A 56350-nucleotide genomic window follows, 5' to 3' on the forward strand; every position below is an offset into this window, starting at 1 on the left:
ATCGCAGCGAAGAAATACGGACCGAAACCGGTTTCGCTTCTTGCCGAAACCGGTTTCGGAGCCTCTCCTGACCAGAGGGAGGACGAATCAACGATGCAGGGCAACGCCGTCAAACCAGAGAGACAGTCCCGCGCCAAGCGTGTGACGATTGCCGATCTCGCGCGGCATCTGGACCTGACCAAGGGCACCGTCAGCCGCGCATTGAACGATTATCCCGACATTTCCGAAAGCACCCGCACCCGTGTGCGCAAGGCTGCTGAAAATCTGGGCTATCGTCCGCTCAGCCATGCACAGGCGATCCGCACGGGGCGGACAAAGTCCATCGGGCTAGTGCTGGAAGTCACCGAACATGACGCGCACCGCCCCTTCGTCGACAAATTCCTCGCCGGTCTGTCCGAGGCGGCCTCAAGGCAGGACTGGACCATGACCGTGGCCACGGCGGCGGGCGATCAGGACACCCTGCGCCTGCTGCAGAAACTGTCGGACGAGCGCAAGGCGGACGGCTTTATCCTGCCCCGCACCAAACTCGACGATCCGCGCATCGCGTTCCTGCGCGATCATCAGATCCCTTTCGTGCTTTATGGCCGGACCGAAGATCCGACCGGCTGCGCCTGGTTCGACATCACCAGCGAGGACGCCATGTGCGAGGCGGTGCAGACGCTCGCCGCACTGGGCCATCGCCGCATCGGATTTGTTCCGGGCGGCTCCGGCTACACCTATACGAAACTGCGCCACGAGGGCTATGCGGCGGGGCTGAAGGCGGCGGGGCTGCCGTTTGATGCGGCGCTGGTCTCGGAGCCGGCGGTGAACCCCGCGGCGGGCGAGGCCGCGGCGCATATGCTGGTCTCGCTCGGCGCGCCGGCCACGGCGATTGTCTATTCGCTCGACCGCGCGGCGCTCGGCGCCTATGCGGCGGCCAAGACCCGCGGGCTGACCATCGGTCGCGATCTGTCGCTGATTTCCTACGACGGCATCCCCGAAGGCGCCCTGATCACCCCGCAGTTGACCACCTGGGCGGTGGACACGCGCAAGGCCGGAGAGCGGCTGGCCGAGCTTTTGATCCGGCTGATCCGCGGCGCCGCGCCGGAAGACTGCCGCGAGCTGGCCCCGGCCCGTTTGCTCGACCGTGCCTCGCATGGTCCCGCGCCCCTGCCACGGGCGCTTCCATCCATAACCGATTGATAAACAGGGAGAACGAGAAAAAATGACCAAACACATGACATTGCTGACGTCGAGCGCCATGGCGCTGGCCTTCATGGCCGGGGCCGTCTCGGCCGATACGATCCGCTTCTGGACCACGGAAGAACAGCCCGAGCGCCTTGCCAAGCAGGAAGAAATGGCGGCGGCCTTTGCAAAGATGACCGGCACCGAGGTCGATGTGATCCCGGTCTCCGAAAGCGATTTGGGCACGCGGGCCACCGCCGCCTTCGCCGCCGGGGATCTGCCGGACGTGATCTACCACACGCTGCAATACGCCCTGCCCTGGGCGGAGGCGGGTATCCTCGATACCGAGGCCGCGACAGAGGTGATCGAAGACCTCGGCGCGGACACCTTTGCGCCCGGCGCGCTGGCCATGGCCGCCTATGAGGGCGACACCGCCTCCGTGCCGGTGGACGGCTGGACGCAGATGATCGTCTATCGCAAGGATCTGTTCGAAGAGGCCGGCCTTGAGGCACCGACCAGCTATGCCGCCGTCGAAGCGGCGCTCGAAACGCTGCACAACCCGCCGGAGATGTACGGTTTCGTTGCCGCGACGAAGGTGGACGAGAACTTCATGAGCCAGGTTCTGGAGCATGTCTTTCTGGCCAATGGCGTGACGCCGGTCGGACCGGATGGCTTCATGCCGCTGGACGAGAAGAAAACCACCGAAGTGCTGGAATTCTACAAGACGATCGCCGAGGCCTCGCCTCCGGGGGATCTTTACTGGGACCAGTCGCGCAGCCTGTATTTCAGCGGCAACGCAGCGATGATCATCTGGTCGCCCTTCATCCTCGATGAGCTGGCAGGCCTGCGCGACAGCGCCCCGCCCACCATCAACGACGATCCCACCAGCCCCGAGCTGGCGTCGAAGACCGGCATCGTGACCAACTTCTCCGGCCCGTCGAACCCCGATGGCGCGGCCTGGGGGGATATCCGGTATTTCGGCATCACCACCGACGCGGACACCGATGCGGCCATGGACTTTGTCAAGTTCTCCGTGGGCGACGGTTATGGCGACACGCTGTCGATCGCGCCGGAGGGCAAGTTCCCGGTGCGCGCGGGCACCAGCGAAGAGCCGAACAAGTTCAAGGACCTCTGGGCGACGCTACCGGTCGGCGTGGACCGCAAGGCGCCGCTGGGCGATCTTTATGAGGCGGCGATGATCGACGAGATCGTCGGCGGTCTGGACGTGGCCAAGCGCTGGGGCGTCGAGGAAGGGCAGCTCGCGCTGGCCTCCAAGATGATCAACAGCCAGGCGATCAACCGCATCGTGCGTCAGTACATCGACGGCGAGGTTGACGCGCCCGCCGCCGTGGCCGCGATGAACGACGAACTCGGCGCCATCGAATAAGGCTCCTCCCGCGGTCCCGGGATGCCGGGGCCGCCCTCTCCTCCCGCGCCTCTGGCCATCGAGGTCCCGGATCATGCTCCGGGGCGCGGGAGACCTGTTTACTGCCGAAGGGTTGCACCGATGACCGACATCACCCCTCCCACGGGCACCACCCCGCTGGCCCGGCGCGAGGCGCGGCTGGCCTGGGGGCTTCTGGCGCCGACGCTGATCAGCGTGGCGCTGGTGGTGATCCTGCCGCTGCTGGCGATCTTCTGGATTTCCTTCAAACCCATTGGCCTGTCCGACCTGCGCCCCGCCGCCGCCGTGGTGCGCGAGAGCCTGCGCGGCTCGGATGCGGACATGCGGATCGAATACCGGGTGCGCAATTCCAGCCAGGACACGGAAGTGACCGGCGTGACGCTGCGCGATACCATTCCCGAGGGGCTGAGCCTTGGCGCTCTGCCCGGGGGCTGTACGCTCACCGGTCGCGATCTGTTTTGCGACATCGGTGTGCTGGAGCCGGGCTACAACGAGCGGCTGCGCATTCCGGCAACTGCCGCCGATGCCGATGCCATGGAGGACGCCGCCGAGGGCAGCGCGCCGACCGTAACCGGCACCTCGGACAGCATCCTGACCAACTTCGAATTCAGCCTGGAGAATTTCGCCCGCGTCTTTGACGGCGATGAATTCTGGGGTGTGCTGGGCGTGACGCTGTTCTACACGGTCTTTGGCACGGTGGGCGCGCTGCTGGTCGGGCTGTTTGCGGCGCTGCTGCTCGACAAGAGCTTCAAGGGCCAGGGCATCCTGCGCGGGCTTTACCTCTTTCCCTATGTGGCCCCGGTGATCGCGGTGGCCTTCTCGTGGCTGATCCTGTTCGATCCGTTCTCTGGCTCGGCCAATGCGCTGCTGATCCAGATGGGCGTGACCTCCGAGGCGATCAACTTCTTCGGGGAAAAGCCGCTGGCGCTGATCATGGTGACGGTCTTCGAGATCTGGCGCTACTTCCCGCTGTCGTTCCTGTTCATCCTCGCGCGGATGCAGAGCATCGACACGGATATGTATGAAGCGGCGGATATGGATGGCGCCTCGCCGTTCCAGAAGTTCTGGTACCTGTCGCTGCCGCAACTGCTTGGCATCCTGTCGGTGCTGTTCCTGCTGCGCTTCATCTGGACGTTCAACAAGTTCGACGACATCTTCCTGCTGACCGGCGGCAATGCCGGGACGCGGACCCTGACGGTCAACGTCTATGAGCAGGCCTTCGCGGTGTCGAACATCGGCGCGGGCGCGGCGGTGGCGGTGGTGATCTTCTGCTGCCTGCTGCTGTTCTCCGTTTTCTTCTTCAAATACGTCAGCCGGGAGGAAGGGCTATGAAGGATTTCGTCTGCCTGCGGCAGCCGACCGGCGCGGGCGCTGCGCGCCCGCGGGCGGGGCTCTGCCCCGGACCCCGAGGTATTTTTGGACCAAAGACGCGGGGGGTGGCGCCATGAGTTTCATGCGACAGGGCTATGTGACCGCGCCGGTAATCGGTGTGCTTTGGGTCTTCGTGGCAGCGGTGACGGTGTCGGTGGCGATGAGTTTTGCCACCGGGGAGGCGTTTCGGCCTTCCCTGCTCTATTCGGTGATCGTCGGGGCGCCTCTGGGCGTGGCCTGCATCGGCGGGCGGTATCGTGTGATCATTCTTGCCGTCGGGTGCGCCGGGTTTGCGCTGTTGACGATGCTTGGCATCGGTCCGGTGCTGAGCGATGGCACGGGGATCCTGGCGCGGGCGCTCGCGGGGCTGCTGCTTGGCTTTGCGGTGTGCTGGCCGCTGCTGCATTTCCTCGATGAGGTGCACCCCGGCGCGATGACGCGGCATGTGTTCGAGGATGCGGTGATCCGGTTCCTCAACGGCTTTGGTTATGTCTTTTTTACCGCCATCGTCTTCATCCCGTTTTACGTGATGGTGATGACCAGCTTCAAGAACCAGTCGGAGCTGATCCAGAACCCGCTCGATTTCTCGCTGGATCTTTCGCAGGGCTGGGGGCTGTTCCGCAGTTATGTGGAGCTGTTCGCGGACTTCAACTTCGGCACTTACCTGCTCAATTCGATGATCATTTCGGTGTTGACGGTCTTCATCACCCTGCTGTTCAGTGTGCCGGGGGCCTATGCGGTGGCGCGGCTGCGGTTCAAGGGTCAGGCGGTGTTGTCGCGCTCCATCCTGCTGATCTACATGGTGCCGATCATCGTTCTGGCGCTGCCGATCTACATCGCCTTTTCGATGACCGGGCTGCGCAATACCATCCTCGGGATCCTGCTGATCTATCCGGTCACGACGATCCCCGTGGCGCTTTACATGTTGCAGGGCTATTTCCGCGGCCTGCCCGCCGAGATCGAGGAAGCGGGCCTGATGGACGGCCTCAGTCGCCTTGCGGTGATCTGGAAGATCACCCTGCCGCTGTCGCTGCCTGCGCTGGCCTCCGTGAGCCTCTATGTCTTCATGATCGCATGGAACGAGTTCCTGCTCGCCTTCATGCTGCTGGACGATCCGGGCAAGTTCACCCTGACACGCGGCATCGCCAGCCTCAACTCCTCAGAAATTCCGAGACAACACCTGATGGCCGGGTCGGTCGTGGCGACCGTGCCGATCATGGTGATTTTCCTCGGACTTGAACGCTTCATGACCAAGGGCCTGACGGCCGGGTCCGTCAAAGGATAAAACCGATGAGCAAAGACAGCATCAGCATGGACGAACAGGCCCGCGCCATCCTGCGCGGCAACGACCGGGGCGGCTATACCGTGCCCACCGCCGGGCTCTATCCGTATCAATGGAACTGGGACAGCGCCTTTGCGGCCTGGGGGTTTGCGCAGTTCGATCTGCCGCGCGCCTGGGCCGAGCTCACGACGCTGTTCTCCGGGCAGTGGCCGAGCGGGATGGTGCCACACATCCTGTTTCACAAACCCGATCCCGGCTATTTCCCCGGACCCGATGTCTGGGGCGCCGAAGACATCGGCCCGATCCCCAGCTCCGGCATCAGCCAGCCGCCGGTCGCGGCGAGCTTTGTGCGCGCGGTGTTCGACAAGGACCCGAAGCAAGGCGCAGAGCACCTCAAGGCGCTGTTCCCGAAGATGGTCGACTGGCACCGCTGGTTCATGACATGGCGCAGCGACGGTGGCGCCATCTTCATCACCCACCCCTGGGAAGCGGGCCGGGACAATGCGCCGGACTGGGACGAGGCCATGGCCGCCATCGACCCCACAGGCGTCGGAGACTACACCCGCCGCGACACCACGCATGTCGATCCGGCCATGCGCCCGACCAAGGAAGATTACGACCGCTATATCTGGCTGGTGCAGCGCGGGCGCAGGCTTGGCTGGGATGATGCGAAGCTGGCGCAGGACATGCCCTTCCGCGTGGCCGATCCGACGATGACCTTCATCCTGCTGCGCGCCAACCGCGATCTTGCGGCGCTGGCCGATGTTCTGGGCGCGGATCGCAGCGAGATCGACGGCTGGACCGACACGTTGGAGGCAGGCGCGGCGCGGCTGCACAATGCGGACCTCGGCGGCTATGATGCGATCAACCTGAACAGCGGCAATCACACCGGGCATGTCTCCTGCGCGTCGTTCCTGTGCTGGTATGCCGGGATCGAGAGCCCGACGATGATGCGCGAGCTGAGCGTTGCCTTCGAGGATTGCAAATACCCGGTGCCGAGCCACAAGGCGGGTACGGAGATCTTCAACCCCAAGCGCTACTGGCGCGGGCCGACATGGGCCATCCTGAACGCGCTGATCGCGCGCGGCCTGGCCGAGATGGGCCACACGGCGGAGGCGGCCCGGGTCCGCGATCTGACGCAGGCGCTGATCACCAGACATGGCTTTGCCGAGTATTTCGATCCGATGACAGGCGATCCCGCAGGGGGCGGGACGTTCACGTGGACGGCGGCGGTCTGGCTGGCCTGGGCCTCGCCAAGTGCGGAGGCGGCGTAATGGGCGCGATCAAACTCAACGCCGTCGAGAAGTGGTACGGCAGCGCGCAGGTGATCAAGGGCGTTGATCTGGAGATCACGGACGGCGAATTCGTGGTCTTCGTCGGCCCCTCGGGCTGTGGCAAGTCCACGCTGCTGCGCATGATCGGCGGTCTGGAGGACATCAGCCGGGGCTCGCTCGACATTGACGGGCGCGACGTGACAGCAGAGCCCCCGGCAAAGCGCGGGCTGGCCATGGTGTTCCAGAGCTACGCGCTCTACCCGCATATGTCGGTGCGCGACAACGTCGGCTTCAGCCTCAAGACCTCCGGCGTGCCGAAGGATGAAATCGCCCGCAAGGTGAATCACGCGGCGGAGGTGTTGCAGCTTGGCCCCTATCTGGACCGGCGGCCCAAGGACCTCTCGGGCGGACAGCGCCAGCGCGTCGCCATTGGCCGCTGCATCGTGCGCGATCCCACCGCCTTCCTCTTCGACGAGCCGCTGTCGAACCTCGACGCGGCGCTGCGGGTTGAGATGCGTTACGAGATCGCCAAACTGCACCAATCGCTGAAATCGACGATGATCTACGTGACCCATGATCAGGTGGAGGCGATGACGCTGGCCGACCGGATCGTGGTGCTGGAATACGGCAAGATCGCGCAGGTCGGCACGCCGCGCGAACTCTATGAACGCCCCGCGAACCTCTTCGTGGCGCAATTCATCGGCAGCCCCAAGATGAACATCCTGCCCTGCAGCACCAATGCGGGCGCCTATCATCTGGACGGCGGGCGCGGCGGTGCCTTTGCCGGGGACCGCGCGGCGCAGCATCTTGGCATCCGGCCCGAGCATATCGCGGTGGTCGCCCCCGGCGAGGGCCAGTGCGACGGGGTGGTCGACGTGATCGAATATCTCGGCGCGGACAGCTACCTTGTGATCGACTGCGGCCCCTTGGGCAAACTGACGCAGCGCTCCAATGGCGACGTGACCCAGCGCCCCGGCGATACCGTCGGCCTTGCCTTCGAGCCGGACCGGCTGTCGTTCTTCGATCCCGATGGGCTGCGCGTCTGACAGGCCGACAGCGGTCGCCGCACCCTGATCGCGCCGCGCGTCCGGGCAACCGCCCCGGGCGCGTTTTCGCCATTTGACACGAAAACGGGCAGGACATACCCCAGTCTGCCGCCGCGTGTCTTTCAAAATTAAATTGAAACTGCTCCCGGGCCTAATTTCTTGCCATTTGGGCGGGGCCTGCGCAGGGTTTCCGGATCAAAGCGGCCCGCCAGAGAGGCCGCCAAGACGGATAGTCTTAAAGAAGGGACACGGGATGGCTGACACCTCGATCGGGACCGCAGAACAACTGCGCGATCCAAACTACACGCCGCCGCTGGCGAAGGCGGTGCCGCTCGGCATTCAGCACGTTCTGGCGATGTTCGTCTCCAACGTGACGCCGGCGATCATCATCGCCGGGGCGGCGGGTTTTGGCTTTGGCTCGGACGCGGGCGCGCAGGGCTTTCCGGACATGACCTACATGATCCAGATGTCCATGCTCCTGGCCGGGGTTGCAACACTGTTCCAGACCATCGGCTTCGGCCCCGTGGGTGCGCGCCTGCCCATCGTGCAAGGCACCTCCTTTGCTTTCATCCCCGTGATGATCCCCGCCGTGGCCGGACAGGGCACCGCCGGGATGGCGGCGTTGATGACCGGTGTGGTGATCGGCGGGATCTTTCACTTCATGCTCGGCACGGTGATCGGCCGGTTCCGCTATGCGCTGCCGCCGCTGGTGACCGGCCTGATCGTGCTGATGATCGGGCTTGCGCTGATCCAGGTGGGCATCCAGTACGCCGCGGGCGGTGTGCCGCTGATCGGAACGCCGGAATACGGCTCGCTCGCCATGTGGTTCCCGGCGCTGGTGGTGATCGCTGTGACATTGGCGCTGAAGTTCTTCACGCGCGGTTTTCTGAGCGTGGCGGCGGTGCTTGTCGGCATTCTGGTCGGCTATGTCGTGGCGCTGATGATGGGTCAGGTGAACCTGTCCAACATCTCCCGCGCGGCGCTTTTCGAGGTGCCCGTGCCGTTCAAATGGGGGTTTGACTTCGACATCGCGATCATCGTCGGCATGTGCTTCATGGCGGTGATTTCGGCCATCGAGACCGTCGGCGACACCTCCGGCATCACCAAGGGCGGCGCGGGCCGCGAGGCGACGGACAAGGAAATCGTCGGCGCGACCTATGCGGACGGGCTTGGCACCGCCATCGGCGGGCTGTTCGGCGGCCTGCCCAACACCTCGTTCAGCCAGAACGTCGGCCTGATCTCCATGACCGGCGTGATGAGCCGCCACGTGGTGACCATCGGCGCGCTGTTCCTGATCATCTGCGGCCTGATGCCGATCATCGGCGCGGCGATCCGCACGGTGCCGATCAACGTGCTCGGCGGCGGCGTGATCGTCATGTTCGGCATGGTCGCGGCCGCCGGTGTGAACATGCTGGCGGATGTGGCCTGGAACCGGCGCAACATGGTGATCTTTGCAATCTCGCTCTCGGTTGGCTTTGGCCTGCAGCTTGAGCCGGGCGCGCTGCAGCACCTGCCGCGCACCGCGCAGATCCTGCTGACCTCGGGGCTGCTGCCCGCCGCAGTCCTGTCGATCGTGCTGAACCTGGTGTTGCCGGAAGATCTCGACGCTGCGTGATCAGGCCGACAGGACAAACAGAAACGGCGCCTCATGCGGGGCGCCGTTTTCATTTGCGGAGCGCGTTTGGCTCAGCCAGTGACCTGCGCAGCAGCCCGCGTGACCGCCGGGGCCTCCGGGGCCTCCGGGGTCTTTGGCCATGTGACCAAAACGATGGCACAGCCGGTCACCGCGTTCTCCGCGATCAGCGCGGGCAGGCCCGCAAGGGTGCCATGATGCGCGCGCTCTTCGGGTTTGGAGACCTCGACCGCCACGGAGACCGGCGCATCGGCGGGCAAGCCGCGCGCCATCAAGGCCGCCGCGATCCGCGCCGCCTGCCCCACGGACATGTAGAAGGCCGTCGTCGTGCCGGGGCCGCTCATCCGTGCCGAGGCGGGCAGCGGATCGCCCTTCTGCCCCATGCCAGTGGCCAGCACCAGAATATCGGCAATGCCGCGTTCGGTCAGGCTCTGGCCCATGCTGGCGGCGGCGGCGCAGACCGCCGTGACGCCGGGAATGATCTCCACCGGAATGCCATGGGCGTTCGCCGCCGCGATCTCCTCGCCCGCGCGGCCAAAGACACCGGGATCGCCGGATTTCAGCCGCACCACGCGGCGGCCCGCTTGCGCCGCGTCGACAATCACCGCGTTGATGCGCTCCTGCGGCCAGGAATGATTGCCCACGTGTTTGCCGACAAACACCAGCTCCGCGCCGGGGCGGGCATAGGCCAGCACCGCGTCATCGACCAGCCGGTCATAAAAGACCACGTCAGCCTCGCCGATCCGCTGAACCGCGCGCAGGGTCAGCAGGTCCTTCGCCCCCGGTCCGGCCCCGATCAGCGCGATGCGGCCCTGTTTCGGGCCGCTCTCTGTCCCGGCCTTGGTGTCACGCCGGATCTGCGGCAGCCGCTCCACCGCGCCGCGCACAAAGCGCACAGCAAAGCCAAGGGCGCCCGTCGGGGCGACAGCGAGAGGCGGAAAGGTGAGTGTTTTCATCGGTCAGCGTCCTTCAGGCAGCACAGGCGCGATGTCGCGCGATCCAAAGCGTGTCAGTCAGGGCATCCGCATCCGCGTGCCCCAGCGTATCCAGAGCCAGCGCGGCGGTCCCCTTGACCACCGCCTCGGCAAAGTCGTCTTCGGTCTCGCCCGCCCACAGCGCCGAGAGGGCCCCGGCATCTCGCGCGCCGTCATCCATCCTGCGGGTCTCATCGCGCAGCATTGCCACCGTGCCCTCCCACGAAAGCCCGGCGCGCAGGCCGAACCCCGCGATGTCCTTGGCCGGATTGCGCTCGAACTCGCCGCCGCCACCCTTGATCACGCTCAGCCCCTGCCAGCCCAGAAGCCGCGCCGCATCCGCCTGCAACAGCCGGTAGGAGGGGTGAAACACGCCCTGCACGCTGGCGCGCGCCTCGCCTGGGTTCAGCATCCGGCACACCGTATTGATGCAGGACCGCAGCCCGAAGGTATCCCGCAGATCGAGCAGGCCGAACAAGGCAGGCGAGAGAGTCTCAAGCGGCAGGTAGGCGATGCCGTCCCGCTCCAGCAGTTGCGCAACCTCCTCCGCCTGCCCCGCCATGGCGATCCCCGCCGAGGCCAGACCGCCGCGCACCGCCGCGTCCTGCCCGTTCCAGCCGTGCAGCAGCACCCGGTGCCCGGCCCGCGCCACCAGCCGCGCCGAGAGCAGGAACCACGGCAGGCCGCGCGTGCGCCCGGCGGCATAGCTCGGCCAGTCGAGATCAACGGGCGGCAGCGGCGGCAGGCTGGCCTGTGCGCCAGCCGTGAAGCCCGCGATCTCCTGCGCCTCCTCGCCCTTCATCCGCAGCAGCATGAGCAAGGCGCCGACGGCCTCCGGCGCCGCTTGGCCCGAGAGCATCAGACGCATGGCATCCTGCGCCTCATCGAAGGTCAAGGAGCGCGACCGCCCCGGCCCGCGCCCGAGCGTGCGTACATGGTCGGACAGGCTCATTCCGCCGCCTCCCTCTGGTGCAGACGGGCCAGAAGGGCCGCGATCTCCGGACGGCAGGAGCCGCAGTTCGTCCCCGCCTGCAAGGCCGCGCCAACGGCGTCGACGCTCAGCAATCCTTCCGTTTCGATCGCGGTCACGATTGTGTTCACCCCCACGTCGAAACAGGCGCAGAGCATCGGGCCGGGGTCCGGGCGGTCCGCCGGAGGGCGTCCGATCAGCACGTCCGCCTCCGCGTTGCCGGGCAACCCCGCAACGTAGTCGCGGACCACGGCCACCGGCTCGGGCGCGATGAACAGCGCCGCGATCAGCGTCCCCCCCTCAAAGAAGGCCAGCCGGGCCAGCCCGCGCCGCGTGTCGATCAGCGATTGCACCTCGGCCTCCGGCAAGTCAAAGAGCGCGCGCGCCTCGGCCTCCCAGTCGGTGACGCTGCGCATCCCGGCCAGTTCCGCCCGCCACCCGGATTTCGTCCGGGCGCGCGCCCAGTAATCCGCCTGTGGCTGCAACGCTTTGCTGCTGACGGCAAAGCCATACCATGCCGCCTCGAACCGGGTGACAGACACCACCGACGCCTTGCTCTCCGGCTGTCCCGACACCGGGTCCGTGACGGCGGCGACAAGCGTGTCGATCCGGGCGGCGGGCGCGGTCTCGCCGGTCCAGTGGATCGGCGCGAAGATCTGCCCGCGCGTGACCGCGTCAGTGATGCGCGCGCGCAGGATACCGCTGCCCTGCGGGCTGCGCAGCGTGACCAGATCATTGGGCCCGATGCCCTGATCGGCGGCGTCCGCCGGGTGAATTTCCACAAACGGTTCGGCCAGATGCGCCGAGAGGCGCGGCGACAGGGCGGTGCGCGTCATGGTGTGCCACTGGTCGCGCAGCCGCCCGGTGTTCAGCACGAACGGATAGCGCGGGGCACGGCGGGCCACCGGCGGGCGATACCGGAGCGGCAGCATGCGCGCCTTACCGTCCGCGTGGAAAAACCGGCCATCGCCGAAGAAGCGCCCGCCCTGGCGGCTGGCGCTGACTGGCCAGCGCGTGGGGCGCAGCGCGTCATACCCCGCATCGTCCAGATCGCTCAGGGCGGAGATGTCGAAATCGCGCCCAAACCTGCCCGCAACGCCCGACAGCGCGGCATACTCGCGGAAAATCTCGGCGGGGGTTTCGTAATCGAATGCGGCGGTCCAGCCCATGCGCCGCCCCACGGCGGCGAGGATGTCCCAGTCCGGGCGGCACTCCCCCGGCGCGGGCAGGATCGAACGCTGGCGCGAGATGGTGCGGTCCGAGTTCGTCACGGTGCCGGACTTCTCCGCCCAGGCGGTGGCAGGCAGGATCACGTCCGCGAGCCGCGCCGTATCGGTCTGCGCGGTGATGTCGGAGACCACGACGAAGTCGCAGCCCGCGATGGCCTCCTGCACCGCGCTGGCGTCCGGCATGGAGACGGCGGGGTTCGTATGGATGATCCAGAGCGCCTTGATCTTGCCCTCCCCCACGGCCTTGAACATGTCCACGGCCTTGAGGCCGGGCTTTGCCGGGATTGTGGGTGCGGTCCAGAAATCGCGCACGGCGCTGCGGTGCTCGGCATTCTCTATGTCGAGATGGCAGGCGAGCATGTTCGCCAGCCCCCCGACCTCACGCCCGCCCATGGCGTTGGGCTGGCCGGTGAGGCTGAACGGGCCAAGACCGGGCTTGCCGATGCGGCCCGTGGCGAGGTGACAGTTGAGGATGGCGTTGACCTTGTCCGAACCAGACGAGGACTGGTTCACGCCCTGGGAGAAAACGGTGACGACCTTCTCGGTGTTCAGCCAGAGGTCATAGAACTGATGCACGAGATCCTCGTCCAGACCCGTGGGGTCGAGGCGGCTCTCGTAGGCGGCGGCGAAGGCCTCATTGGCGCCGTCGACGTTTTGCAGGAAAGCCTCGTCGACGAGGCCCCGGCGATGGATCTGCGCCAGCAGGCCGTTGAACAGGGCCACGTCGCTGCCGACTTCCAGCGGCAGGTGCAGGTCGGCGCTGTCGCAGCTGGCGGTGCGGCGGGGGTCGATGACGACGATCTTGGTGCCCTTCGCCTTGTGGGCGGCGAGCACGCGCTGGAACAGCACCGGATGGCACCAGGCCATGTTCGAACCGACAAGGACGATGAGGTCCGCCTCCTCGAGGTCCTCGTAGGTGCCGGGCACTGTGTCGGTGCCGAAGGCGCGCTTGTGGCCCGCCACGGTGGAGGCCATGCAAAGCCTTGAATTGGTGTCGATATTCGCCGAGCCCATGAAGCCTTTCATGAGCTTGTTGGCGATGTAGTAGTCTTCGTTGAGCAGCTGGCCGGAGACGTAGAAGGCGACGCTGTCCGGGCCGTGCTGCTCGATGGCGCGGCCGAACTTGCCCGCGACGATGTCCAGCGCGGTCTCCCAGTCGCAGTCCTTGCCGCCGACGCGGGGCTTCAGGAGCCGCTCGCCAAGGCCGACGGTCTCGCCGAGGGCCGAGCCCTTGGAGCAGAGGCGGCCGAAGTTGGCCGGGTGGTCCGGGTCGCCCCGAACCTCGAGTCCGCCCTGCCCGTCCGCCTTCAGCAGGACGCCGCAGCCAACACCGCAGTAGGGACAGGTCGAGCGGACTTCAGACATTACGCGGCACTCCGGGCGTTGATGCTCTCGCTGTCGAGCAGCAAGCGGGTGCCGTCGAGCCGGACCGGGAAAGTCTGGATCGCGCCTTCATCGGCGCCCTTGGACAAACCGGTGTTGAGGTCGAAGACCATGTTGTGCAGCGGGCAGGTCACGCTGGTGCCATGCACGATACCCTCGCTGAGCGGGCCGCCCTTGTGCGGGCAGGTGTTGGAGGCGGCGTAGACCTGCGCCTCGCCGGTGCGGAAAAGCCCGATGCAGCCGAGCGGCGTCTTCACCACGCGGGCGCCGGGCAGCGGGATGTCGTTGATGTCTGCGACGTCGATCCAGGCCATGTTGCTCACTCCTTTGGTCTGCGTTGAGGTGCCGGGGTAGGCCCGGCACCGCCGTTTCTCATTCCGCCGCCTGAAGCGTCAGGTCGGCCACCGGGGCGAAGCTCTCGGGCCTGGCCGCGCCTTCTGCCCAGGGGTCCTTGCGGTAGACGGTCTGGCTCAGTTCGAAGGCCTCGTTCAGACGCTTGCGCTCTTCGAGGTTCTCGACCACCTGTTCCTTGACCCAGTCGAGACCGACCTTGGCGACCCATTTGTACGGGCGGTCGAGGTACTTCGCGTTCTCGCGGTAGAGCTGCATGAAGGCGGTCACCAGTTCGATGGCTTCCTCTTCCGTCGCCACATCCGCCAGACGTTCGGTCTCCTTCACGTCCATGCCAGCCGCGCCCGCGACGCTGACCTGGTAGCCGCTGTCGACGCAGATCACGCCGATGTCCTTGCAGGTTGCCTCGGCGCAGTTGCGCGGGCAGCCGGAGACGGCGAGCTTGACCTTGTGCGGCGTCCAGCTGCCCCAGAGCTTCTTCTCGAGCTTGATGCCCAGACCGGAGGAGTCCTGCGTGCCGAAGCGGCAGTGATCCTTGCCGACGCAGGTCTTCACCGTGCGCAGCCCCTTGGAATAGGCATGACCAGAGACAAGGCCCGCCGCGTTTAGATCGGCCCAGATATGCGGCAGATCCTCGCCCTTGACGCCCAGCAGGTCGATGCGCTGGCCGCCGGTCACATGCACGGTCGGCACCTTGTACTTCTCGGCGGCGTCGGCGATGGCGCGCAATTCATTCGGCGTGGTCATCCCGCCCCACATGCGCGGCACCACGGAGAACGTCCCATCCTTCTGAATGTTGGCATGCTTGCGTTCGTTGACGAAACGGCTCTGCGGATCGTCCCGATACTCAAGCGGCCAATCCGCGAGCAGGTAATAGTTCACCGCCGGGCGGCAGACGTGGCAGCCGTTCACGGTCTTCCAGCCCAGTTCCTGCCAGACGGCGGGCTGGCTTTTGAGTTCCCGGGCCTTGATGAGCCGCCGCACATCCTCATGCGTGAGATCACAGCAGCCGCAGATGGATTGCGCCGCGGGCGCGGCATAGGCGTCGCCGAGCGTCACTTCGAGCAATTGCTCGACCAGTCCGGTGCAGGTGCCGCAGGAGCCGGACGCCTTGGTGCAGGCCTTCAGTTGCGGCAGGTCGGTCGCGCCGCCGTTGATTGCAGAAACGATGGTGCCCTTTGAGACGCCGTTACAGCCACAGATTTCCGCATCATCCGGCAAGGCTGCAACGGCTGAGAAAGGGTCCGCAGAGGCCCCTCCCTGATAGGCCGGGCCAAAGATCAGCGTCTCGCGCATCTCCGCGATGTCGGTGCCGTCCTTGATGAGATTGAAGAACCAGTTGCCATCGGCGGTATCGCCATAGAGCACCGCCCCGATCAGCCGGTCATTCTCGATCACAAGGCGCTTGTACAAGCCCCGGGCCGGATCGCGGAAGACGATGTCCTCGCGCCCCTCGCCCTCGGCAAAGTCGCCGGCGGAGAAGAGGTCGCACCCCGTTACTTTCAGCTTGGTCGAGAGTTCCTTGGGCGTGAAGGCCGCCGCTTCGCCGGTCAGCGTTTTCGCCACGACCCTGGCTTGGTCATAGAGCGGCGCGACGAGGCCGAAGACCGCGCCGTTGTGCTCGATGCACTCTCCGACAGACAGGATATCGGCGTCAGAGGTGACCATCTGATCATCCACATGGATGCCGCGCCCCACGGCCAGACCGGCCTGCGCCGCCAGAGCGGTGCTCGGGCGGATGCCCACCGCCATGACCAGCAGGTCACAGGGCAGCTCGGTGCCGTTCTCCAGCTCCAGCGCGCGGACCTTGCCATCCTCGCCGAGGATCTGCCTGGAATTCGTGGAGACCAGCACATTGATCCCCCGGCTCACCAACTCCTTGCGCAGCAGATAGCCCGCCGCCTCGTCAAGCTGTCGCTCCATCAGGTGGCCCATCAGATGCACCACAGTCACGTCCATGCCGCGCAGCCGAAGCCCCGCCGCCGCCTCAAGCCCGAGCAGGCCTCCGCCAATCACCACCGCCTTCGCACCGGGCCTGGCGGCCACGTCGATCATGCGATTGGTGTCTTCGAGATCGCGGTAGGCGATCACCCCGTCCAGATCATGCCCCGGCATCGGGATGATGAAGGGGGTCGAGCCGGTCGCGATGAGCAGCTTGTCATAGGCAACATCGCCGTGCTCGCCCTTGACCACCTTGGCCTCACGGTCGATCCCGACGACTGCCTCGCCAAAGCGGCAGGTCACGCCGTGCTCCGCGTACCAAGCGTCATCATGGATGACGATGTCCTCATAACATTTCTCCCCGGACAGCACCGGCGAGAGCATGATGCGGTTGTAGTTGCCGCGCGGCTCGGCGTTGAAAAGGGTGACCTCCCATGCGCCCGGCTGCGCCTCGAAGAGGTGCTCCAGCGCGCGGCCGGAGGCCATACCGGCCCCTATGACGACAAGTTTCTGAACCATGAATTCACTCCGCTGCGATAGATGTGGCAGATGGGTTGGCTTTCGCCCCGCGCGCCCCGCCAGTGGCGTTCCCGGACGTGTTGCCGTGTTCGTATTTCTCAAGGAAATCGAGCACTTGCTGGCGATATCGGTAGTAATCGGGATGTTCGAGCAGGGCCTTGCGCGTGCGCGGGCGCGGCAGGTCCACATCGACGATGCGGCCAATTGTGGCCTGCGGGCCGTTGGTCATCATCACCACCCGGTCGGCCAGCAGGATCGCCTCGTCCACGTCATGCGTCACGCAGATCGCCGTGACCTTGGTGCGCGACCAGACTTCCATCAGGACCTCCTGAAGCTCCCAGCGGGTCAGGCTGTCGAGCATCCCGAACGGCTCGTCGAGCAGCAGCAGTTTCGGCGACAGCGCAAAGGCCCGCGCGATGCCGACGCGCTGCTTCATGCCGTTGGACATATCGGCGGTGCTGCGGTCCATGGCATCGGCCAGACCGACGCGCTCAAGGTAGTATTCGACCACGTCCTGCCGCTCGGCCTGGCTTGCCCTTGGATAGACTTTGTCCACCCCGATCGCGCAGTTTTCGCGCGCCGTGAGCCACGGGAAAAGGTTCGGGGACTGGAACACCACCGCCCGCTCCGGGTCCGCGCCAAGCACGCCGCGCCCGTCGAGATTGATGACGCCTTTCGACACCTCGTTAAGGCCGGCGGCCATGGTCAGCACCGTGGACTTGCCACAGCCGGAGTGGCCGATCAGGCTGATGAACTCGCCCTTGTTCACCTTCAGATCGAAGTCCTCGACCACGGTGAGCGGGCCTTTCGGTGTCGGGTAGATCTTGTGCAACTGCGAGAACTCAAGGAAGCGATCCTCGCGCGTGGAGCCCGAGGCCTCCTTCACCGCCGCAGGCACTGAATGGATCGGCGTCACATTGGGCAGGATGCGGCTGCCCTCGACCCGGCCTTCGATCCCGACATCCATCAGGTAGCGTGTCACAGTCTTGCGCAGCGCCTTGAAGGTCTCGTTGGCGTTCATTTCCATGCGGTCGCGCGGACGCGGGATGCCTACGCTGAACTCCTCACCAAGCGTTCCGTCCGGGTTCAGGGCGATGATGCGGTCGGCGAGGATGATCGCCTCGTCCACGTCATTGGTGATCAGGACGCAGGTCTTCTTGTCCTGCTCCCAGATGTGTTCGATCTCATCGGCAAGGTTGGCCCGGGTCAGCGCGTCCAGCGCGCTCAACGGCTCGTCCAGCAGCAGGCATTCGGGCGACATGGCAAGCGCGCGGGCCACGTTCACCCGCTGCCGCATTCCGCCCGACAGTTCCGCCGGACGGCGCGTGGCGGCATGGCTCAGACCGACCATCTGCACGTATTTGCGCACGGTTTCGATCTTTTCGGCCTTCGCCATCTTCGGAAACACCGAATCCAGCGCCAGTCGCACATTTCCCTCCACCGTCAGCCACGGCATCAGCGAATAATTCTGAAAGATCACGCCGCGTTCCGGGCCGGGGCCGTCGATGGGCTTGCCCTTGAAGGTGACGCGGCCCGCACTCGGCTGCTCCAGGCCGGCCATGAGGTTGATCAGCGTCGTCTTGCCGGTGCCGGAAAAGCCGAGCAGCACAAGGAACTCGCCCTCCCGCACCTCCAGATTGATGTCTTTCAGGACCTGCGCGGCCTGGGTGCCGGTGCCGAAGGACTTGGACACATTTTCGAACTTGAGAAAGCTCATGTCAGGTCTCCTTTCCGGCGCTCAGCGCTGGTTCGTGAAGGTAAAGAGCGACTGCAGCGCATACATCACACGGTCCAGAAGGAAGCCGATGATGCCGATGGTGAAGACCGCGACCATGATCTTGGCGAGCGAGCTTGAGCTGCCGTTCTGGAATTCATCCCAGACGAATTTGCCAAGGCCGGGGTTCTGCGCCAGCATTTCGGCGGCGATCAGCACCATCCAGCCCACCCCGAGCGACAGCCGCAGCCCGGTGAAGATCAGCGGCAGGGCGGAGGGCAGCACCAGCTTGGTGATCTTGGTATAGGTGTTCATCTTCAGGACCTTGGAGACATTCACCAGGTCCTTGTCGATGGAGGCCACGCCGAGCGCCGTGTTGATCAGCGTCGGCCACAGCGAGCAGAGCGTGACGGTGATGGCGGAGATCAGGAAGGACTTGGAAAACAGCCCGTCGTTCGTGGCATAGACCGCCGAGACGATCATCGTCACGATCGGCAGCCAGGCCAGCGGACTGACCGGCTTGAAGATCTGCACCAGCGGGTTGATCGCGGCATTGGCGGTCGGCGACAGACCCGCGGCAATGCCAAGCGGCACGGCCACGGCGGTGGCGACCAGGAACCCGAAGAAGACGGTTTTGATCGAGGTCCAGATCTGCTGATAATAACTCGGCGCGCCGGTATAGGCGACGTCCTTGACCTCATCGGCCCGGCCCGCATCAATCAGGCGCTGGTTGCGCTTGTCGACCATCGCTTCGAATTTCGCCTGCTTGACGCCCTTGGCCTGCGCGTCCTGATGCAGGTTCACCGCCTCTTCCCAGACCTGCGCAGGCCCCGGAACCGCCCCCAGAGAGGTCTGCACCTTCGGCGCCAGTGTGCCCCAGAGCAGCAGAAAGCCGACGATGGCGATCAGCGGCACGACCAGCAGCCGCCAGATCTCCTTGCCCTGCGCGCGCGGGTTGTCCCCGGCGGCGGCCTTCAGGATCGGCGTCACCCAGGCAAGGCCCAGCACGTTGAACCATTTGTCGGCGGCGTTGATGCGGGTGAACAGCCGGGCGCGGCGCGCCTCGCGGTCTGCGTCTGTGGTGAAATTCGGATCGACGGTTGTCATCTGTTGCGTCCTTGAATTCTTGGGCTGAGACCTTGCGGCGATTGGATCGGATCATGCCTCCCGCCGGCAGTGCAGCGGGGGGCATGCCTGTTCGCGCCGTTACCCCTTGACGTCCGTGCCTTCGACGATCTGCGCGCCCTTCAGGCCGATCGGCAGGCTGTCGAGGTAGGCATTCGGCGTCTTGCCGTTATAGGGGATACCGTCGATGATATCGCTCGCCGGTGTCGCCGCCTTGTAGCCATCGCTCTCCCAGGGGAAGTCCGCCTCGTTGGCCAGCCCCTCCTCCACCAGAAGCCGCGCGGCCTTGAGGTAGATCTCCGGCTTGTAAACGTCCCTCGCGACCTCATCGTACCAGCTGTCCGGCTTGGCCTCGGCGATCTGCCCCCAGCGGCGCATCTGCGTCAGGTACCAGACCGCATCGGAGTAGAACGGGTAGGTCGCGTTGTAGCGGAAGAACACGTTGAAGTCGGGAACCGCGCGCTTGTCGCCCTTCTCGTACTCGAAGGTGCCGGTCATGGAGTTGGCGATCACCTCCGCATCGGCGCCGACGTATTCGGGGCGCGACAGGATCTCGACCGCTTCCATGCGGTTGGCGTTGTCATTCTCGTCAAGCCACATGGCCGCCCGGATCAGCGCTTTGGTCACGGCGAGCGTGGTGTTCGGGTTGGCCTCGGCGAACTCGGCCGACAGGCCAAAGACCTTCTCGGGGTTGTTCTTCCACAGCTCGTAATCGGTGATGACGGGCACGCCGATGCCCTTGAACACCGCCTGCTGGTTCCACGGCTCGCCGACGCAATACCCATGGATCGTCCCGGCCTCCAGCGTCGCGGGCATTTGCGGCGGCGGGGTCACGGAGAGGAACACATCCGCGCCGATCTGCCCGGTGATGTTCTCCGGCGAATAATACCCCGGATGCAGCCCGCCCGCGGCCAGCCAGTAGCGAAGCTCGTAATTGTGGGTCGAGACCGGGAAGACCATGCCCATGTTGAAGGGCTTGCCCTCGGATTTGTACTGCGCGACAACCGGGGCCAGCGCCTCGGCGCTGATGGGATGCTGCGGGCGGCCATCGTCCATCTTGGGGATATTGGGCAGCATCGCCTCCCACACCTCGTTCGACACGGTGATGCCGTTGCCGTTCAGGTCCATGGAAAACGGCGTGATGATATGCGCCTCCGTGCCGAACCCGATGGTCGCGGCGAGCGGCTGACCGGCCAGCATGTGCGCCCCGTCAAGCTGTCCGCCGATCACACCATCGAGCAGCACCTTCCAGTTCGCCTGCGCTTCGAGGGTCACGAACAGGCCTTCATCGAGGAAATACCCCTGCTCATAGGCCACGGCGAGCGGCGCCATGTCGGTCAGTTTGATAAAGCCAAAGGTCAGCTCGTCCTTTTCCAGCTCCAGCATCTCGGCCATGGCCGGGCTGACAAGCGCGGTTGTCGCCGCAAGGCTCAGGAGAAGTCGCTTCATGGGGAAGTCCCTTTCGTTACTGTCGATTTGGGTCCGGATCTGCCGGACTGAAAAACAAAAAAAGCCGCCGACACGCACCGCCTGGGAGGAAAGGCGGAGGGTCGAGCGGCTTTGCTCTGGAGATCCCTGTCATAGGGATTGATGTCTTGTCGGCGGGCGTCGTTGCTCGCCAGTGTCTCTACTATGCCAGCGCGGGCCCCGCTCTCCCAAAACAATTTGTCTCAGATGCAGGTTTTTCGCGGCATCGCAGCATGGATCTCGCCGCGGCTGCACATTTTGCGGGCATCAGGCGGTCAGAGGCTCAAAAATACGCCCGTCGAAAAACGAATCCCGCTGCAGAATCAGTCTGCCGTTGGAGGAGGACACCGCCGTCGCTTCGCTCAGCGAGCCTTCGATCTTGGAGGAGGCGCCGGGCAGGTCGGCGGCGGTATCCCGCAAGGCCCGGCGGTAAATGTCGGACCGATAGACCCCCCGCGCCGCCGCCTCCGGGTCCTGCCCGATCCGCTTGCCCAACTGGCAGCCGATCCACTCCGCCTGACTGCGCCAGGGAAAGCCTGCCGCGCCGTTGTGAAACTCGATGAACCCCGGCACATCGCGCGCCTCGCCGCGCGCCGAGATCACCAGCCGCCCGGAGAGCGAGCGTTCGACGTGCTCGGGCGGCAGATCGAGATAGTGCCGGCGGGCCAGCACTTCGGAGGCGAGCAACCGCGACGCCGGATCAGCCAGCCACCGCCCCGCCCGCCAGACCGCCCGGATCAGCCGATCCGTCAGCGATGTTTCCGTATCGGCCCAGTCGCTGCGCACGGCCAGCACCTTTTCCGGTGCGAAACTCCAGATCGCATTGCCCGGCAGGAGCAGCGCCCCGACGTTGTTTTCCACCGTTTTCGTGCCCCAGGGTTCACCGACGCAGAAGGCGTCAATCTCGCCCTCGGCGATGGCCTCGGCCATCAGCGGTGGCGGCACGGTGCGCACCTCCACCCGCTCCGGCACCGCATAGCCCAGCGCCGACAGCCAGTAGAACACCAGCTCCGCGTGCATCGAGAACGGGAACGGCACCCCGATGCGCAGCCGCTCGCCGCCAACCGCGATCAACGCCCGCCCGGCCTTTTCCGCATCGGCAAAATCGAAATCGTGGCCATTGGCGCGCAGTCGCTCTTCCAGCGCCCGGCTGACCCCGATGACATTGCCATTGACCGACAGCACCGAGACCGCGGACAGCGGCGCACCCGCCCCGCCAAAGCCCAGCGCGGCGGCAATCGGCACCGGCGAGAGCATCTGCGCCGCGTCCACCTGCCCGAAGCTGAGCATATCGCGCAGCGAGGACCAGCTCGGCGCGCGGCGCAGATCGAGCGAGATGCCCTCTTCCAGCGCGAAGCCCATTTCCTGCGCCACGATGAGCGGCGCGGCATCCGTCAAGGGGATATAGCCGACCGACAGCAAGGTCTCCTTCATGACAGCAGCCCCGCCGCCGTCACCAGCGCCTGTGCCACCTCGGCCACGCGCTTGCCCTGATCCATCGCCGCCTTGCGCAGGATGGCGTAGGCCTCATCCTCTCCGACGCCGCGCGCCTTCATGATCATGCCCTTGGCACGGTCGATCACCTTGCGCTCTTCCAGCGCCCGCTTGGTTGCCGCCAATTCCGTGCGCATCCGCTGAAACATCCGGAAACGGGCGATGGCCGCATCGAGGATCGGTTTGAGCCGGTCCGGGCGCAACCCGTCCACGACATAGGCCGAGACCCCCGCTTCGATCGCCGCCGTCGACAGGCCCACATCGGAGCGGTCGACGAACATCGCCACCGGGCGTTCCATCGGCCCGGACGCCAGCGCCAGCCCTTCGAGCATGTCGCGCGAGGGGTTTTCGATGTCGATCAGAACGACATCCGGCTGCACCTCGCGGATGCGCCGGGCCAATGCCGTCGGCTCCGAAATGATGCGGATCTCGCAATCGCCGGCGGCCTTCAGGCTGTCGACGATCTGGGTCGCGCGATCCTTGTCGGCTTCGACCACGATTATGGAGAGGATATCTGTCACAGCCCCAGAAATGCTGCGCCTGCAGCATGAAGGCAATGACAAAACCGAATTCCACCGGGCCCGCCGCCGCAGTCGCACAAAATTCAGGCAGAGCGCGAACTTTCACGCCTCCCGCCCTGCGTTTTCCGGACAGGCACAGTCCGGTTTCACGGACCCGTGCCCGGCCTGCAGGACGCCAAAGAAATTGGCTTCAAATCAACCGGTAGTGTTTGCAAACCGCCGCATTTCTGGTCATTTTCCGCGATATGGACGTCTTGGACATCAGCCATAGCGGCTTCTTGACAGCAATGGCCTGCGTCGTTGCGCTTGTTGCCGGGTTTACCGGGCTGTCGCTCACACGCGATCTGGCCAAGAAACCCGTATTCCAGAAGAAAGTCGCCATTACCCTCGCGGCGGTTGCCCTCGGCGGCGGCATCTGGGCCATGCATTTCATTGCCATGCTGGGCCTCAAGATGCCGATTTTGTTCTACTATGACGCGGCAATCACGCTGGTTTCGGCCTTGTCGGCAATCCTGCTGGTGGGCGCGGCCCTGCTGCTGCTGCATTTCGCGGAGCGCACGCCTTGGGTCATCTGTGTGGCGGGTGCCATCGTGGGGGTGGGCATCCTGGTCATGCATTACATTGGCATGGCGGGGCTGGAGCTGTGCCGGGCCATCTATACCGTGCCGGGGGTGGTTTTCTCGTCCCTTGTCGCCATTGGCCTGTGCGTGCTCGCGTTCTGGATTGCCTATGGGCATCGCACCAACCGCACCATCCTGCTCGGCACCGTCTGCTTTGCGGTGGCGGTCTGCTCCGTGCATTTCCTCGCCATTGCGGGAACGAATTTCGTGGCCGAACCCAGTGTGACGGAATTTGGCCCCTCCATGAGCAACGAAACGCTGGCATTGGGGGTGATCTTCTTCAGCTTCGTGATCTTTGGCGCGTCCTTGTGGGTCAGCGTGACCTATCTGGTCCCGCCCACCGCCGCCCCGATATCCGGGACCGAGGCCGAAGCCGGGCGTGCCACCGCCGCGGCGTCTCCGATCCCCGCCACGGACCTTCAAATCCCCTGCGAGAGCGAAGGCAAGAAGATCTTTGTCCGCTCCCGCGATGTTCTTTTCGTCCGTGCCGATGGCCACTACACGCAGGTCTATACACAGACCGAGCGACTGTTCTGTGCCTGGCCCATCACGGAGGCGAGCAAGCGGCTCTTGCCCGCCGGGTTCCTGCAAACCCATCGCAGCTATATCGTCAATCCAAGCCGCGTCGCGCGCTTCGAGCGCAACCGCGACAAGGGCCGCTGCCTGTTCGACGGGGCCGATCTGCCGCCCGCCCCGGTGAGCCGCTCCAAGCTGAAGGCAATCCAGGACAAACTGGCGTCGCAGGTCGGCGCAGTTCGTGCATGATACGGCGCATTTCGTGCAAAAGACCTGTGTTTCATTGATTTTCTGATGCCCGCCGCCCTGGCACCGGGCAGCCTCCACCCGAGGAATTTCGCTTAGGGAGGAGCCCGCCGATGATACCAGCGGCATTCGAATACTATCGCCCCAAGGACATGGACGGTGTCCTGTCGCTGCTCCGGGAGCATGGCGACGACGCCCGGGTCATGGCCGGCGGCCACAGCCTGATCCCGATGATGAAGCTGCGCATGGCGGAGGTGCCACACCTGATCGACCTGCAGGATGTCGGCGGCCTGTCCGGCATCGACATCGACGGTGACAGCATCCGCATCGGCGCCATGGTCACCCAGGCCGACCTGATCGACCACGCCGCGCTGGCCAAGGCCGCGCCGATCCTGCGCGAGGCCGCCTTGCAGATTGCCGACCCGCAGGTGCGGTACATGGGCACCGTCGGCGGCAATGTCGCCAATGGCGATCCGGGCAACGACATGCCCGGGCTGATGCAATGCTTGGACGCCAGCTTCACCGTGGTCGGCCCCGAGGGCGCGCGCGAGATCGCGGCGCGGGACTTCTACGAGGCGGCCTACATGACCGCCCGCGAGGACGACGAAGTGCTGACCGCCGTCACGATCCCGCTGCCGTCCGGCGGCCATGCCTACGAAAAGCAGAAACGCAAGATCGGCGACTATGCGACCGCCGCCGCCGCCGTGCAGATCGTCAAGGACGGCGACACCTGCGCAAGCGCGGCCATCGCCATGACCAATCTCAGCGACACGCCTGTGTTCAGCGAGGCCGCAGGCGCGGCGTTGGTCGGAACCGGCGTCGATGATGCCGCGCTGAAAGCGGCCGTTGCGGCCATGCTCGGCGACATCGACCCGAGCGAGGACAACCGCGGCCCCGTCGCATTCAAGAAACACGTGGCCGGGGTGATCCTGCGCCGCGCCATCGAGCGGGCCTGGTCGCGCGCCTGAGGTCACCCCTCAAGCCGCGCCGCGATAGGGCGAGAGAAAGGAACACAATGCCAAAGAAAATGCACATCACGCTGACCGTGAACGGCAAGGAACAGGAATTCCTCGCCGAACCGCGCGAATTGCTGATCTACACGCTGCGCGAGCGGCTCAACATCACCGGCCCGCATATCGGCTGCGAGACCTCGCACTGCGGCGCCTGCACCGTCACCCTCAATGGCAAGTCGGTCAAAGCCTGCACCCTGTTCGTGGCACAGGCGGATGGCGCCGAAATCACCACGATCGAAGGCATCGGCACCCCCGATGCCCTGCACCCGCTGCAAACGGCGTTCAAGGAACACCACGGTCTGCAGTGCGGCTATTGCACCCCCGGCATGATCACCCGCGCCACCAAGTTGCTCGAAGAGAACCCGAACCCGACAGAGGAAGACATCCGTTTCGGCATGGCTGGCAATATCTGCCGCTGCACCGGCTATCAGAACATCATCAAGTCCATTCAGGCCGCTGCGGCCGAGATGAACGCCGCGAAGGAGGCCGCAGAATGAAGGACGAGATCACGCGCGAGGAACGTGTCGAGAACCTCAAAGGGATGGGCTGCTCGCGCAAGCGGGTCGAGGATGCGCGCTTTACCCAGGGCAAGGGCAACTATGTCGACGATATCAAGCTCGATGGCATGCTGTTCGGGGATTTCGTGCGCTCGCCCTATGCGCACGCCCGCATCAAGAGCATCGACACCGCCGCGGCACTGGAGGTGCCCGGTGTTCTCGCGGTTCTGACCGCGGACGACCTGCGCCCGCTTGGTTTGCACTGGATGCCGACACTGGCCGGTGACAAGCAGATGGTGCTGGCCGATGGCAAGGTGCTGTTCCAGGGGCAGGAAGTCGCCTTTGTCGTCGCAGAAGACCGCTATGCCGCCGCCGATGGCATCGAACTGGTCGAGGTCGAGTACGAAGAGCTGCCGGTCCTGGTGGACCCGTTTGAATCGCTGAAATCCGACGTTGTCCTGCGCGAGGATCTGGTGGCGGAGGATGGCTCCATCCCGGCGGGCGCGCATGGGCCGCGCAAGCATCACAATCATATCTTCACATGGGAAGCGGGCGACAAGGCGCCAACCGAAGAGGTCATCGCCAATGCCGAGGTCGTGGCCGAGGAGTCGATGTACTACCACCGCACCCACCCCTGCCCGCTGGAGACCTGCGGCTGTGTGGCGTCGATGGACAAGGTCAACGGCAAGCTGACCCTCTGGGGCACCTTTCAGGCCCCGCATGCGATCCGTACCGTCGTCTCCCTGATCTCCGGCATCGAAGAGCACAACATCCGCGTGATTTCGCCCGATATCGGTGGCGGCTTTGGCAACAAGGTCGGTGCCTACCCGGGCTATGTCTGCTCTGTCGTCGCCTCCATTGTCACCGGTAAGCCGGTCAAGTGGATCGAGGACCGGATGGACAACCTGATGACCACCGCCTTTGCGCGGGATTATCACATGACCGGGAAGATCAGCGCGACGAAGGACGGAAAGATTACGGGCCTGCACTGCCACGTCACGGCGGATCACGGCGGTTTTGACGCCTGCGCGGACCCGACGAAGTTCCCCGCCGGCTTCATGAACATCTGCACCGGCTCCTACGACATTCCGACCGCCTTCCTCGAAGTCGATGGCGTCTATACCAACAAGGCCCCCGGCGGCGTCAGCTATCGCTGTTCCTTCCGGGTGACGGAGGCGGTGTACTTCATCGAACGGATGATCGAAGTGCTGGCCATCAAGCTGAACATGGACTCCGCCGAGCTGCGCCGGATCAACTTCATCAAGAAGGAGCAATTCCCCTACAAGGCCGCGCTTGGCTGGGAATACGACAGCGGCGATTACCACACGGCCTGGGACAAGGCGCTGAAGGCCGTCGATTACGAAGCGCTGCGCGCAGAGCAGGCGCAGCGTGTCGAGGACTTCAAGGCGGGCAAGACCCGCAAGCTGATGGGGATCGGGCTGTCCTTCTTTACCGAGATCGTCGGCGCCGGGCCGGTCAAGAACTGCGACATCCTTGGCCTTGGCATGTTCGACAGCTGTGAAATCCGCATCCACCCAACGGGCTCTGCGATTGCGCGGCTTGGCACGATTTCCCAGGGACAGGGGCATGCGACGACCTTCGCGCAGATCCTCGCCTCCGAGATCGGCCTGCCCGCCGACAGCATCACCATCGAAGAGGGCGACACCGACACCGCGCCCTACGGGCTTGGCACCTATGGCTCGCGCTCCACGCCGGTGGCGGGGGCAGCCACGGCCATGGCCGGGCGCAAGATCCGCGCCAAGGCGCAGATGATCGCGGCCTATCTGCTTGAGGTCCACGACAACGACGTGGAATTCGATGTCGACCGCTTTGTCGTCAAGGGCGCGCCGGAGCGGTTCAAGACGATGAAGGACATCGCCTTTGCCGCCTACAATCAGGCCATTCCGGGGCTGGAGCCGGGCCTTGAGGCGGTCAGCTACTATGACCCGCCCAACATGACCTACCCGTTCGGGGCCTACGTCTGTGTCATGGACATCGACGTCGACACCGGGGTTCCGGAAATCCGCCGTTTCTATGCTCTGGACGACTGCGGCACCCGGATCAACCCGATGATCATCGAAGGGCAGGTGCATGGCGGTCTGACCGAAGCGCTCGCCGTCGCGCTGGGGCAGGAGATCGCCTACGACGACATGGGCAACGTCAAGACCGGCACGCTCATGGACTTCTTCCTGCCCACCGCGTGGGAGGTCCCGAACTACGAGACCGACTTCACCGTCACCCCCAGCCCGCATCACCCCATCGGGGCGAAGGGCGTGGGCGAAAGCCCGCATGTGGGCGGTGTGCCGTGTTTCTCGAATGCCGTGCAGGATGCGTTCCGCCCCTTTGGCAACACGCATACCAACATGCCGCATGATCACTGGCGGATCTGGCGCACCGCCAATGAACTGGGCTTGCACGGCTGACAGCCACGGACAGGGCGGGGATAGCCTCTATCCCCGCCTTTCGGAGACAGACATGACCTGGACTGACTTGAAAACCGCGCTGGCCGGTGAAGGCTATGTGGCCTCCGACGACCTGGCCGTGGCGCTGCACCTGGCGCTGTCGCTGGGCCGTCCTCTCTTGCTGGAGGGGGCGGCGGGCGTCGGCAAGACCGAGATCGCCCGCACCCTGTCGGCTGTAAAGGACACGCGGCTGATCCGCCTGCAATGCTACGAAGGGCTGGACGCGGCACAGGCAATCTATGAATGGAATTACCAGCGGCAACTGCTGACCATCCGCGCCGCCGCCGAGGACGGCGAAACCGGGAAGGTGGTCGAGAACCGCATTTTTTCGCGTGATTTCCTGCTTGAGCGACCGCTGCTCGCCGCAATCACGCAGGACATCGCACCGGTGCTCCTGATTGACGAAATCGACCGCGCCGACGAGGAATTCGAGGCCTACCTTCTTGAGATCCTGTCCGATTTCCAGATTTCCATCCCGGAGCTCGGCACCATCGAGGCCGTCACCCGGCCCCTTGTGATCCTCACCTCCAACGGCACGCGCGATCTGTCCGATGCGCTGCGCCGCCGGTGCCTTTATACCTACGTCGAGTATCCCGACCGCGCGACCGAGCTGGCGATCCTCAAGGCCCGCTGCCCGCAGGTCGAAGCGCGCCTGGCGGAACAGATCGTCGGATTTGTCCAGAAACTCCGCGAAGAGGATCTGGAAAAGACCCCCGGCATCGCCGAGATGCTGGATTTTGCAGCGGCGCTCATGGGCCTTGGCCTCGCCGATCTGACGGACGATCCGGCCGTTCTGCAATCGACGCTCACCACCTTGCTGAAAACCCAAAGCGATCAGGCACAGATCACGCCAGAGGTCGCAGGCCGCATCGCCGGCAAGGCCGCATGAGCCGTGTGACCAAATTCGCCGGGCGCGATCCCGGCCCCGCTGCGCGGGTCGCGGGCTTTGTCGCCCATTTGCGCGCCAACGGTCTGCGCCTTGGCGTGGCGGAGGCGGACGTGGCCATGGCCGCCCTGGCCGAGGTCGAAGCCATCCGCCCCGAGGACAGCCGCCGCGCCCTTCGCGCGGTCTGCACCGGTTGCAAGGAGGAGGCAGAGCGCTTCGACGATCTCTTCGATAGCTACTGGATGGACATGGGCCGGGTGAAGCAGAAGGTCATCCAGACCCCCTCCAGTGCCCCGCACGATGACGTGCAGTCCTCGCGCGATGCCAAGGGCGAGGATGCCAGAGCCTCCGGCTCTGCAACGGCCCCCGACGATCAGGGCGGCGAGGCGGAGAGCGACGGCACCGGCAAGCTGATCGCCACCCGGCACAGCACCCTCAGCCGCCGTGATCTGCGCGACCTCGTGCGCCCCGAAGAGATCGCCGAGGCCGAAGCCGTGGCCCGGCGGATCGGGGCCGCCCTGCGCGATACGCGCTCGCGCCGCCGGATCGCCGCGCGGCGGGGCGATCGGCTGCACTTTCGCAAGACCATCCGCCACAGCCTCGCCACGGGGGGCGAGCCGCTGCGCCTGCTGCGCAGGAAACGCCCCGACCGCACCCGCAAGATCGTCGCGCTTTGCGATGTGTCCGGCTCCATGTCGGTCTACAGCCGGGTGTTTCTGGCGTTCCTTGCCGGTCTGATGCGGGCCGATCCGGCGGCGGATGCCTACCTTTTTCACACCCGGCTGGTGCGCATCACCGAGGCCCTGCGGGACAAGGACGCCCTGCGCGCCATCGGGCGCATGTCTCTGATGGCCGACGGCTTCGGCGGTGGCTCGAAAATCGGGCCGTCGCTGATGCGCTTTGCCGAAACCTACGCCAAACGCTTCGTCGACGGGCGCAGCGTCGTGCTGATCCTCTCTGATGGCTATGACACCGAGCCGCCAGAGCTGATCGCCGCGGCCCTCGCCAAGCTGCGCAAACGCGGCTGCCGCATCGTCTGGCTCAACCCGTTAAAGGGCTGGGCCGATTACGCCCCGGTTGCGGGCGGCATGGCAGCGGCCCTGCCCTTTCTGGATGCTTTCAAACCCGCCAATACGCTGGCCGATCTGGCCGCGCTGGAACAGGAGCTGACCCGGCTATGACCCCTGCGGAGATCCTCTCGACCGATCTGGCCGAGGCGGCGCAACAGCTGCGCGCCAGGGACGAACCCTTTGCCTTTGCCACCATCGTGCGCACCGCCGGCGCGACCGCCGCGAAACCCGGCGCCAAGGCGTTGCTCAGCGCCGATGGCACCATCCTTCAGGGTTGGCTCGGGGGCGGCTGCACGCGGAGCGCGGTCAAACGCGCCGCACTTCAGGCCCTGCGTGATGGCAAACCGCAGCTTGTTTCTGTCGCCCCCGAGGATTTGCTGGCCGAACAGGGGGTCGCCGCCGGTGACATGGTGGACGGAATGCAGTTTGCCCGGAACGGCTGTCCGTCGCGCGGCACGGTCGATATTTTCATCGAACCCTGCCTGCCGCTGCCGCAGCTTGTCGTCCTCGGCGCCTCGCCCGTGGCACAGGCACTCAGCACGCTCGCGCCGCAGTTTCAGTGGTCCGTGACAGGCTCGCCCACGCCGGGCAAACCGCACCAACAGTCCTTCGTCGTCGTGGCCACGCAGGGACAAGGCGATCTCGACGCCCTGAAGGCCGCGCTGTCGGTCCCGACCCGCTATGTCGCCTTCGTCGGCAGCCGCCGCAAATACGCCACCCTCGCCGAAAAACTCGCCGCGACCGGAATTGATCAGGCCGCGATCGACGACGTCAAGGCACCCGCCGGGTTGGATCTGGGCGCGGTGACACCGGAGGAAATCGCCCTGTCGATCCTCGCGCAGCTTGTTCAGGCGCGGCGCGCCACCGTGAAGCAGACCGATGGCTGACCTGCCGCATCCCGCTATCGCACCGAAAGAAAGCCCATGAGCACATTCAAACGCATCGCCGCATCCTTGCGCCGCAAACTGGCGCTCACGCCCGACCAGGCCGAGCATCTCGCCACGATCAAATTCCCCTGTTGTTAAGGAAAGACATCCCATGGAACTCGCAGACGAAATCCTCATCAACGCCCCCAAGGACCGGGTCTATGCCGCGCTCAATGACCCCGAGGTCCTCAGGCAGTGCATTCCCGGATGTGAAGAGCTCATCAAACACTCCGACACCGAACTGGAGGCCAAGGTCGTCCTGAAGGTCGGGCCGGTAAAGGCCAGGTTCAGCGGCGACGTGCAGCTCGACACCGCCGGGGCACCGGATGCGTTCTCGCTGACCGGACAGGGCAACGGCGGCGCTGCGGGACACGCCAAGGGCGGCGCGGATGTGACGCTGACCGCCGATGGGCCGGACCGCACCATCCTGAGCTATGAGGCAAAGGCTGACATCGGTGGCAAGCTCGCGCAATTGGGCAGCCGCCTGATCCAGAGCACGGCGAAAAAGCTGGCGGCAAAGTTCTTTACATCCTTCGCCGAGGTAGTGAACGAAGAAACCGTCGCCTGAGGCGGGCCGGGTTGGGCGCGGCGATCGCTGCGCCCAACCCTCTTTCTACGCCGCGTGAAAGACGAATGAGCGCATGGAAATCGAGCCAAGATCGATCTGATCGGTCATGACCGTCAGCGCGTCTTTCCCGTCCGAGGCACCCGCAATGGTCAACGCCGGGATATAGTGGTCCACCGAGGGATGCGCCATGCTCAGGAGCGTCCCGAGGCCCGCACGGTCCGACAGCGCCCCGAAGTCCCGCGCCATAAGCCTCTGTGCAAACATCGCATCGAACTCCAGCGCGAAATCCTGCGGATCGCCGTCTTGGCGCGCGGTCCGCAGGTTGTGCACCACGTTGCCGGAGCCGAGGATCAGAACCCCACGGTCGCGCAATTGCGAGAGCACCCGGCCGACCTCGACATGGGCGGCGAGATCCTGTGTCATGTCGATGGAGACCTGGAACACCGGCACATCCGCCTCTGGATAGAGGAACTTCAGAACCGACCAGGCCCCGTGATCGAGCCCCCATGTGTCATCTTCCGCGCCGTGATGGCTGGCCAACAGGCTCGCCACGTCACGCGCCAGCGCCGGCGCGCCGGGGGCCGGATAGCGTTGCGCGAAGAGGGCCTCCGGGAATCCGTAGAAATCGTGGATGGTGCGCGGCATGGCCGAGACATCAACAAGCGTTGTGCCCTTGGTCATCCAGTGCGCCGAGACCACGAGGATGGCCTGCGGACGCGGCAGGCTCCGGCCAAGCGCACGCCACGCCCGGCTGAAGATCGTGTCTTCGATGGCATTCATCGGGCTGCCATGGCCGAGAAAGACCACGGGCATCCGGTCGCTGGCGGACAGGCTGTCGCGCAGGCGGCGCAGGCGGTCGGCGGTGCTCATGAGGGTCTCCTGTTCTACCGGGTGCAGTCCCAGTGTCTTGCGATCACACAGAGGATAGGGCTTGCGCATCATGCACGAAATGACGATTTTATTGACTTAATATCCACACTATATTCGCAATCACGTCATGGACCGCCTCGATCAACTCAAAGCCTTTGTCGCGACCGCGCAGTCCGGCTCGTTCACGGCGGCCGCGAACCAGCTTGGCGTTTCAAATCGCCTGACGTCGAAATACGTGGCGGAGCTTGAATCCCACCTCGGCGTGCGGCTGCTTCAGCGCACCACGCGGCGCGTCGGGCTGACACCGGCCGGGGACGCGCTGCTGGCGCGGGCACCGATGCTCATCGAAGAGCTGGATGCGCTGTTCACAGAGGTCGCCGACGACGGCTCGCGCGGCCTGTCCGGCCCGATCCGCGTCTCCGCGCCAGCAACCTTTGGCGAGGCCTATGTCGCCGGGATGCTTGGCCGCTTTGCCAACGAGCATCCCGCTGTCAGCCTCGATCTGCGGCTCAGTGATCGCCATGTCGATCTTGCCTCCGACGGAATCGACATCGCCTTCCGCATCGGCCCGCTCGATACGTTGTCCCTGAAGGCGCGCAAACTCGGCAGCCTGCCCGCGATCGTCGTGGCAAGCCCCGACTATATCGCGCGTCACGGCCTGCCGGAAAACCCGGCGGCGCTCGGCGATCACCAGTGCATTCTCGATACCAACCGCCGCCTGCCCCGGCGCTGGACCTTTCACCGCGACGGCACCGAATTCGACGTTCAGGTCGCTGGGCAGATCTCGGTCAATTCCGCGCGCGCGGCCAGCGATCTGGCGGCGACGGGGGTCGGCATTGCAAACATTCCGCGTTTCGCCGCGCAGGCCCCCCTGTCGAGCGGACAACTTGTTCCCGTCCTGCGTGATTATGAGAGTGAAAGGCGCGCGCTCAACGCGGTCTACCTCGAAGGGCGCGCCCTGCCCCGCAAGATCCGCGCCCTGATCGACTTTGCGGTGACGGACGTGGGCCGCTCCGGGCTGCTCTGAGCCAGGGCCACACCCGCGTTTTGAGATTTCTGCGACTCATGTTATCTTCGAATCTTTCAACAGGAGGAAGATCACGTATGACGTTCAAGACTCTTCTTGCAGCCGCCGCATTGGTTGTTGCTCCGACGGTTGCGGCTTTCGCCGCGTGCTCGGGCCATTCGGAACAGGCGATGACCTGCGCCGACGGCTCCGTTTACGACAGCACCACACGCAGCTGCACGGTCGTTTCCGGCTGATTTCAGGGGCCGCCGTCGCGCGGCCTCTCACAGGTTTCCTGCGCCTGGGGTCAGACTGCCGGGGCATAAAGGCATTGTCCAATGGCTCATTCGGCGCGCCTTGAAACGGACGCCCGGCGGCAGGTCCGGGTTTCTACAATTGACGACAAGTTTAGCCGTAGATTTAACACCTCGGAAACTCTGATGCGGTAACGCTTTTCCTGTACTTGGATCAGCTTGACCGTCGGAGTTCCAAATGTCCCAAATGCCCGCCCTTGCCCTGCCCGGACCCGGTTCCAACCGCGGCCGTGGAGGTCTGACCCGTCGGGCAAAAGCCGCGATCATCGTGCAATTCCTGCTGAACGAGGGCACTGACATTCCGCTGGCGTCGCTCCCGGACGAGCACCAGACCGAGCTGACGATTCTGCTCGGCAATATGCGCTATATCGACCGCGAAACGCTGAATGCGGTCGTGCAGGAATTCGCCGACGAGCTGGAGCGCATCGGCCTGTCCTTTCCCGGTGATATGGCGGGCGCGCTCAATGCGCTGGATGGGAAGATCAACCCGCGCACCGCGCTGCGCCTGCGCAAGGAAGCCGGCGTGCGCCAGACCGGCGATCCATGGGAGCGCATCAACAAACTGCCGATCGAACGGATTCAGGAGCTGGTGATTGGCGAAAGCACCGAAATCGCCGCCGTCATGCTCTCGAAGATCGACGTATCCAAGGCCGCGCAGGTGCTCGCGGGGCTGCCCGGAGACAAGGCCCGCCGCATAAGCTATGCGGTCTCCATGACAACCGGCGTCACGCCCGATGCGGTGGACCGAATTGGCCTGTCGCTGGCTGCGCAAATCGACGCAGAGCCGCCTCGCGCCTTTGAAGCCAAGCCCAACGAACGACTCGGCGCGATCCTGAACTACTCAAACAGCGCCATCCGCGATGAACTGCTGGACGGGCTGGAGCAGGAAGACGCTGAATTTGCGGAAGCGGTGCGCCGCTCCATTTTCACTTTCGCGAACATCCCGGAACGACTCAACGCCATCGACGTTCCCAAGGTTACCCGGGACGTGGACCCCGATTTGCTGGCCACGGCGATCGCAGCCGCCGAAAGCGAGGAGGAGCGTCTCACCGCCGACTTCCTGCTCAGCAACATGTCCAAACGCATGGCCGAGAACATCCGCGAGGAGGCCGAGGCCAAGGGCACGGTCAAGCCCAAGGTCGGGGAAAAGGCCATGTCCGGGATTATTTCGGCGATCCGCGATCTCGTCAACGTCGGAGAGATCGAATTGCTCAGCCCCGAGGATGCCGACGACTGAGCCCGACAGCAGGATCGGAGCGCGCATGCCGCGCGCTCCCATGAACGACCCCCCAGCCCTGGATCAAAGCTCGCAGCTGTGGGTGGCGACCGCGTCTCCGGTGCACGGGGTTTTCTGATCGGCACCCGCCGACGCGCCATAGACCGCGAGAAGCGCCAGCGCCATGGCCTGAATAATGGTAATTGCTTTCATCGAACTGCCTGCCATCTTTTCTTGTCTCTGTCAGATGTGCCCCTGCGCTTTGAATTAAAGGCCAACACCCCTGACGCGAAGACGGTAAATCAATCGAAAGTCTAAACATTAAGCTAAGTCACGCCGAGCGTTGACGGTTTTGGCGAAATTGCGCCACTGCACAAAAACGTGCACCAAACGCCGACAGATCAACAGTAGCCTTCTGCGGCGCCTCGGTCAGGTCCGGTATTCCTTGCCGGTTCGGGATCGGGACAAGCAAAAACCCCCGGCATCGCTGCCGGGGGTTTGTTTCATTCAGCCAGGTGCGGCGGTGTCAGCTCGCTTTTGCGAGGTTGCGCAGCACGTAGTGCAGAACGCCGCCATGTTCGATGTATTCGATCTCGATCGCCGTATCGATCCGGCACTTGATCTGGATCTCCTTGGTCGAGCCGTCGGCCATGGTGATCGTACAGGTGACAACTTCCTGCGGCTTGATCGTATCGAGGCCGGAGATGCTCACCGTTTCCTCGCCGGTCAGACCAAGCGTCTTGCGGGTGTCACCGCCAGTGAATTCGAACGGGATGACGCCCATACCGACGAGGTTGGAGCGGTGAATACGCTCGAAGCTCTCTGCGATCACGGCCTTCACGCCCAGCAGGTTCGTTCCCTTGGCGGCCCAGTCACGCGAGGACCCCGCGCCGTATTGTTCACCACCAAAGATCACCAACGGCGTGCCCTGATCCATATAGGCCATGGCCGCGTCGTAGATCGAGGTCTGTTCGCCATCGGGACCCTTGGTGTAGCCGCCCTCGACGCCATCCAGCATCTCGTTCTTGATGCGGATGTTGGCGAAGGTGCCGCGCATCATGACCTCGTGGTTGCCGCGACGCGAACCATAGGAGTTGAATTCGCGCACCGGAACCTGACGCTCGACAAGGTACTTGCCGGCAGGCGTGGTGTCCTTGAACGAACCAGCGGGCGAGATGTGGTCGGTGGTGACCATATCGCCAAGGATCGCGAGAACGCGGGCGCCGTCGATGTTCGAAATGGTGCCCGGCTCCTGTCTCATGCCCTGGAAATAGGGCGGATTTTGCACGTAGGTCGAGGCTGCGGGCCAGTCGTAGGTCTCGCCGCCGGAGACTTCCACGCCCTGCCACTTCTCGTCGCCCTTGAAGACGTCGGCATACTTTTCCTGGAAGCTTTCGCGTGTGACGGTCTTTTCAACAAGCTCGGCGATTTCGGCGTTCGACGGCCAGATGTCCTTGAGATAGACGTCCTGCCCGTCCTTGCCCTTGCCAAGCGGCTCCTTGGTGATGTCGACGTTCATGTCCCCAACAAGCGCATAGGCCACGACCAGCGGCGGCGATGCGAGATAGTTGGCGCGGACGTCCGGCGAGATGCGGCCTTCAAAGTTGCGGTTGCCCGACAACACGGAAGTCGCGATCAGGTCGTGATCGTTGATCGCCTTGGAGATCGGCGCATCCAGCGGGCCGGAGTTGCCGATACAGGTGGTGCAGCCGTATCCGACGAGGTTGAAGCCGATGGCATCGAGGTGCTGCTGCAGATCGGCGGCTTCGAGATACTCGGAGACCACTTGCGAGCCCGGCGCCAGCGATGTCTTGACCCACGGTTTGCGGGTGAGACCCAGCTCATGCGCCTTCTTCGCCACGAGACCCGCGCCAATCATGACGTAGGGGTTCGAGGTGTTGGTGCAGGAGGTGATCGAGGCGATCACGATGGAGCCGTCATGCAGCTGATAGGCGCCGTCGTCGGTCTTGTACCAGCCCTTCTTGTGATGGCCTTCGTCACCGGGGATGTCCGCCGGCTCGGGGGCGCCGCCTTCGGACTCCCAGCGCACTTCGGCGTGGACCGAAGCGTCGGTGCCGGAGCGGATGCCCTTGACCAGCTTGCCGAACTCCGTCGCGGCGGTGTCGAGCGCAACGTAATCCTGCGGACGTTTCGGGCCGGAGATGGCCGGAACGATGGTGGCCATGTCGAGCTCCAGCGTGCTGGAGTAGACCGGATCGTAATCCGCACCGCGCCAGAACCCGTTTTCCTTGGCATAGGCTTCGACAAGCGCGATGCGCGCCTCGTCCCGGCCGGTGCCGCGCAGGTAACGCAGGGTCTCGTCGTCGATCGGGAAGAAGCCGCAGGTCGCGCCGTACTCTGGCGCCATGTTGGCGATGGTTGCACGCTGAGCGGCCGGCAGATTGTCGAGGCCGTCACCGTAGAATTCGACGAACTTGCTCACAACGCCGTGCGCACGCAGCATTTCCACGACCTTCAGCACGAGGTCGGTGCCGGTGGTGCCTTCGACCATTTCACCGGTCAGCTTGAAGCCGACAACCTCGGGGATCAGCATGGAGATCGGCTGACCCAGCATCGCGGCCTCGGCCTCGATCCCGCCGACGCCCCAGCCCAGAACGGCCATGCCGTTGACCATGGTGGTGTGGCTGTCGGTGCCGACCAGCGTGTCGGGATAGGCCACGGTGTCGCCGTTCTGATCTTTGTCGGTCCAGACGGTCTGGGCCAGATACTCGACGTTCACCTGATGGCAGATGCCGGTGCCCGGAGGAACCACCCGGAAGTTTTCAAACGCGGTCTGGCCCCACTTGAGGAACTCGTAGCGCTCCATGTTCCGTTCGTATTCGCGGTCCACGTTCATCTGGAAGGCGCGCGGGGTGCCAAACTCGTCGATCATGACCGAGTGGTCGATCACGAGGTCCACCGGGTTCAGCGGGTTGATCTTCTGCGGATCGCCGCCCAGCGCCTTGATGCCGTCGCGCATCGCCGCGAGATCAACCACGGCGGGAACGCCGGTGAAGTCCTGCATCAGCACGCGGGCCGGGCGGTAGGCCAGCTCGCGGTCGCCCTTGCCGCCGTTCACGGCCCAGTCGGAGAAGGCCTTGATGTCGTCCTGCGTGACGGTCTTGCCGTCCTCGAAGCGCAGCATGTTCTCCAGCACCACCTTCAGAGAGGCGGGCAGCTTGGAGAAATCGCCAAGCCCAGCGGCCTCTGCGGCGGCGATCGAGTAATAGGCGACGGACTGGCCGCCAACCTCAAGCGTTTTGCGCGTTTTCGCGCTGTCGTGGCCTACGGTAATGGGCATGGATACCTCCGGATGCTGTGACGAACAGTAAAACTTGGGCGCTACATGCCCTATGGGATATGCGCGATCAAGGGGGATGCGTCAATTTGTATGCCATTGTACACAGTTTTGCGATGGATGTGCACGGTCTCTCTCGAATGATTGATTGGTTATTTCAGGACGGCTCGCCTAAACACGACAGGCAACAGGAATATTGCAGGAAATCCATGCTCGCTCAGTCAATACGAACCGCCGCCTTCGGGGCTCTGCTTGCTATTCAGGCACCCTTTGCCGCAATGGCGCAGGATCCAGCGATACACCATCCGGTGGTTGTTGAGCTCTACACCTCCCAGGGGTGCTCGTCCTGTCCGCCGGCGGACGCGCTTCTGGCGGAACTGTCCGAGCGGGACGACGTGATCCCCTTGGCGATGCACGTGGATTACTGGGATTACATCGGCTGGAAAGACCGCTTTGCCGTGCCCGCCTTTACCACGCGTCAGAAGGGCTATGCCCATGCGCAGGGCGAGAAGATGATCTACACCCCGCAGGTCGTCGTGAACGGACGCGAGGATGCGGTCGGCTCGCGCCCGATGAAAGTCGTGGACCTGATCCGCAAGCACGCCGCCCAGGGCACGCCGGTTCAACTGACCCTGACGCGGAGCGGCTCCGAGCTGCTGATCTCGGTGCGCTCCTCCGGGCAGCTGCGCCCCTGCGATGTGCACCTCGTCCGCTACATGCCGGAGCGCGAGGTGAACATCCTGCGCGGCGAGAATGCCGGACACAGCTTCACCTATACCAATATCGTCAATGACTGGCAGGTCGTCGGCACGGTGCAGGACGACGGAAGCTTTGAAAAGCGGGTGACCATCGAGGGCGACAACCCGGTTGTCGTGCTGGTGCAGGAACAGCGTTACGGGCCGATCTTGGCAGCGGCCCGCTTGCGGTGATGTTTCATCTGGCGCTTGGGCTTCCAGCGGCGGTGAATCCAGAACCATTGCCCCGGGTCCGCTTCGATCCGCGCCTCCAGCCGCCGCGTCACCTCTTTCATCATCTCGACCGGATCGCCGTGCGCCACCGGTGCTTCGAACACCGCTTCAAAGCCAAGCCCATCGAGCCGCCGCACCCCGAAGAACGGCACCAACAGCGCGTTTGAACGCAGCGCGATCTCAGCCGCAGACGTCAATGTCGGCGCGGGCTGTCCCATGAAATCGAAGACGGTGCCTTTGCTGTCGAACACATCGAACAGCAGCACCCCCATGCCGCCCTCCTTGATATGCTTGATCAGCCCCATGGTCCCGCGCCGACCCTGTTCAAAGACCGGGTCGCTCAGCTCATGCATGTTGGCGGCGTAATGGGCGTTGAAAAACGGATTGGCCATGGGCCGGTAAAGCCCGCCGATCTGATATCCGCGCGCCACCAGCGCCGCGCGCGGCGCTTCGTGGTTGCCGTAATGGCCGGTGACGAAGAGAACCGGACGGCCCTCGGCACGGGCCTGTTCGATCTCGGGAAGCCCCGCCCCCGTCAGCTCTGCCGATGCCATGCGCGCCAGAAGGCCGGGCACGTCGTAGTTTTCGATGGTGGTGCGCCCCGCATTGTTTGCCACGGCCCGCGCGATACGGCGGCGTTCGGCCTCCGGCATGTCGGGCCAGACATGGGCCAGGTTGGCCATGGCCCGATCCTGCCAGCCCGCCAGCGGCGCAACCAGCCGCGCCATGACACCGCCCATCAGCGGCACACGCCAGCGCCATGGCAGCAGCAGCATCGCGCGGATCAGCCCACGGATCAGCCGATCCGTCAGCCAGTCCCCCGCGCCGCCGCGCGTCCGCTGTTTCGCTTGCTTGTCTGTCGTCTCGGCCAAACCGTCCGCCCCGGCGCTGTTTGCCCCGTCATACGGCCCGCCGCCGTTCCGGACAAGCCAAGTCAGCGTTCCGCCGCTCAACCCGCATGATCCCTGCACCACCGCCCGCCACGGCAGTCTGTGCCGGACGGGGTTCGCCAAATCTTTAATGTCGCTTGCCTGAAAATGGCGGCCGCCAGTCGCGGATCTTCAAGGCCGGGGCGTCACACCCGGCGCTGTTCGCCTGATCAGACCGAACATCCCCGAAGGGCTGCCGCGCGAAACCGCAGGGGTCACGCGCGAAACGATCCATTTGTCTTCAGTGGTACCGGGGGCCATCCTGAAACCGGGCGGTATACAAAACCCTGCACCACCGTCCGCATAAGGCGATCAGGCCATCCCGAGCGCGGCCTTGTACATCTCCAGCACCGCCTCTTCCTCTGCGATGTCATCGGCAGTGCGCTTGCGCAGCGCGATGACCTTGCGGATCACCTTGGTGTCGTAGCCACGGGCCTTGGCCTCGGCCATGACCTCTTTTTGCTGCTCGGCGACCTCTTTCTTTTCTTCTTCGAGCCGCTCGAAGCGTTCGATGAACTGACGCAGCTCGCCTGCCGCGATGCCATAGCTGTTGCTGGATTCGTCCTGCATAACGCTTTCTCCTGCCAAAATGGGCCTCAATCCGAAGTCAGATACAAGCGCGCGCCCGCGCCATCAAGCCTCCATCACGCCGCGCCGCACTTGTCAGCGCCGCCGCGCTGCTTTACGGCGGCGCCAGACCGAACACGGGGGCGATGGACATGGAACTGCTGATCTGGATCGGGGCGCTGATCACCGTCGCCGGGCTGGCCGGGCTGATCTGGTGCATCCTGCGCGTGGCCAGGGCGCGCCGCGCCGGTCTCGACGATGAGGCACTGCGCGAGGTCGTGCGCAAGACCGTCACGCTGAACATGGCGGCGCTCTTTGGCTCCGTGATCGGGCTGATGATGGTGATCCTCGGCGTTTTCCTCGCCTGACAGGGGGATCAGAGCGCGTCGAAGCTCTGACCATTGCGCACGAGTCGCATCCATTCCGGATGCGCGGCCCAGATCGCCTGATCCGGGTGCCCCAGCCGCTCCATCTGTTTCATCACCGAAAACAGGCCCCAGAGGGTGACCGCCTTCATGACCCCACCCCGCGCCTGTGGCACGCCGAGGGCGTGAATACTGACGATGTCGAGATCGGACGCGCGGGCGGCCTTGCCCTCTTCGAGCAGACGCAGCCCCTCATTGGCGGCCGCCCCGATGATGACGCGCACGATCAGATCGGCGGCTATGGTTTGCGGCGGGCGGGCGCTGTCGAGTATGGCATCGACGGCGGCCGAGGGCTGCGGCTGCCCGTCTTTCCAGTCAAAGTAACCGCCGCCTTCCGCCGCGCCCATCCGTCCCGCCGCGACCAGTCTGGCCGACCAGTTCTCGCCATGCTCGCGCGGGACCCGCGCCAGATCGACGAGGCTGCGGCGATCGCGCGCGGCGAAAAGCCCCCGCCCAAGGCCCCAGCCCTCCAGCGCCGCATCAATGCGACGCGGACTTTCCCCTAGGTCAATGAGCGCATCCGCCGCGCTTTGCATTGCCTGGCTCAGACGCCCGGCCAGCGTGTCACGCTCCGAGGTGACATGCACCGGCAGCTTGCCGAGGCACCGAACGAGCGCCCCGGCCCGCGCCACCTGCGCCAGGGAGGCCCCGGGCCCCTGCATGATCTCGACCAGCCGTGCGCTGTCCGCTGGCGGCACAAAGCGCAGACCGATGCCGCGCACCCGGTCCGGATAGGCCGTGGCGGCCAGAAACCCGTCCGGCAGGGTCAGATCGTCATAGCCGCGATCGGCGATGATCCCGGCGTCGGCCCCGGCCAGCATCTCCTGCGCGGCGCCCAGCCTTGCATCCTCCAGCAGGCGCCGCACGCGCGCCTCCGCCGGGGTACCGGTCTCGACACCGCGCAGGAGCAGCCGTTCGAGCATCCCGCGCGCGCTCTTCAGCGCGTCCTGATCGTGCGCCGCCCAACGCAGCGCCACCCGTGAGGACAGAATCCGCGCGGCCAGTTGCACCGCCAGCGTGCCGGTGCCGAACAGGGCCACCGCCCGGATCGGAGGTTCGGAGTCCGCTGCCGAGTCGCCCTGCGCCGCGCGCCGTTCCGCAAGGAAGCTGTGGCGCAGCGCGCGCGCGCGGTCAGAGACCACACAATCAGCAAAGACCTCCGCCTCAAGATCCAGCCCGGCTTCGAACGGCAGCAGCGCGGAGGCCTCGATCAGGGTCAGAAGCTGCGCTTCGAAGCTGTCGTGATCATCGCCAAGCCGGGCCCGTGCCGCCGCGAGGGTGGATTGAAATGCCATCGGATCGCGCCCGCCCGGGATGCTCTCGGCGAGCCGACGCGGGCCACGCCCCTCCGCGATGAGACGATCGCAAAAGGCCAGCGCGGCCTGCCGGACGTCGCCATCGGTGCGCATGTCTATCAGGCGGTTCCCGGCGGATTTCTCGGCCCGGACGATCTTGCCGCCGATCAGCATCGCCAGCGTTTGCTGCGCGCCGACAAGACGGGGCAGACGCTGCGAGCCGCCGCCCGCCGGGGGCAGCCCAAGGTGAACTTCGGGAAATCCAAAACGGGTGGCGATATGGGCCACCCGGTAATGTGCGGCCAGCGCCAGTTCCAGACCGCCGCCATATACGGTCCCGGTCAGCGCAGCGACCACCGGTTTCCCGCAATAGTCGATCCGGTCACACAGATCCCGCAGCGATGGCTCTTTCAGGCCAGTGTCATACTCCAGCACATCGGCCCCGGCCGGAAAGGTCTCGCCCGCGCCGATCAGCATGATCGCTGCGGCGCGGTCATCCTCTTCTGCCCGGTCAACGGCCTCCATCAATCCGGCACGGACCGCCCGCGACAGCCCGTTGAGCGGCGGCTGCGCCACCTCCAGCACCGCGACATTCTGTTCGATCCTGTAGCCCACCATTTCGCCACCCGTCCGGCGCGGCCCTTCAGCCCCGCCTGCCCTCTTCCCGATTGCGCGTCTTTTCAACGCCTTGGGGTCAAGTAGAGGCGATTGCCGAAGTCAAGACAAGCGCAGGCGGGCCTTTGCGGCGAATCGGGCGCGCAGGCGTGACAGGAATGACTCGCCTCTGCCCTCTCCCCGGTCTTACAAAGGCATGTTGTCGAAGCCGTCTTCTGCCGCTTCGTCGCTGCGCCCCGACAGGCGGTCCTGTGCCCAGTGCGGCACCTCTTCGCCCATTGTCCTGAGCGCTTGCACCACCTGTTCGAGGTGGTCCAGATGCGCTTCGTGCGCGGCCCCGGCACTGTGGTCCAGATCGTGCCTCAGGGTTTCGAGGCGGGTTTGGAGCTCTTGGGTCATCGTCATGTCCTCTTGTTATTGTTTCCAGTCACGGGGCCGTCAGGTCGCGGCGCACCTGCGGCAGACCATTGCGTAGGGCACGGCGTACAGACGCGCGGCGGAAATCTCTTCGCCGCAGGTCGCGCAAACACCATAGGTGCCATCATTCAACCGGTCCAAAGCCAGACGGATCTGCACAATCTCGGCTTGCCCCGCGGCGCCAAGGGATTCGAGCACTTCTTCGCCCTCCCGCTCGATTGCCATCTCGTCCCAGTCTTTCGAGTGCTCTTCGAGCAGCGCTGTCTCGATATCGCTCAGACGCGCACCCAGTTCGCGCAAGCGCTTCAAAAGCATCAATCTATTTTCGTGGTGAGACATCGGACACCTCCCTGATCAGCGCATATCCTGCGCGCTGCCCGATCCTATCCCAACCGGGCGCCGGCAGTGTTGACACAGGTCAATGCATTATCAGGGCTTGAAACATATTCATTTATGTGTATATGTTATGCGAAACCAAAGGGAACCATTATCATGAAACCTGAAGTGACCGCCTTCTTCGACGATGCCACCAACACCATTTCCTATGTGGTGCGCGACCCCAATGGAGCCGCCTGCGCCATCATCGATTCGGTGCTGGACTTCGATTATCCGTCGGGCCGCACCGACACCCGCTCGGCCGATGCCATCATCGCCTTTGTCAAAGAAAAAGGCTATGATTGCCAGTGGCTTCTGGAAACCCACGTCCATGCGGACCACCTCAGTGCCGCGCCCTATCTGCAAGACGCGCTGGGGGGAAAGATCGGCATCGGCGACCAGATCAAGATCGTGCAGGACACATTCGGCAAGGTCTTCAACGAAGGCACCGAATTCCAGCGCGACGGCTCGCAGTTCGACCAGCTCTTCGTCGAGGGCGACAGCGTCCACGTCGGCCAGCTGCGCGTGGATGTGCTGCATACGCCGGGCCACACGCCCGCCTGCCTGACCTATGTCATCGGCGATGCCGCTTTCGTGGGCGATACGCTGTTCATGCCGGATTTCGGCACCGCGCGCTGTGACTTCCCCGGCGGCTCCTCCGAGACGCTGTATGATTCGGTGCAGAAGATCCTCGCCCTTCCGGACGAGACCCGCATCTTCGTGGGGCACGACTACAAAGCGCCGGGCCGCGACACCTATGCGTGGGAGACCACCGTGGGCGAGCAGAAAGCCGCGAACGTGCACGTTGGCGCGGGCAAGACGAAGGAAGATTTCGTCACCATGCGCGACAGCCGGGATGCGACCCTCGACATGCCCAAGCTCATCATCCCGTCGCTGCAGGTGAACATGCGCGCCGGACAAATGCCGGAACCGGACGAGAAGGGCGATGTCTTCCTCAAGGTGCCGGTGAACAAGCTCTGACGTCTCTGGGATCGCGGCCCTCGGCGCATTGCTCGCGCGAAGCAGGCCGCCCCCCTTTTTTCAGGCCCAAAGCGAACGGGCCTTTTTGACAGGACACAAGGAAACAACACATGCCAATTGACTGGATCTGGGGCCTGATCGGCGGACTGCTGATCGGCACCGGGGGCGCTGTCTATTTGCTCGGCAACGGGCGCATCATGGGCGCCTCGGGAATCATCGGCGGGTTGGTGGACGGCTCCGGCTACAACACCAAATGGGAGCGCATCGTCTTCCTCACCGGTGTCGCCCTGCTGCCGATGCTGCTGATGCCCTTCTACCGCACCGTCGACACCCATATCACCGACAACTACGTCGTGCTGGCTGCTGCCGGACTTCTGGTTGGTGTCGGCACACGCATTGCCAATGGCTGCACCTCCGGGCACGGCGTTTGCGGCATGTCGCGGCTTTCCATTCGCGGCTTCGTCGCCACCGCATCGTATATCATCGCGGGCGGCGTCGGGGTTGTCCTCTTCCGCCATATTCTGGGAGTGATCTGATGCTGAACCTCTTTGTTGCCTTCCTCGCGGGCGGCCTTTTCGGCGCTGGCCTCTTCACATCCGGCATGACCGACACCGCCAAGGTGCAAGGCTGGCTGGACGTCTTTGGCGCTTGGGATCCGACGCTGGCGTTCGTCATGGGCGGCGCGATGATCCCCATGGCAATCGCCTGGCTGATCGCCCGCCGCCGCACCACCGCGCTGACCGGCACACCCCTGCCGCCGCCGGCATCGACGGTGATCGACAGCAAGCTGATCCTCGGGTCGGTCTTGTTTGGCATCGGCTGGGGGCTGGTCGGGCTTTGCCCGGGACCGGCAATCGCCTCGCTCAGCTTCGGCGGGCCGGGACTGTATGTGTTCCTCGCCGCGATGATCAGCGGCATGCTGCTGGCGCCGCGCATGCGCGCGCGTCTGGACAGGGCCGTGCCTGCGGAATAAGGATTTGTTCATGAACCCGCGTCAGATAACCCCCCGCTATCACGTCAGCCCGCAAATCGCGCCTGACGATCTGCCCGCTGCGAAAGCGGCGGGCTTCACCCGTATCATCTGCAATCGCCCCGATGCGGAAAATCCGCCAGAGTGGCAAGCCGATGCCATGGCAGTGGCCGCAGAGGCCGCCGGGCTGGAATTTCACGTCCTGCCGCTGACGCATCAGACCATGACGCCGGAAAACGTGGCCAAGCAGCGCGCGCTTTATGAAGAGGCCAGCGGGCCGGTTCTGGCCTATTGCGCGTCCGGCACGCGATGCACCGTGATCTGGGCGCTCGGGATGGCGGGCGACGCGCCGGTTGACGAAATCCTGACCAAGGCCGCAGAAGCCGGATATGATCTCGCCGGACTGCGCCCGACGCTGGAGGCCGTCGCCGCACAGAAAGGCTGATCGCGGGCCGGGATCATTCCTCGAAGTCGAACTCGACCGGGGCGGAGGCAAAGCCTTCGCCGAGGTCTGGCAACTCCCCGTCGGCGGAGGCCGGGTTGAAGTCGAATTCGCCGCCATCGCCGCTACCGAAATCCATGTCGAAATCGCCCGCTTCCGCGGCGAAATCCATGGCTGGCAGATCCGGTAGCGCCTCCGGCTGGCCCGGATCGAAGGCCGGTTCATCGCCGAAATCGCCCATCGGGGCCAGCGCGGGCAGATCATCCGCGACTGCGGCTTTGCCGCCGCCCGACGGTCCGAAATCGTCAAGCCCGTCATCGCTTGCACCGCTGTTTCCGGGACGCGCTCCGGCACCGGCCTGAACCGGCATACACAAACGCACCGCGCGCATGCCATTGAGCTGGCCAAGTCGGCCGGACGCGACAAGCCGCCCCTGGCCTGCGGTGAGCTGCACCCTGTCGAGTGCGTCCGGCGGCAGCGGAACAAGGTCCCCCGGCTTCAAGGCCTGCGCCTTGTTCAACGGCATCCTGAGCTGTGCAAGAACTGCGTTGAGACGGGCAGGCACGCGGCTGAAGACTTCCTCATGCGGGCCGGGACCACGGTTTGCGTCACTATCCGGATCGCTGGCACGCGGTTTCGGGCGTTCCGGCAAGATAATGGACATGAAGCCGCGCCGACGTCCAAGCGCGAGATCAACCTCAGCACGAAAGGCACGATACCCGGAGGCGTCCAGCAACAGTCCCGCGCTACGCGCGTCTTCCAGCATCGCCCCGAATTCATAGCCTGAAATCTGCCGCACCAGCGGGTGGTCACCGAGGTTCTGAGCAAACCGCTCCAAGGTGCCGTCAATCATCGGCGCCATCATCGCCGCGTCCGTTGGGGAATAATGCCGTTCCGTATCGACCGGCATTTGCGTGACCTGCTGAATGGTCTGCACCTCGACCAGCGCAGTCACCACCTCCCGGTCAAAGGCAACAAGGCCAAGCGCCCCATCCGGCCCATCGATCAGAACCAGAAGGTCCGCAGGGTTAAGCCCCTCGACAACGCCGTCCTGATCGAGGTTCTCGATATTGACGCTCTGCGTGACCAGAGCGAGATCCCAGTTTATGTCCGCCGTCCGTGACAACGCCCGTCTCAAAGCCTTGGCTGGCGACATACCACGGGCTTCGAAAGCCCGTTGTGCCGCCTGGGCCTTCTGGCCAAGCACGTCTTTATGTGCGCTGTCAGACATTAATGAATTCGCCCATCAGGTCCTCTGCCTCAGACTGCGTTTATGGACGGATATAGTTACCAAGCACTTTAAGAGATATGGATTCATTGCGCCGCGAGAGCCTCTTCTGCCGGGAGCAGGATACGGAATGCCCCGCCGCCCTGCCCCGGCAAATACGTGATATCGCCACCCAGACGCGTCATGATTTGCTTGCAGATCGCGAGCCCGAGACCGGCGCCACCGGCTTCACGATCACTCACGCGGGCAAATTTTTCGAAGATGACATCCTGCTGATCGGCGGCAACGCCGGAACCATTGTCGATGAAATCGACCACGGCGCGCCCTTCGCTCCGGCCGACGCGAATCTCCAGCATCGGTTTTGGCGCATCACAGTATTTACGGGCATTTGCGATGAGGTTTATGCAGACCTGCGCCAGTCTGTCGATATCGGTATGAAGCCAGAAGGCCTCGGACGCGGCATTGCGCCGAATGGTCATGGCGCCATCCCCCTGCGTTGCCGCCGAGACCGCGCGGTCAAGCAATTCGGACAGCTGCGCGCGACGCAGGTTCAGGCTGACCTGACCATTCTCCAGAACCGACAGATCCAGCAGATCGTCCAGAAGCCGCGTCAGCCGCACCGCTTCGTCATGGATGATCGAGGAATAGCGAATCCGGTCCTCCGCCGCGAGCCCCTCGGCATCGCGCAGAATTTCAGAAAACGCCCGAATCGAAGTCATCGGCGTGCGCAGCTCATGGCTGATCTGGCTCAGGAACCCGTCCTTCTGCACCGAAAGACGCGTCAGTTTCTCGTTGGCCTCGCGCAGTTGGCGGGCAGTCCGGGTGAGTTCCTGAGATTGGGTCTCGAGGCGCGCCGAATACTCCATCATCTGCGCGGTCTCATCGGCCACGGCCATCAGGTCCTGCACCGACACACTCGCGCCGCCGACGATCTGCGCGATCATGGCATGAGCGGTGGCGGCCCCGACCGAACCCGACAGTTCGCGTTCCAGCACCTCCAGGAAATCCGGCGTCGGGTCCGGCAGAATCCCGGTCAGCCCCTGCTTGCGGGTCTCGCGAGTGAACAGCGCCTGCGCCTCGGGCGCGCCCAGAATGCGCTGCGCCATGATCATCAGATCCTCGGACTGTGCCGCCCCGCCGGACCAGCTGCGTGTGCGGCTTGCCGCTCGTCCAATGTTGACGAACTGCGCACCCTGCAGCCGTTCGAGCGGGCTTGGAAAGCTCATCAGCGATGCGGCGAAGAAGGCCACGGTGTTCAGCGAGAGCGACCAGAACACCGCATGCAGCAGCGGATCGAGCCCTTCGATCCCGAAAAGCGCCTGCGGTCTCAGCCAGCCGATACCGAAGGGGCCATTGTCGAAAATCGCCGCGGGCAACAGCGTGCCGGGACCGAAGCTTGGCAGGTACAGGGTATAGGCCCAGACCGTGAAACCAACGGTAAGCCCGGCAAGCGCGCCGTTGCGCGTCGCCCCGCGCCAAAAGATGCCGCCCAGCATCGCCGGCAGGACTTGCGCCACACCGGTGAAGGAGATCAGCCCGATGACCGACAGCGCCTCGCCGCCACCAGACAGCGAATAGTAGAGGTATCCCAGAGCCAGAACCCCCGCGATGGACAGCCGGCGCGAGAGCAGGACAACGTTGCGTACATCGCCGGAAACGCTGGCCCCGTCGGTCCGGAACAGCAGCCAGAGCGGCATCACGATATGGTTCGACACCATGGTCGAGAGGGCAATGGCCGCAACGATGACCATGGAGGTGGCCGAACTGAATCCTCCGAGGAAGGAGAGCATGGCCAGCCCCTCTTGCCCATGCGCAAGCGGCACGGTCAGAACGAAGAGGTCCGGATTCGACCCTTCGGGCAGCACGTCGAGCCCCACCACCGCGATCGGGATGATGAAAAGGCTCATAAGCAGCATGTAAAGCGGGAAGGCCCAGGCCGCCACGCGCAGCTGCGCGTCGCTGTCGTTCTCGACCACCATGACCTGAAACATGCGCGGCAAGCAAAGGAAGGCCGCCGCAGACAACAGCATCAGGCCCGCCCAGCGGCCTTCGTTGACCTGCCATTCGCCCAAAGACGACGCGTCGATGCGTGCGAGTGTCTCCGATACGCCCCCCGAAATCCCCCAGACCACGAACGCCCCGACCGCCAGCAGCGCGGCGAGCTTGACGATTGCCTCGACGGCGATGGCCATGACGACCCCGTGGTGGCGCTCGTTGGCATCGAGATTCCGGGTCCCGAAAATGACCGTAAAGATCGCCAGACCAACGGCCACCCAAAAGGCCGTCGACGGCGGATCGGTGGGCGCGGCGTCCTGCGCATCGGCAAAGACCTCCACCGCCAGCGTCACGGATTGCAGTTGCAGCGCGATGTAAGGCGTGGTGCCGATCACCGCGAGCAGTGTCACCCCGACGCCGAGCAGATTGGATTTGCCGTAGCGAGACGAGATCAGGTCCGCCACAGACGTGATGCGCTGGCTACGGCCGATACGGATCAGCTTGCGCAGCACCCACCACCAGCCGATCAGGACCAGGCTCGGTCCGAGATAGATCGTAAGGTATTCGAACCCGTCCCGCGCCGCCGCACCCACCGCGCCATAGAAGGTCCAGGCGGTGCAGTAGATCGAGAGCGACAGGGTGTAGATGATCGGTGAGCTGAGCCACGCGCCCTTGCCGCGCCGCGCCGCGCGTTCCGCGACGAAGGCCACGGAGAACAGCATCAGAACATAGGTCAGCGAAATGGCTGCGAGCGTATTCAGGCCGGTCACGAATCGTCACTCCGCGGCGGCTGTCCCTCCTTGTCACGCAATCGCAGCGCCAGGATCAGGAGCCCGGCGCCGAGGACAAGGCCAAACCAGACGATAAAGATGTAGATGAGCGCGCCCGATGCGCTCTGCGGTCGATCCGGCAGACCCCAGAGCATCGGAATGGACCAAAGCAGCAGACCGAGCACCGGCAGCGCGCGGGCGGCATCGACGATGCGGCGGCGGCGATAGGTCTGACGCTCGACAAAGAGCGGCGTCTTCTGCGCCAGCGGCAAGGGCGGCTCGCGGTCTTCACTCATTCGGGCTGACATGCGGGCGGAGCGCGCGCACCGCCTCGATCACCTCCGCATTGGAAAAGGGTTTGGTCATGAAGCGACTGACCCCTGCCCGCTCGGCCAGCTCGCGATCCTTGCTTTGGCCACGGGCGGTCAGCATGAGCACCGGCAGATTGGCTGTTTCCGGCGCCTCGCGCAGATCGCGCAGGATGTCATAACCCGAGCGCCCGGGCAGCATGACGTCAAGGATGAGCACATCCGGCGCCTTGGTCCGCACCGTGTCGACCGCGTCCATGCCATTGGAATGGGTATCGACCTGCCAGCCATCCCTCGACAGGATGAAGCGGATCGCCTCGATGATGTTCGGCTCGTCCTCGATCAGCAGCACGCGGCCTGCCATAGCGATCCCCCCGTCTTCCCCGCATCCTTCGAATAATCCGACGGCCCTCCCAGCGGGTCTGCCGACAATAGGACCATCACAATTTCAAGTCAAAACGATGTTACCTCAATACCGGTGTCGTCTCCCGAATTATTGCGCGAATTTGCAAGGTCATGACCGGTTTGCGCCGGATGCACGCCTCAAACTCCGGCAAGGACTGACGGCTCCCGCCGGCCTTCACACTGTTGCCTTGGGCAAATGCGGCACGCGGCGCCGACGGGCAGCGGCACGGCGGGCGGACCGCCCTGCGGCGGCAATGGGCGGATCAGCATGTGCGCCTCGAAGAGGGGATCGGCATTCACGGCAACACCGCCAATCGGAGTGGCGATGGCCTCCGCCTGAAAGCGCGTTTCGTGGCGGCCCGGCTGCACCACTGGCAGGGACAGCACCACCCATGGGCGATTCAATGCGCGGTAGAGCGGCCAGAGCGGGCAGGCCGCACCAAAGCGCGGCATGGGAAACTCCGGCAGCGGCTTGCGGTAGCTCAACACGCCCGAAGCATCGCAGATCGCCAGCCCGACCGGCTCGGCGAGCACCTCCGGCGGCATCGCCGCAAGCCGCCGCATGACGCGTGCCGGGTCCGGCCCAAGCGCCCGCGCCAGGGCCGCCGGGTCCGGGCCGTACTCCGAAAGGGCATCGCGCAAGACCGCGAGCGGCAGCGCCGCGGCATCCGACGCATATCGGCGCAGCCACACCTCAAGCAAGCTGCGCGCGGTCTTCGAGAGCCCCCGCCCCAGACGCATCACCGCCTCTTCCGCGGGCGCGCCCTCTTCGAGCTCGGGGATATGGTGGCCGGCCTCTTCCAGCGTCGAATCCAGTTCCTCCTGCGGAACGCCCAGCTCCGTCGCCGCGTCGCTGTCAGCCTCAAGATAGGTCACCAGGCCGCGCGACGTCTCCGCGAGACGCTCGCTGTCTTCGTGGATGTTGCGATGAAACCGCGCCTGCCATTCGGGGTCCACATCGCCCGGTTCCGCCAGGATCGACGCGGCGGAATGGATCGCGGTCACCGTCGAGAGCATCTCGTGCAGGGAGGCGGCCAGATGCGGATCGTGGGTCATCCGGTCGGTCAATGTCTCGACCGTACGCTCCAGCGCCGCGATGCGCCCCCGCGCGTCGGAGAGCAGCTGTGCCCAGCCGGGGAAGCGCCCGGCGAATTCCTCGACCCGGTCAATCTCCGCCCCGGCCTGCGGCCCGTCCGAGGCGGCCTCGCGCAGGGTGGCGATCAAAGTCGCTTCCGCCCCTTCGGAGAGCATCGTCGGCTCGACCTCCAAGACAGCGGCAATATCCAGAAGCAGTTTGCCGCCGATTCTGCGCCTGTTGTGTTCAATGAGATTGAGATAGGACGCGGAGATCCCGGCCCGCTTGGCAAGATCGGCCTGCTTGACGCCGCGCATCACGCGCCGTTCGCGGATACGAGAGCCTGTCAGAGTATCGCGGGGCATTGGCAATCCTGTATTGGTTTCAAGGGCTTTAGGCGATGTATTGTAAATTGCTTTACTGAATACCATGACATACTGTTCAGTACTTTACAAAAAAATTGTTACTCGAAAACGACTTGTTGCGAAACTTTACGTCCTCCACCGATAATGATTTTGCACAAACATGTGCGCGTGTCCGGGAAGAGGAGCCCGGGTTCGCATTTCACATATTGGGAGGATTACATGTCCAAACTGAACCTGACACGTCGTGGCGTGATCAAGACGGGCGCCGTTGCAGGCGCCGGTCTTGCGCTGCCGACCTACCTGTCGGCGGCCAGCCACACCGGTTTCACCAATGCGCCGGGCGACAGCACCGTCACATTGGGTTTCAACGTCCCGCAGACCGGCCCCTATGCCGACGAGGGTGCAGATGAGCTGCGCGCCTACGAGCTGGCAGTCGAGCATCTCAATGGCGGCGGCGACGGCGGCATGATGAACACCTTCTCCTCGAAGGTTCTGGAAGGCAATGGCATCCTCGGCCGCAAAGTCGAATATGTGACTGGCGACACGCAGACCAAGTCTGACGCGGCCCGCGCATCCGCCAAATCGATGATCGAAAAAGACGGCGCCATCATGATCACCGGCGGCTCGTCCTCTGGCGTGGCGGTTGCCGTGCAGGGTCTGTGCCAGGAAGCTGGCGTGATCTTCATGGCCGGTCTGACACACTCGAACGACACCACCGGCAAGGACAAGAAGGCAAACGGCTTCCGTCACTTCTTCAATGGCTACATGTCGGCCGCCGCCCTGGCCCCGGTTTTGCAGGGCCTCTATGGCAACGACCGCAAGGCCTACCACCTGACCGCGGACTACACCTGGGGCTGGACCCAGCAGGAATCCATTGCCGCCGCCACAGAGGCGCTTGGCTGGGAGACCGTCAACAACGTGTTGACCCCGCTCGCGGCGACGGACTTCTCGTCCTACATCGCGCCGGTTCTGGACAGCGGCGCCGACGTTCTGGTTCTGAACCACTACGGCGGAAACATGGTCAACTCGCTGACCAACGCGGTTCAGTTCGGCCTGCGCAACAAGCAGGTGAATGGCAAGAACTTCGAAATCGTCGTTCCGCTCTTCTCGCGCCTGATGGCACGGGGCGCCGGCGAAAACATCAAGGGCATCGTTGGGTCGACCAACTGGCACTGGTCGCTGCAGGATGAGGGCTCCAAGGCCTTTGTGAAGTCCTTCGGCACCAAGTACGGCTTCCCGCCGTCCCAGGCCGCGCACACTTGCTACGTGCAGACCATGCTTTATGCAGACGCCGTGGCGCGCGCCGGTTCGTTCAACCCCTGCGCCGTGGTCGAGGCCCTCGAAGGCTTCGAATTCGACGGTATGGGCAACGGACCGACCCTCTACCGCGCCGATGATCACCAGTGCTTCAAGGACGTGCTCGTCGTGAAGGGTAAAGAGAACCCGACCTCCGAATTCGACCTTCTCGAAGTGGTCGAGGTCACCCCGGCAAGCCAGGTCACCTACGCACCCGATCACCCGATGTTCGCAGGCGGTCAGCTCGGCTCCTGCAACCCGGGCGCATAAGGGCCCTTCCGGGGCGCGTGGTGACGCGCGCCCCACTGCCCGTTCCCGCCGCAAACCGTAGCGTTTGGGTCAGGAACACCTTCTAGAATTCAGGCAAGGCACGCGCACGTCCCCAGGCTTCGCCCGGGGGATGATCGTTACGCTCAACCCTACGGTGGAGTCCATGGACGCAATTCTCCTTCAAATTCTGAACGGCCTCGACAAGGGCTCGGCCTACGCGCTGATTGCGCTCGGCCTGACACTCATTTTCGGCACGCTTGGGGTGGTCAACTTCGCGCACGGTGCGATCTTCATGATCGGCGCGTTCTGCGCCGTTACCATGCAACGCATCCTGACGCTCAGCCACCAGGTCGCCGTCGAAGGCGAGGTGGACTTTCTCGGCAATCCCAAGATGGCGAACGTGCCGTATCTGCACGATATCTTCGGCCCCGAAACCGGCGGCGCGATCATAGACTGGTCCGTGCCTCTTGCCCTGATCTTTGCGCTGCCGATCATGCTTGCCATCGGCTACATCATGGAACGCGGCCTGATCAAACATTTCTACAAGCGTCCGCACGCCGATCAGATCCTCGTGACCTTTGGCCTCGCCATCGTGCTTCAGGAAGTGATCAAGGCGTTCTACGGCGCCAATCCGATCCAGACCCCCGCCCCAGAGGCGCTCTCGGGTGTTTGGGAGGTCCTGCCCGGCATCCTCTATCCGGCGTGGCGGGTCGTCTATTTCTGCTTCTCGCTGGTCGTGATCGGGGCGGTCTTTGCCTTCTTGCAGTTCACCACCTTTGGCATGGTCGTGCGGGCCGGCATGGCAGACCGGGAAACCGTTGGACTGCTGGGCATCGACATCGACAAGCGCTTCACCCTGATGTTCGGCCTCGCCGCCGGTGTCGCCGGTCTTGCCGGCGTGATGTACGGGCCGATCAACGCGCCGAACTACCACATGGGCATGGATTTCCTTGTTCTGAGCTTCGTCGTGGTGGTCGTCGGCGGCATGGGCTCGCTGCCCGGTGCCGTGCTTGCGGGCTTCCTGCTTGGCATCCTCGAGAGCTTTGCATCCATGACCGCGGTGATCGAACTGATCCCCGGCATCAACCAGATCATCATCTACCTTGTCGCAATCATCATCCTTCTGGTCCGTCCGCGCGGCCTGTTGGGTCGCAAGGGTGTGATGGAGTAAGAGCATGTTCGGATTAGAGAAAAAAGACGCAACCCTGCTGACGATCGTCATCCTTCTGACGATGCTGGCGCCCTTCATCCTCAACCCGTTCCCGACCGACAGCGGCCTTGCACAGTTCAACGCCGGCTACCCGGACCTGATGCAGCGCTTCGTGATCTTCGGGATCTTTGCCATCGGGTTCAACATCCTGTTCGGCCTGACCGGCTACCTTTCCTTCGGCCACGCGGCCTTCCTCGGGGTGGGGTCCTATTCGGCGGTCTGGATGTTCAAACTGCTGAGCATGAACATCATTCCGGCCATCGTTCTGTCGGTCATCATCGCCGGCGTGTTCGCCCTCGTGATCGGCTATATCTCGCTGCGCCGGACCGGGATCTACTTCTCGATCCTGACGCTGGCCTTTGCACAGATGTCCTTCGCGCTGGCCTATTCGGTGCTGACCCCGATAACCAATGGCGAAACAGGCCTGCAGATCTCGCTCGACGATCCGCGCATCCTTGGCGTGTCGCAGACGGCAGACGGCTCAATCCCGGTGGCCAACCTCTTCGGGCTTGAAATGCGGTCGGCGACCGATCTGGTGATCGGCCCGTGGTCCTTTACCTTCTCGGCGGGCTACTACGTCTGCGCGGTGGTCATGATCCTTGCCTTCTACCTGTCGATCCGGATTTTCCGCTCGCCTTTCGGCATGATGCTGCGTGCGATCAAGTCGAACCAGACCCGGATGAATTACACTGGCCTGAACCCCAAACCCTATACCCTCGCCGCCTTCGTGATTTCCGGCATGTACGCCGGGCTCGCCGGAGGCCTGATGGCGGCAATGGACCCGCTGGCCGGGGCGGAACGGATGCAGTGGACGGCCTCTGGCGAGGTGGTTCTGATGACCATCCTCGGCGGCGCGGGCACACTGATCGGTCCGGTGCTCGGCGCGGGCATGATCAAGTACTTCGAAAATATCTTTTCGAAGATCAACGACAATGTCCTGCACGGCTGGTTCAGCTTCATGCCCGACGGCATCGAGGATTTCATGGTAGCCGTCATCCACCCCTTCGTTGGCAAGGGCTGGCACCTGACACTTGGCATCATCTTCATGCTGGTCGTGGCCTTCCTGCCCGGCG

The 56350-nt window shown here is 64.5% G+C and carries 50 protein-coding genes (1 of these 50 cut by a window edge); 27 read left to right on the forward strand and 23 right to left on the reverse strand.

Translation table 11 applies throughout. From position 1 onward, the window contains the following. The first annotated feature begins 93 nt into the window (after positions 1-93). The 7 genes from ACN2XU_RS06735 (at position 94) to ACN2XU_RS06765 (ending at position 9157) form a co-directional block, all read left to right on the forward strand. Positions 94-1182, forward strand: a complete 1089-nt coding sequence (locus ACN2XU_RS06735) for a LacI family DNA-binding transcriptional regulator (RefSeq protein ID WP_419409640.1) — start codon at positions 94-96, stop codon at positions 1180-1182. A gap of 22 nt (positions 1183-1204) precedes the next feature. Further along, positions 1205-2551: an ABC transporter substrate-binding protein gene (locus ACN2XU_RS06740; RefSeq protein ID WP_419409641.1), complete on the forward strand. Its 1347-nt coding sequence runs from the start codon at positions 1205-1207 to the stop codon at positions 2549-2551. 120 nt (positions 2552-2671) lie between these two features. After that, entirely contained in the window at positions 2672-3901 is a 1230-nt protein-coding gene (locus ACN2XU_RS06745; RefSeq protein ID WP_419409642.1) for a carbohydrate ABC transporter permease, read from the forward strand. A 112-nt stretch (positions 3902-4013) separates the two neighbouring features. Next, positions 4014-5225 (forward strand): carbohydrate ABC transporter permease, encoded by a 1212-nt coding sequence (locus ACN2XU_RS06750; protein WP_419409643.1) that lies wholly within the window; start codon positions 4014-4016, stop codon positions 5223-5225. A 5-nt stretch (positions 5226-5230) separates the two neighbouring features. Then, a complete protein-coding gene (locus ACN2XU_RS06755; protein WP_419409644.1) occupies positions 5231-6496 on the forward strand; it encodes an MGH1-like glycoside hydrolase domain-containing protein in 1266 nt (421 codons plus the stop codon). Then, entirely contained in the window at positions 6496-7542 is a 1047-nt protein-coding gene (locus ACN2XU_RS06760; protein WP_419409645.1) for an ABC transporter ATP-binding protein, read from the forward strand. Before ACN2XU_RS06755 ends, ACN2XU_RS06760 begins: the two co-directional genes overlap by 1 nt. 253 nt (positions 7543-7795) lie before the next feature. Further along, positions 7796-9157 (forward strand): uracil-xanthine permease family protein, encoded by a 1362-nt coding sequence (locus tag ACN2XU_RS06765; protein WP_419409646.1) that lies wholly within the window; start codon positions 7796-7798, stop codon positions 9155-9157. 71 nt (positions 9158-9228) lie between these two features. Here ACN2XU_RS06765 and cobA read toward each other — a convergent pair whose 3' ends face one another. From cobA to ACN2XU_RS06815, 10 genes are all read right to left on the reverse strand, one after another. Beyond that, on the reverse strand, positions 9229-10131 hold the full coding sequence (gene cobA / locus ACN2XU_RS06770) for a uroporphyrinogen-III C-methyltransferase (RefSeq protein ID WP_419409647.1): 903 nt from the start codon (positions 10129-10131) through the stop codon (positions 9229-9231). Positions 10132-10144: 13 nt separating this feature from the next. Next, entirely contained in the window at positions 10145-11101 is a 957-nt protein-coding gene (locus tag ACN2XU_RS06775) for a glycosyl transferase family protein (RefSeq protein WP_419409648.1), read from the reverse strand. Further along, positions 11098-13713, reverse strand: a complete 2616-nt coding sequence (locus ACN2XU_RS06780) for a molybdopterin-dependent oxidoreductase (RefSeq protein ID WP_419409649.1) — start codon at positions 13711-13713, stop codon at positions 11098-11100. Before ACN2XU_RS06780 ends, ACN2XU_RS06775 begins: the two co-directional genes overlap by 4 nt. Continuing rightward, complete coding sequence (nirD, locus tag ACN2XU_RS06785) at positions 13713-14045, reverse strand: nitrite reductase small subunit NirD (protein ID WP_419409650.1); 333 nt, start codon at positions 14043-14045, stop codon at positions 13713-13715. The genes ACN2XU_RS06780 and nirD overlap by 1 nt, the downstream gene beginning before the upstream one ends. Before the next feature lie 58 nt (positions 14046-14103). Then, the gene (gene nirB / locus ACN2XU_RS06790; RefSeq protein WP_419409651.1) at positions 14104-16542 is read right to left on the reverse strand and encodes a nitrite reductase large subunit NirB; all 2439 of its coding nucleotides are present in this window, start codon (positions 16540-16542) and stop codon (positions 14104-14106) included. Between the two features lie 4 nt (positions 16543-16546). Continuing rightward, complete coding sequence (locus ACN2XU_RS06795; RefSeq protein WP_419409652.1) at positions 16547-18259, reverse strand: ABC transporter ATP-binding protein; 1713 nt, start codon at positions 18257-18259, stop codon at positions 16547-16549. 21 nt (positions 18260-18280) lie between these two features. After that, the gene (locus ACN2XU_RS06800) at positions 18281-19363 is read right to left on the reverse strand and encodes an ABC transporter permease (RefSeq protein WP_419409653.1); all 1083 of its coding nucleotides are present in this window, start codon (positions 19361-19363) and stop codon (positions 18281-18283) included. A 99-nt stretch (positions 19364-19462) separates the two neighbouring features. After that, positions 19463-20830: a CmpA/NrtA family ABC transporter substrate-binding protein gene (locus ACN2XU_RS06805; RefSeq protein ID WP_419409654.1), complete on the reverse strand. Its 1368-nt coding sequence runs from the start codon at positions 20828-20830 to the stop codon at positions 19463-19465. Between the two features lie 285 nt (positions 20831-21115). Further along, complete coding sequence (locus ACN2XU_RS06810) at positions 21116-22282, reverse strand: CmpA/NrtA family ABC transporter substrate-binding protein (RefSeq protein WP_419409655.1); 1167 nt, start codon at positions 22280-22282, stop codon at positions 21116-21118. After that, positions 22279-22863, reverse strand: a complete 585-nt coding sequence (locus tag ACN2XU_RS06815) for an ANTAR domain-containing response regulator (RefSeq protein WP_419409656.1) — start codon at positions 22861-22863, stop codon at positions 22279-22281. Before ACN2XU_RS06815 ends, ACN2XU_RS06810 begins: the two co-directional genes overlap by 4 nt. A gap of 245 nt (positions 22864-23108) precedes the next feature. On the opposite strand from ACN2XU_RS06815, the gene ACN2XU_RS06820 reads away from it, so the two are divergent. The 8 genes from ACN2XU_RS06820 (at position 23109) to ACN2XU_RS06855 (ending at position 31667) form a co-directional block, all read left to right on the forward strand. Beyond that, positions 23109-24248, forward strand: coding sequence for an MHYT domain-containing protein (locus tag ACN2XU_RS06820; RefSeq protein ID WP_419409657.1), 1140 nt, complete (start codon positions 23109-23111; stop codon positions 24246-24248). Between the two features lie 110 nt (positions 24249-24358). Beyond that, positions 24359-25213 (forward strand): FAD binding domain-containing protein, encoded by an 855-nt coding sequence (locus tag ACN2XU_RS06825; protein WP_419409658.1) that lies wholly within the window; start codon positions 24359-24361, stop codon positions 25211-25213. Positions 25214-25260: 47 nt separating this feature from the next. Continuing rightward, on the forward strand, positions 25261-25755 hold the full coding sequence (locus ACN2XU_RS06830) for a (2Fe-2S)-binding protein (RefSeq protein ID WP_419409659.1): 495 nt from the start codon (positions 25261-25263) through the stop codon (positions 25753-25755). Beyond that, positions 25752-28178 (forward strand): aerobic carbon-monoxide dehydrogenase large subunit, encoded by a 2427-nt coding sequence (locus tag ACN2XU_RS06835; protein ID WP_419409660.1) that lies wholly within the window; start codon positions 25752-25754, stop codon positions 28176-28178. Before ACN2XU_RS06830 ends, ACN2XU_RS06835 begins: the two co-directional genes overlap by 4 nt. A gap of 52 nt (positions 28179-28230) precedes the next feature. Next, complete coding sequence (locus ACN2XU_RS06840; RefSeq protein WP_419409661.1) at positions 28231-29106, forward strand: AAA family ATPase; 876 nt, start codon at positions 28231-28233, stop codon at positions 29104-29106. After that, on the forward strand, positions 29103-30284 hold the full coding sequence (locus tag ACN2XU_RS06845; protein WP_419409662.1) for a vWA domain-containing protein: 1182 nt from the start codon (positions 29103-29105) through the stop codon (positions 30282-30284). Before ACN2XU_RS06840 ends, ACN2XU_RS06845 begins: the two co-directional genes overlap by 4 nt. Continuing rightward, positions 30281-31060 (forward strand): XdhC family protein, encoded by a 780-nt coding sequence (locus ACN2XU_RS06850; protein WP_419409663.1) that lies wholly within the window; start codon positions 30281-30283, stop codon positions 31058-31060. The genes ACN2XU_RS06845 and ACN2XU_RS06850 overlap by 4 nt, the downstream gene beginning before the upstream one ends. Before the next feature lie 151 nt (positions 31061-31211). Further along, complete coding sequence (locus ACN2XU_RS06855) at positions 31212-31667, forward strand: SRPBCC family protein (RefSeq protein ID WP_419409664.1); 456 nt, start codon at positions 31212-31214, stop codon at positions 31665-31667. Between the two features lie 45 nt (positions 31668-31712). Here the strand turns inward: ACN2XU_RS06855 and ygiD are convergent, their stop codons facing one another. Continuing rightward, on the reverse strand, positions 31713-32537 hold the full coding sequence (gene ygiD / locus ACN2XU_RS06860) for a 4,5-DOPA-extradiol-dioxygenase (RefSeq protein ID WP_419409665.1): 825 nt from the start codon (positions 32535-32537) through the stop codon (positions 31713-31715). 127 nt (positions 32538-32664) lie between these two features. Between ygiD and ACN2XU_RS06865 the strand changes: the two genes are divergently transcribed. The 3 genes from ACN2XU_RS06865 (at position 32665) to ACN2XU_RS06875 (ending at position 35094) form a co-directional block, all read left to right on the forward strand. Beyond that, entirely contained in the window at positions 32665-33564 is a 900-nt protein-coding gene (locus ACN2XU_RS06865; protein WP_419409666.1) for a LysR family transcriptional regulator, read from the forward strand. A 77-nt stretch (positions 33565-33641) separates the two neighbouring features. Continuing rightward, entirely contained in the window at positions 33642-33800 is a 159-nt protein-coding gene (locus ACN2XU_RS06870) for a chitin-binding domain-containing protein (protein WP_419409667.1), read from the forward strand. Between the two features lie 235 nt (positions 33801-34035). Then, complete coding sequence (locus tag ACN2XU_RS06875) at positions 34036-35094, forward strand: flagellar motor switch protein FliG (RefSeq protein WP_419409668.1); 1059 nt, start codon at positions 34036-34038, stop codon at positions 35092-35094. 63 nt (positions 35095-35157) lie between these two features. Here ACN2XU_RS06875 and ACN2XU_RS06880 read toward each other — a convergent pair whose 3' ends face one another. Further along, a complete protein-coding gene (locus tag ACN2XU_RS06880; protein ID WP_419409669.1) occupies positions 35158-35286 on the reverse strand; it encodes a hypothetical protein in 129 nt (42 codons plus the stop codon). Positions 35287-35599: 313 nt separating this feature from the next. Further along, a complete protein-coding gene (acnA, locus tag ACN2XU_RS06885; RefSeq protein WP_419409670.1) occupies positions 35600-38374 on the reverse strand; it encodes an aconitate hydratase AcnA in 2775 nt (924 codons plus the stop codon). A gap of 206 nt (positions 38375-38580) precedes the next feature. Here acnA and ACN2XU_RS06890 point away from each other — a divergent pair, with 206 nt between their 5' ends. Then, entirely contained in the window at positions 38581-39300 is a 720-nt protein-coding gene (locus ACN2XU_RS06890; RefSeq protein WP_419409671.1) for a DUF1223 domain-containing protein, read from the forward strand. On the opposite strand, the gene ACN2XU_RS06895 is transcribed toward ACN2XU_RS06890, so the two are convergent. Then, positions 39264-40211, reverse strand: coding sequence for a lysophospholipid acyltransferase family protein (locus ACN2XU_RS06895; RefSeq protein WP_419409702.1), 948 nt, complete (start codon positions 40209-40211; stop codon positions 39264-39266). The two genes, ACN2XU_RS06890 and ACN2XU_RS06895, sit on opposite strands and share 37 nt — an antisense overlap. 369 nt (positions 40212-40580) lie before the next feature. Beyond that, complete coding sequence (locus ACN2XU_RS06900) at positions 40581-40838, reverse strand: DUF2312 domain-containing protein (protein ID WP_419409672.1); 258 nt, start codon at positions 40836-40838, stop codon at positions 40581-40583. Between the two features lie 149 nt (positions 40839-40987). Between ACN2XU_RS06900 and ACN2XU_RS06905 the strand changes: the two genes are divergently transcribed. Next, positions 40988-41203: a hypothetical protein gene (locus ACN2XU_RS06905; RefSeq protein ID WP_419409673.1), complete on the forward strand. Its 216-nt coding sequence runs from the start codon at positions 40988-40990 to the stop codon at positions 41201-41203. 8 nt (positions 41204-41211) lie between these two features. On the opposite strand, the gene ACN2XU_RS06910 is transcribed toward ACN2XU_RS06905, so the two are convergent. The 3 genes from ACN2XU_RS06910 to ACN2XU_RS06920 form a co-directional block, all read right to left on the reverse strand. Next, positions 41212-43173: an enoyl-CoA hydratase-related protein gene (locus tag ACN2XU_RS06910; RefSeq protein WP_419409674.1), complete on the reverse strand. Its 1962-nt coding sequence runs from the start codon at positions 43171-43173 to the stop codon at positions 41212-41214. Between the two features lie 183 nt (positions 43174-43356). Beyond that, positions 43357-43569, reverse strand: a complete 213-nt coding sequence (locus ACN2XU_RS06915) for a hypothetical protein (protein ID WP_419409675.1) — start codon at positions 43567-43569, stop codon at positions 43357-43359. Positions 43570-43608: 39 nt separating this feature from the next. After that, positions 43609-43902 (reverse strand): TraR/DksA family transcriptional regulator, encoded by a 294-nt coding sequence (locus ACN2XU_RS06920; protein WP_419409676.1) that lies wholly within the window; start codon positions 43900-43902, stop codon positions 43609-43611. Positions 43903-44079: 177 nt separating this feature from the next. Between ACN2XU_RS06920 and ACN2XU_RS06925 the strand changes: the two genes are divergently transcribed. From ACN2XU_RS06925 to ACN2XU_RS06940, 4 genes are all read left to right on the forward strand, one after another. Continuing rightward, positions 44080-44943: an MBL fold metallo-hydrolase gene (locus ACN2XU_RS06925; RefSeq protein ID WP_419409677.1), complete on the forward strand. Its 864-nt coding sequence runs from the start codon at positions 44080-44082 to the stop codon at positions 44941-44943. A gap of 110 nt (positions 44944-45053) precedes the next feature. Then, complete coding sequence (locus tag ACN2XU_RS06930) at positions 45054-45479, forward strand: YeeE/YedE family protein (RefSeq protein ID WP_419409678.1); 426 nt, start codon at positions 45054-45056, stop codon at positions 45477-45479. After that, positions 45479-45916, forward strand: a complete 438-nt coding sequence (locus ACN2XU_RS06935) for a DUF6691 family protein (protein WP_419409679.1) — start codon at positions 45479-45481, stop codon at positions 45914-45916. Before ACN2XU_RS06930 ends, ACN2XU_RS06935 begins: the two co-directional genes overlap by 1 nt. A gap of 10 nt (positions 45917-45926) precedes the next feature. Then, the gene (locus ACN2XU_RS06940) at positions 45927-46358 is read left to right on the forward strand and encodes a protein tyrosine phosphatase family protein (RefSeq protein WP_419409680.1); all 432 of its coding nucleotides are present in this window, start codon (positions 45927-45929) and stop codon (positions 46356-46358) included. Positions 46359-46371: 13 nt separating this feature from the next. On the opposite strand, the gene ACN2XU_RS06945 is transcribed toward ACN2XU_RS06940, so the two are convergent. The 5 genes from ACN2XU_RS06945 to ACN2XU_RS06965 all read right to left on the reverse strand — a co-directional run bounded on the left by ACN2XU_RS06945 (position 46372) and on the right by ACN2XU_RS06965 (position 52501). Beyond that, positions 46372-47586, reverse strand: coding sequence for a FliM/FliN family flagellar motor switch protein (locus tag ACN2XU_RS06945; protein ID WP_419409681.1), 1215 nt, complete (start codon positions 47584-47586; stop codon positions 46372-46374). An 83-nt stretch (positions 47587-47669) separates the two neighbouring features. Continuing rightward, positions 47670-50348 carry an ATP-binding protein gene (locus tag ACN2XU_RS06950; protein ID WP_419409682.1) on the reverse strand — a complete coding sequence of 893 codons (2679 nt, stop codon included), beginning with the start codon at positions 50346-50348 and terminating at the stop codon, positions 47670-47672. Next, positions 50345-50644, reverse strand: coding sequence for a hypothetical protein (locus tag ACN2XU_RS06955; protein WP_419409683.1), 300 nt, complete (start codon positions 50642-50644; stop codon positions 50345-50347). Before ACN2XU_RS06955 ends, ACN2XU_RS06950 begins: the two co-directional genes overlap by 4 nt. Continuing rightward, positions 50637-51020: a response regulator transcription factor gene (locus ACN2XU_RS06960; RefSeq protein ID WP_419409684.1), complete on the reverse strand. Its 384-nt coding sequence runs from the start codon at positions 51018-51020 to the stop codon at positions 50637-50639. The genes ACN2XU_RS06955 and ACN2XU_RS06960 overlap by 8 nt, the downstream gene beginning before the upstream one ends. 179 nt (positions 51021-51199) lie before the next feature. Beyond that, a complete protein-coding gene (locus tag ACN2XU_RS06965) occupies positions 51200-52501 on the reverse strand; it encodes a helix-turn-helix domain-containing protein (protein WP_419409685.1) in 1302 nt (433 codons plus the stop codon). Between the two features lie 219 nt (positions 52502-52720). Between ACN2XU_RS06965 and ACN2XU_RS06970 the strand changes: the two genes are divergently transcribed. From ACN2XU_RS06970 to ACN2XU_RS06980, 3 genes are all read left to right on the forward strand, one after another. Next, on the forward strand, positions 52721-54067 hold the full coding sequence (locus ACN2XU_RS06970) for a substrate-binding protein (protein ID WP_419409686.1): 1347 nt from the start codon (positions 52721-52723) through the stop codon (positions 54065-54067). Positions 54068-54230: 163 nt separating this feature from the next. Further along, on the forward strand, positions 54231-55238 hold the full coding sequence (locus ACN2XU_RS06975) for a branched-chain amino acid ABC transporter permease (protein WP_419409687.1): 1008 nt from the start codon (positions 54231-54233) through the stop codon (positions 55236-55238). Positions 55239-55242: 4 nt separating this feature from the next. Continuing rightward, positions 55243-56350 carry the 5' portion of a branched-chain amino acid ABC transporter permease gene (locus ACN2XU_RS06980; RefSeq protein WP_419409688.1) on the forward strand. 92 nt of this gene lie beyond the right edge of the window, so 1108 of the gene's 1200 nt are visible here — the first part of the coding sequence; the start codon lies at positions 55243-55245; its stop codon lies off the right edge, out of view.

Origin of the sequence: Pacificoceanicola niger (genome assembly GCF_048553275.1) — a bacterium.
Lineage (GTDB): Bacteria > Pseudomonadota > Alphaproteobacteria > Rhodobacterales > Rhodobacteraceae > Pacificoceanicola.

What these genes read in the sequence shown, in the direction of transcription:
- ACN2XU_RS06870 (WP_419409667.1), top strand. Translation starts at nt 33,642, where the DNA reads ATGACGTTCAAGACTCTTCTTGCAGCCGCCGCATTGGTTGTTGCTCCG.
- ACN2XU_RS06935 (WP_419409679.1), top strand. Translation starts at nt 45,479, where the DNA reads ATGCTGAACCTCTTTGTTGCCTTCCTCGCGGGCGGCCTTTTCGGCGCT.
- ACN2XU_RS06735 (WP_419409640.1), top strand. Translation starts at nt 94, where the DNA reads ATGCAGGGCAACGCCGTCAAACCAGAGAGACAGTCCCGCGCCAAGCGT.
- ACN2XU_RS06755 (WP_419409644.1), top strand. Translation starts at nt 5,231, where the DNA reads ATGAGCAAAGACAGCATCAGCATGGACGAACAGGCCCGCGCCATCCTG.
- ACN2XU_RS06890 (WP_419409671.1), top strand. Translation starts at nt 38,581, where the DNA reads ATGCTCGCTCAGTCAATACGAACCGCCGCCTTCGGGGCTCTGCTTGCT.
- acnA (WP_419409670.1), bottom strand. Translation starts at nt 38,374, where the DNA reads ATGCCCATTACCGTAGGCCACGACAGCGCGAAAACGCGCAAAACGCTT.
- nirD (WP_419409650.1), bottom strand. Translation starts at nt 14,045, where the DNA reads ATGGCCTGGATCGACGTCGCAGACATCAACGACATCCCGCTGCCCGGC.
- ACN2XU_RS06960 (WP_419409684.1), bottom strand. Translation starts at nt 51,020, where the DNA reads ATGGCAGGCCGCGTGCTGCTGATCGAGGACGAGCCGAACATCATCGAG.
- ACN2XU_RS06750 (WP_419409643.1), top strand. Translation starts at nt 4,014, where the DNA reads ATGAGTTTCATGCGACAGGGCTATGTGACCGCGCCGGTAATCGGTGTG.
- ACN2XU_RS06905 (WP_419409673.1), top strand. Translation starts at nt 40,988, where the DNA reads ATGGAACTGCTGATCTGGATCGGGGCGCTGATCACCGTCGCCGGGCTG.
- ACN2XU_RS06970 (WP_419409686.1), top strand. Translation starts at nt 52,721, where the DNA reads ATGTCCAAACTGAACCTGACACGTCGTGGCGTGATCAAGACGGGCGCC.
- ACN2XU_RS06975 (WP_419409687.1), top strand. Translation starts at nt 54,231, where the DNA reads ATGGACGCAATTCTCCTTCAAATTCTGAACGGCCTCGACAAGGGCTCG.
- cobA (WP_419409647.1), bottom strand. Translation starts at nt 10,131, where the DNA reads ATGAAAACACTCACCTTTCCGCCTCTCGCTGTCGCCCCGACGGGCGCC.
- ACN2XU_RS06965 (WP_419409685.1), bottom strand. Translation starts at nt 52,501, where the DNA reads ATGCCCCGCGATACTCTGACAGGCTCTCGTATCCGCGAACGGCGCGTG.
- ACN2XU_RS06805 (WP_419409654.1), bottom strand. Translation starts at nt 20,830, where the DNA reads ATGAAGCGACTTCTCCTGAGCCTTGCGGCGACAACCGCGCTTGTCAGC.
- ACN2XU_RS06900 (WP_419409672.1), bottom strand. Translation starts at nt 40,838, where the DNA reads ATGCAGGACGAATCCAGCAACAGCTATGGCATCGCGGCAGGCGAGCTG.
- ACN2XU_RS06855 (WP_419409664.1), top strand. Translation starts at nt 31,212, where the DNA reads ATGGAACTCGCAGACGAAATCCTCATCAACGCCCCCAAGGACCGGGTC.
- ACN2XU_RS06765 (WP_419409646.1), top strand. Translation starts at nt 7,796, where the DNA reads ATGGCTGACACCTCGATCGGGACCGCAGAACAACTGCGCGATCCAAAC.
- ACN2XU_RS06875 (WP_419409668.1), top strand. Translation starts at nt 34,036, where the DNA reads ATGTCCCAAATGCCCGCCCTTGCCCTGCCCGGACCCGGTTCCAACCGC.
- ygiD (WP_419409665.1), bottom strand. Translation starts at nt 32,537, where the DNA reads ATGAGCACCGCCGACCGCCTGCGCCGCCTGCGCGACAGCCTGTCCGCC.
- ACN2XU_RS06930 (WP_419409678.1), top strand. Translation starts at nt 45,054, where the DNA reads ATGCCAATTGACTGGATCTGGGGCCTGATCGGCGGACTGCTGATCGGC.
- ACN2XU_RS06800 (WP_419409653.1), bottom strand. Translation starts at nt 19,363, where the DNA reads ATGACAACCGTCGATCCGAATTTCACCACAGACGCAGACCGCGAGGCG.
- ACN2XU_RS06865 (WP_419409666.1), top strand. Translation starts at nt 32,665, where the DNA reads ATGGACCGCCTCGATCAACTCAAAGCCTTTGTCGCGACCGCGCAGTCC.
- ACN2XU_RS06840 (WP_419409661.1), top strand. Translation starts at nt 28,231, where the DNA reads ATGACCTGGACTGACTTGAAAACCGCGCTGGCCGGTGAAGGCTATGTG.
- ACN2XU_RS06810 (WP_419409655.1), bottom strand. Translation starts at nt 22,282, where the DNA reads ATGAAGGAGACCTTGCTGTCGGTCGGCTATATCCCCTTGACGGATGCC.
- ACN2XU_RS06795 (WP_419409652.1), bottom strand. Translation starts at nt 18,259, where the DNA reads ATGAGCTTTCTCAAGTTCGAAAATGTGTCCAAGTCCTTCGGCACCGGC.
- ACN2XU_RS06780 (WP_419409649.1), bottom strand. Translation starts at nt 13,713, where the DNA reads ATGTCTGAAGTCCGCTCGACCTGTCCCTACTGCGGTGTTGGCTGCGGC.
- ACN2XU_RS06925 (WP_419409677.1), top strand. Translation starts at nt 44,080, where the DNA reads ATGAAACCTGAAGTGACCGCCTTCTTCGACGATGCCACCAACACCATT.
- ACN2XU_RS06850 (WP_419409663.1), top strand. Translation starts at nt 30,281, where the DNA reads ATGACCCCTGCGGAGATCCTCTCGACCGATCTGGCCGAGGCGGCGCAA.
- ACN2XU_RS06955 (WP_419409683.1), bottom strand. Translation starts at nt 50,644, where the DNA reads ATGAGTGAAGACCGCGAGCCGCCCTTGCCGCTGGCGCAGAAGACGCCG.
- ACN2XU_RS06835 (WP_419409660.1), top strand. Translation starts at nt 25,752, where the DNA reads ATGAAGGACGAGATCACGCGCGAGGAACGTGTCGAGAACCTCAAAGGG.
- ACN2XU_RS06910 (WP_419409674.1), bottom strand. Translation starts at nt 43,173, where the DNA reads ATGGTGGGCTACAGGATCGAACAGAATGTCGCGGTGCTGGAGGTGGCG.
- ACN2XU_RS06745 (WP_419409642.1), top strand. Translation starts at nt 2,672, where the DNA reads ATGACCGACATCACCCCTCCCACGGGCACCACCCCGCTGGCCCGGCGC.
- ACN2XU_RS06825 (WP_419409658.1), top strand. Translation starts at nt 24,359, where the DNA reads ATGATACCAGCGGCATTCGAATACTATCGCCCCAAGGACATGGACGGT.
- ACN2XU_RS06830 (WP_419409659.1), top strand. Translation starts at nt 25,261, where the DNA reads ATGCCAAAGAAAATGCACATCACGCTGACCGTGAACGGCAAGGAACAG.
- ACN2XU_RS06820 (WP_419409657.1), top strand. Translation starts at nt 23,109, where the DNA reads ATGGACGTCTTGGACATCAGCCATAGCGGCTTCTTGACAGCAATGGCC.
- ACN2XU_RS06740 (WP_419409641.1), top strand. Translation starts at nt 1,205, where the DNA reads ATGACCAAACACATGACATTGCTGACGTCGAGCGCCATGGCGCTGGCC.
- ACN2XU_RS06775 (WP_419409648.1), bottom strand. Translation starts at nt 11,101, where the DNA reads ATGAGCCTGTCCGACCATGTACGCACGCTCGGGCGCGGGCCGGGGCGG.
- ACN2XU_RS06760 (WP_419409645.1), top strand. Translation starts at nt 6,496, where the DNA reads ATGGGCGCGATCAAACTCAACGCCGTCGAGAAGTGGTACGGCAGCGCG.
- ACN2XU_RS06880 (WP_419409669.1), bottom strand. Translation starts at nt 35,286, where the DNA reads ATGAAAGCAATTACCATTATTCAGGCCATGGCGCTGGCGCTTCTCGCG.
- ACN2XU_RS06845 (WP_419409662.1), top strand. Translation starts at nt 29,103, where the DNA reads ATGAGCCGTGTGACCAAATTCGCCGGGCGCGATCCCGGCCCCGCTGCG.
- ACN2XU_RS06915 (WP_419409675.1), bottom strand. Translation starts at nt 43,569, where the DNA reads ATGACCCAAGAGCTCCAAACCCGCCTCGAAACCCTGAGGCACGATCTG.
- ACN2XU_RS06945 (WP_419409681.1), bottom strand. Translation starts at nt 47,586, where the DNA reads ATGTCTGACAGCGCACATAAAGACGTGCTTGGCCAGAAGGCCCAGGCG.
- nirB (WP_419409651.1), bottom strand. Translation starts at nt 16,542, where the DNA reads ATGGTTCAGAAACTTGTCGTCATAGGGGCCGGTATGGCCTCCGGCCGC.
- ACN2XU_RS06940 (WP_419409680.1), top strand. Translation starts at nt 45,927, where the DNA reads ATGAACCCGCGTCAGATAACCCCCCGCTATCACGTCAGCCCGCAAATC.
- ACN2XU_RS06920 (WP_419409676.1), bottom strand. Translation starts at nt 43,902, where the DNA reads ATGCTTTTGAAGCGCTTGCGCGAACTGGGTGCGCGTCTGAGCGATATC.